Here is a 55135-nt window from a genome sequence, read left to right on the forward strand (position 1 = left end):
CGTCGGCGGTGAAGGCCGGTCCACCGCCCGCGAACGACGCGGCGGGGGTGCGGGGCAGGCTGTCTGCCACCGCGTCGAGGAACGCGCGCAGCAGCCGCTCGGGCTCGGGCAGCAGCACGGGCTGCGCGGCCCCGTCGAGCGGCACGGCGTGGGCCAGGGGCGGCATCGAGGCCGCGAGCGTCCGGATCCGCGACTGGTCTTCGGCGGTCAGCGGACTGGCCCGCCAGGCATCGTGATCCGTGGCGCTGAGCCCCGGCAACAGCAGTCCCCGGGCAGCGAGTTGGAGGGCGAGGAGAGCGGCCGCGCCCCAGAACGCGGCCGTGTCGGAAGCGTGCGCCGAGGCCCGTGCGCGCGTCAGTACCGGCAGCGCGTCCCGTACCGGAAGCACTTGTGCCGGTACGGCGTACGTCTGTGTGTCGACACCGACGACGGTCAGCTCCGCCACGGTCCCGGGACCGTCGGGCGGGCTGCTGCCGTCCGGGTGCCAGAAGGCGATCCGGCCGGTACGGGAGGGATCCCCGGGCAGGAAGACCACGGAGCAGGCGGAGAGTGCGGAGATCTCGGAGAGCGTTGCCGCAGGGAGTCTTTGCACAGTGATGCCGAGTTCCTCAAATTTGACTAGTTGGGGGTCGGGTCGCCGAGGGTACCCCACGGATGCCGTCGTCCGTGTGCTGAATGTCTGTGACGCGAGCCACATTCAGGTCCGGTGGGGGCTCGGACATTCGTCGGACCGGAGAGCATGCGGCACTCCTGGGTGGAGTCAGCACCCCCATCGGGGGAGGGGGTATACCCCCCGGACGGCCCGGGTGTTGGCGCCATGGCTGCCGCGTACCGGATCCCTCTACGTTTCTACAGGTCAGCGCAGCATTCCAGAGACCGGAGACGTCATGCCCCAGGCCATAGCCACCGCAGCGGAAAGCGCCCGGGACGGTGCGGGGAGTGCCGGAGCGGGAAGAACGGCAGGTGCCGCGGGCGACGGAGGCACCGGGACCGCTCAGGCTCAGGGGAGCGACTTCGCGCCCTTGCTGCGGGCGGTGAAGGGGCAGGGGCTGCTGGAGCGGCGGACCGGGTGGTACGCGGTCGGCATCGCCGTCAACATGGTCGCCCTGGGCGCCGTGATCACCGGAATGTTCCTCCTCGGCAACTCCTGGTGGACCCTGCTGCTCGCGCTGCCGCTGGCGATCTTCTGGTCACGCACCGCGTTCGTCGGGCACGACGCCGGACACGCCCAGATAACCGGCGACCGCAGGACGGGCCGCGCCATCGGCCTCGTGCACGCCAACCTGCTGCTCGGCATGAACGAGGCGTGGTGGAACGACAAGCACGTCCGCCACCACGCCAATCCCAACCACATCGACAAGGACCCGGACGTCGGCGTGGGCGCCCTCGTCTGGACCCAGAAGCAGGCGGCCCGGCGTGAGGGCTTCGCCCGCTGGCTCACCCGCAACCAGGCACTCCTCTTCTTCCCGATGCTGCTTCTCGAAGGCATCGCGCTGAAGATCTCCGGCTTCCAGTACCTGCGGCAGCAGCCCGCCCGGGAACGAGCCCTCTCGGCGTTCCTCCTGGTCGCTCACCTGGGCCTGTACGCAGCGCTGCTGCTCACCGTCCTGTCCCCGGGCAGGGCCCTCGTCTTCGCGCTCGTCCACCACGCGCTGTTCGGGCTCCACCTGGGCATGGCCTTCGCACCGAACCACAAGGGCATGGAGATGCCGGACCCCGACGGCGACCGCTGGGGCCACCTCCAGCGCCAGGTCCTCACCTCGCGCAACGTACGCGGCGGCATCCTCACCGACTGGTTCCTCGGCGGCCTCAACTACCAGATCGAGCATCACCTCTTCCCGAGCATGCCCCGCCCCCACCTGCGCCTGGCGCAGCCCATGGTGCGCGCCCACTGCAAGGCACTGGGCATGCCCTACGCGGAGACCGGGCTGACCGAGTCCTACCGGCAGGCACTGCGGCACATGCACGAGGTCGGCGAACCTCTGAGGTGAGTCATCGGCCCGTTGGAACCGATGGGCACGCACGCGCGTTCTCACAGCAGATGCGGCTTCGGGCCGCGAAGGAGGCACGGACGATGTCGAACAGCGCGAAGATCGCCATCGGGGGAGTGGCCGCAGCGGTCATCCTGATGCCGTTCATCGGTTTCTGGCTGTCGCTGCTGGTCCTGGTCGGCGTTCCTGCGATCGCTTATCTCATGCTGGACCCCGGCCAGCGGCGCAGGCTCCGCAGGATCACCCGCAAGGAAATAGGCCGCTGAGAGAGGTCCCCGCCCCGCGCGGGGCGGCGGCCGAGACCCGTGACGGGCGTCGGGGCGCGTGCGGGCCCGCAGGAGCGGCCGGACATCGGGGCCCGGCCGCAGGCGCGTCCGCCGAGCCCCGGAGCCGGGCTCAGGCCGGCCGTACCGCGAGCGCGTCCAGCGCCTTCAGCAGCCCGGGCAGTTCGGTGCCACGCCCGACCGGTAGCACCTCGCCCGGCTCCTCGTCCAGCAGGACGAACGCGATGTCGTCGGTCCGGGCCACCAAGGACCAGCCGGGGCCGTCGGCGCGCAGCATGCGGGCGTCGCCCGTGGCGAAGGAGGACCGGATGCGGCCAGGTGGCGGCGGGGCGTCGATGTATTCCTGAGCCTGAGCCAGCGCCCGCCGCACACCGGGGTGCACTCCGGACGGCGCGTCCGGAGCCTCGGTATCGGCTTCGGCATGCGTTCCGGCATCGGTATGGGCTTCGGATCTGTCCCCGGCTTCAGGGCCGGTCTCGACATTCGCCTCGACCTCAGTCTCACCCTGTACCTCAGGTTGAGACCCGGGCCCGGAATCGGCGACGGACCCGGCTCCAGGCTCGGCTCCGGTGGCGGCCGGCTCCGTTCCGGCAGGAGCGGTGAAGGCCGTCGCATCATCGATCTGCCCACGCCAGGCGATCCACTGGTGAGCTATCTCGTCCGCTCCCATGCGCCGCTGGGCCGGTCCCCACGAATCCGTGCCGGGCGGCGTCAGCGGCGCCCGAGAAGTACCCTCCGCCTCCGGGTCCGGCAACGGATCGTGCGGCGCGGCCACGCCCGGCGCGGCGACTGCCACCGGCAGGGGCCAGCCGGGCAGTGCGCACACCACCGAGCGGTCGTCGGGGGAGAGGTCGTATTCCATGCCGCAGTCCCACGCCGCGATCGCGACGGCGACCAGCGACACGTCCTCGACGACGACGGTCCACCGCGCACCGCTGCCGTCCTGGCCGAGGACCAGCCCGTATCCCTCGGCGTACGGTTCGACGGCGAGCGCCGCGCACGCGGCCGGGTAGTCGTCCCCGAGGACGCTGGGGAACTGTGCCGGTGTCAGCAGCACCGCCGTCAGCACGTACAGTGCGTCGTCGTCGGCGACTGTGTCGTTCGGCGCGGCCACGGCACCCTCCTCGTCCGTCATCGTCTTCCGTCGGCGCACCTTAACGAGTGAGTAACCCACTCGTCGAGGCCCTGACAAGGGAAGGCATCGGCGCCCCGGGGCAAGGACGGAACTGCTCGATCGGCGGGGAGACCGGGCAGCGCACGGGCCACGGTCTGCGGCGACTCGCCGCGCTCGCGGGCCAGCGCGATGACGGCCCGGCGGGCCGGCTCACCGACGCCGAAGGAGAGCGCCTCGGGCGACACCCGGCCGCCCGCCTCGTCGATCCGCGCCTGATCCTCCTCCATGGAGGCCGAGACGAAGACGGCGGCCGCCTCGAAAGGGTTGTGCTGCTTGCGCCTGTCCTCCTTGGCAGGCGCCGTGGACCGGTCCCCCCTGTGGTCGGGGACGACAGCCTTGCGCAGGCTGCCGATCATGCCGATCACGGGGACCGACTACCCGAGAAGCTGCGGGTGCATGACGTGCCGGTACTCACTTGTGGTGTTCCCCACCGACGTAGAGTTGGACCTTCGGCCGATTCAAAGGGGGACGTGCGGTGAAGCGGTACGACCGGCTGAAGGAGATTCAGCGTCTCGACCCGGAGCGGGACTTCCTTCGCATCTACCGGATCATGGCCACGTACGAGTTCCCCTGGGACATCACCCGCGCACTTGAACTTGCCCTCTACCGCACCTATGCCGTACCCAGCATCGGCCGGCTCCTCGCACGGACAGCCGAACTGACGGATCGTTCCCAGAAGCGGTACGACGACACCGTGCTGCTCCTCGACACGGTTGTGGAGCACGGCTTCGACAGCGACTCCGGGCGTACGGCCCTGCGCCGGATCAACCAGATGCACCGCAGCTACGACATCACCAATGACGATATGCGCTATGTCCTGTGCACTTTCGTCGTCACCCCGAAGCGCTGGCTCGACAGCTATGGCTGGCGCCGGCTCTCCGACCACGAACTGCGGGCCTGCGCCGCCTACTATCGGACCCTGGGCGCGCACATGGGCATCAATGAACTGCCTCGGACGTACGAAGACTTCGAGCGGACTCTCGACACCTACGAGGCCGAACACTTCGGCTGGAACGAAGGAGGGCGCCGCGTCTCCGACGCCACCCTGGACCTGATGGGCTCCTGGTATCCGGGCCCTCTGGCCCCCGTCGCGCGCAAGGCCGCCCTCGCACTGCTCGACGACTCCCTGCTGCGGGCCTTCAGGTACGAACGCCCCGGCTCCGTGGCCCGCGGTCTCACGCACGGCGCTCTGCGACTCAGGGCGCGGGCGGTGCGGCTCCTGCCGCCGCGTTCCACCCCGCACTACGCCCGGAAGAACCCGGAGATCAAGGGATATCCGGACGGCTACGAGGTCTCCGCACTGGGGACGTACCCGGTCCCGGGCCTCCGCGGATGTCCGGTCCCGCACAACCGGCCCCCCGAGACGCCGGTGGAGTGAGCACGAGGGTGCGGGGCGGGCGGGTCAGGGCGTCCGTTCGGCAAGGGCGAGAAAGCGCTCGTCCTCATCGGTGTACTCATCGAGCCGCCAGCCCGAACGCGCCAGCAGGGGGCGGAGGTTGTCCTCGGCCCGCAGATCGTCGTCCGTGATCCGGCGGCCGTGGCGGGCTGCCAGGGCCGCCCGCCCGACGGGGTGGAAGAGCGCCAGCCGTCCGCCCGGCCGGACCACCCGTGCCAGCTCCGCCAGACCGGGACCGGGGTGCGACAGATGGGAGATCAGTCCGGCCGCGAAGACCGCGTCGAGCACCTGCGACCGCAGGGGCAGCCGGGCGACATCGGAGAGGAGCAGTGTCCCCTCGTGGTCACGCCCCGCCCGTACCGCCGCGTTCAGCATCGCCGGTGTCAGGTCCACAGCGAGGACCGTGCCCTGCGCCCCGACGGCGGCCCGTAGAGCGGGAAGCGCCCGTCCCGTACCGCAGCCGGCGTCGAGCACCGCGTCCCCCGGACGCAACGAGAGGGAGTCGGCGGCGGCTTCGTAGGCGGGCCCGTCGTCGGGGAAGCGGGAGTCCCAGTCCGCCGCGCGCGCGGTGAAGAAGTCCTGGACATGCGTGTGGTCGTCAGCCATGCGGCCATGATCCCGTATGAGATGCCGGTCGGCGGACTCGCCGTTGGACACCCCGAGGCGATCGACGGCTTGTGGGAATGCCAAGGCAGGTCCGCGAGACCCAGCCCGGCCCGCGCGGGCCCCGACTTCCCGCTCCGGAAGAAGGGAGGGGTGAAGGGGCCCGCGCCGGTCGCACGTGGGGAAACTCCCGTCAGACGTTGACGCCGTAGTCGGACGCGATTCCGGCCAGACCCGAGGCGTAGCCCTGGCCGACCGCGCGGAACTTCCACTCCGCACCGTGCCGGTACAGCTCGCCGAAGACCATGGCGGTCTCCGTCGAGGCGTCCTCGCTGAGGTCGTATCGGGCCAGCTCGACGTTGTTGGCCCGGTTCACCACGCGAATGAACGCGTTGCGGACCTGGCCGAAGCTCTGCCCGCGGCTCTGCGCGTCGTGGATGGAGACCGGGAACACGATCTTGGCCACATCCGCCGGGACCGCCGACAGGTCCACGTTGATGGACTCGTCGTCGCCCTCGCCCTCACCGGTCAGGTTGTCGCCGGTGTGCTGAACCGAGCCGTCAGGGCTCGTGAGGTTGTTGTAGAAGACGAAGTGCAGGTCGGAGAGGACCTTGCCCGCGTCCGAGCACAGCAGTGCGCTCGCGTCCAGGTCGTGGTCCGCGCCTGTCGTCGTCCGTACGTCCCAGCCCAGGCCGACCGTCACTGCGGTCAGGCCGGGTGCCTCCTTCGACAAGGAGACGTTGCCGCCCTTGGCCAGGGTCACACCCATGAAACATCCTCCATTGATCCAGTGGTCCAGCGATTCGGTGAACGGCGCCGCTGCGGCCGTCACCAGGCCAACGACGGTGTCGTGACCATGGTTCCCATGCTTGCGCAAGCCCTGAAGTGAACGTCCGAGAGGCGTGCCGTACGTTGGTGGGCCGGTCAGGTACGTGATTCGGTACGGGGCTCCTGCGCATCGGTCTCCTTCATGGCCTTCGCCTCACTCTTCAGGATCCGCATGGATTTGCCCAGGGCTCGCGCCGTGTCCGGCAGTTTCTTCGAGCCGAACAGTGCGATCACCACGATCGCCACGATCAGCAGGTGCCAGGGTTCGAGACCGTTGCGCAACATGTGCGTCCCGCCCTTCCTTTCGATGCTTTGGCCGGATTTTCCGCTCGGAGTCCGCGGACAGTACGTCAGGCTGACTGTGGGCAGGTCCGATGATCCACTCGAACATCAATACTTGCTACATTGCGCAACTGTACAACCATGGGGTGGCGGAACACGTCTTCCCCCATGGAAAACGGATGGACGGGGTGGCCGATGACGGGAAGTCGCAAAGCGGGAGCAGGCACGGGAGGGGGCGTCCGCCTGCGGCGGACCGCCATGTTCGGGCTGTCGTTCCTCGTCCTGCTGGTCGCCGGCGTCGGGTGGGGCTACCTCAAACTCGGCGGCAGCATCGACACCTTCAGCGCGGACGGGATCTCCGGCGACCGGCCGCCAGGTTCCTCGCAGGGGCAGAACGTCCTGGTCATCGGATCGGACTCACGCTCGGGCGACAACAGCAAACTCGGTGGTGGTACGGGCGCGGTGGGGCGCTCCGACACCGCGTTCCTCCTTCATGTGTACGGAGACCACAAGCATGCCGTCGCCGTGTCCATTCCGCGTGACGCACTGGTCGACATCCCGGCCTGCAAGGGGCCCGACGGCAAATGGACGGCGCCGCAGCACCGAGTGATGTTCAACGGGGCGTTCTCGGTGGGGGAGACCGCGGAGGGAAACCCGGCCTGCACCCAGAACACCGTCGAGCATCTCACCGGCCTGCGCGTGGACCACACCGTCGTCGTCGACTTCGCCGGATTCTCCGCACTGACCTCGGCGGTCGGAGGCGTACCGGTGTGTCTGCCCCAGGACATCTATCAGCGCGACCTCAGCCCGAAGCGGCCCACCCGAGGGGCCATGATCTTCGTGAAGGGCCCGCAGACCGTCTCCGGGCAACGGGCGCTCGACTATGTCCGGCTGCGGCACGGCATCGGGGACGGATCGGACATAGGGCGTATCAAGCGACAGCAGGCCTTCGTCGCCGCCCTCATCAAGAAGGTCAGGTCCCAGGGGCTGAACCCCACCACGCTGCTGCCGCTGGCCAATGCGGCCACGGACGCGATGACCGTCGACCCCGGGCTCGGATCGGCCGACCGGCTGCTGTCGTTCGCGATGTCCATGAAGGCGATCGATCTGCACAACACCAAGTTCGTCACCGTCCCCTGGCGCTACGAGGGCGCACGCGTCGCGATCGTCGAACCGGACGCCGACGCGCTCTGGGCCGCGCTGAAGGCCGACCGTACGGTCGACGGCAAGGACGCCAGCGGCAAGGGATCGGGCAAGAGCGACGGGAAGGACGGCGGGCCGGCGTCCCCCTCGGCCGACGTGCCGGTCTCCGGCAAGGGAATCACGGTCGCCGTCTACAACGGGACCACGATCAGGGGGCTCGCCGCCCAGGCCGCCGAGCTCCTGCGCTCCCGGGACTTCACCGTGACCACCACAGCCACGGCGAGCCGCCAGGACCACACCTCGACCGTCATCGAGTACGGGCCAGGACTGCGGGAAGAGGCGGAGACCACCGCCCGGCTCTTCGCCGGGGCACGGCCGGTGGCGTCCGGCACGGCCGGAATCCAGGTGATCCTGGGCAGTTCCTACGCGCAGAACCCGTCGGCCGATCCCGGGGCACCGACCCCCTCCACCGTTCCGTCCACCGTCGCCGACGAGGCCCGGTCGGCCGACGACGACCCGTGCTCGGACCTGTCGTACGGCTGACCGGTCGCCGGGCCGGCCGAACGGCTCTCAGCCGGGCGTCCCGGCCGCCCTGAGCTGCAGCGCCGGGTGGCCGGGTGCCGCGAATCCGTACGACTCGTACAGTGCGGCCCCGTCCTTGGTGGCGTTCAGATTCACCACCGTGACCCCCGCCTCCTCGCGGAACCATCGGAGCAGGGCGTCTAGGCAGACCCGGGCGTGGCCGAGGCGGCGTCGGCGGGGGTCGGTGCTCACGTTGGAGACGTGCCCCTGCAGTCCGCTCAGGTTTGCCGGGCCGGGGGCATGCATGTGGCATGTCCCGACCGCGCTGGAGACCACGCCGAGCGCGGGATCGTCGACCAGGAACGCGGCGAACAGGCCGGGGTGGGACAGTCGCTCGGTGAACCACTGGGCGGAGGCCGCCCGCCACGGCGCATCGGGGCCGCCGGTCTCCACCCCCATCTCGTCCAGCATCAGCCCGCGCAGCCGTACCAGCGCCGATACGTCGTCGAGCGTGGCGCGGCGGGCGCGCGCCGGCTGCCCGCCACCGGCGCCGGTACCCGGGCCGGACTCCGGCCGGTGGAGGCGTGACGGGGTCATGAGTGGTTCCACTTCTGTTCGTAGCGGGTGCGGGCCGCCCGCAAGCCATATGCGTACAGGGCCAGCACCGTCGCCAGCAACAGGTAATAGAGCGGTGGCAGCGCGCTCATTCCCAGCAACCCGCCGATCGGGGTGAGCGGCAGCAGCAGGCCGACCACCGCGAGTCCGCACGCGGCCATGCGCAACGGGCCGCCGCGTCCGCCGGTGAGGCCTCCGCCGGTGCGCAGGAGCAGCATCACCAGGGCCTGGGTGAGCAGGTTCTCGGTGAACCACCCGGAGTGGAAGGCCTCCTGCCCGCCCGATGTCACGGAACCGTGCAGGGCGAAGGCCAGTACGGCGAACGTCGCCAGGTCGGCGGTGGCGTTCAGCACGCCGAAGCCCGTGATGAAGCGGAGGAAGTCGCGCGGGCGCAGGACCGTCGGCCAGCGCAGCACCTCGGACGCGGGCCGGTCGAAGGCGAAGGCCAGCTGCGCCACGTCGAAGCAGAGATTCTGCACCAGGACCTGCGCCGGAAGCATCGGGAGGAACGGCAGCATGAGCCCCGCCGCGAGCATCGCGATGACGTTGCCGAGGTTCGAGGAGAGCGTGATCCGCAGATACGTGGCGATGTTGCCGCTGCAGTGGCGGCCCGCGGTGATCGCGTCATCGATGGCGGCCAGGTCCTTCTCGGCGAGCACCACGTCCGCGGTCTCCCGCGCCACGTCGACCGCGTTGCGTGGGCAGATGCCGATGTCCGCCGCGTGCATCGCGGGCAGATCGTTGACCCCGTCACCGAGGAACCCGGTGGTCCGGCCGGCGGTGCGCAGCGCGGAGACGATCCGTGCCTTGTGCTCCGGCGTGCAGTGGGCGAAGACCGTGACCCGGTCGGCGGCCTCGGCGAGCGCCCCGTCGGACAGCGCGTCGATCCGCTCCGCCGGCATGACCTCGCCCGGATCGAGGCCGAGGTCCTGGCAGGCACGGGCGACGGTGCCAGGATCGTCCCCGGTGAGGACCTTGACGGCGATGCCCCGGTCCTTCAACGCGTCCAGCGCGTCGCCCGCGCTCGGTGCGAGCGAGTCCCGCAGAGCGACGAAGCCGAGAAACGTCAGCCCCCATTCGTCGGCCTCGGTGTACGCACGCGACCGGGCCGGCCGTTCGGTGCGGGCCACGCCGAGCAACCGCAGGCCGCTCGCCGTCTCCCGGGCGGCGAGTGCACTCAGCCGGATCCGTTCGGCCTCGTCCAGCGTGCACCGTGCGAGCACCGCGTCGACCGCTCCCTTGGTCACGAGAGTGTGGACGCCGAGCCGCCCGGGGCGGCGGACGACCGCGGTGGCGAAGCGGCGCACCGGATCGAACGGCAGCGCCGCCACGCCGTCGTACCCCGAATGCGTCTCCCCCCGCTCCTCGGCCGCGTCCAGCACCGCCTCGTCGAGTGCGTCGGGGGCGGGCAGGTCCGCGAGCTCCAGCGCGCACAGGGCATTGACCGCGGCCCAGTGGAGCGCCTCGGGACCGGACCGGCCCGACGCGTCCAGCGAACGCTCGACGACCGGCCGGTCCTGAGTGAGGGTTCCGGTCTTGTCCACGCACAGCACATCGATCGCGCCGAGGTCGTGCAGCGCGGGCAGTCGCTTGACGATGACCCCGTGGTCCCTGGCGAGCAGCGAAGCGCCTCTGGCCAGCGCCGTCGTCACGATCACCGGCAGCATCTCCGGAGTCAGCCCGACGGCCACCGCGACGGCGAACGGCAGCGTCTCCAGCCCCCGGCCGCGCAGCGCGGCGTTGGCCATGAGTACCAGGGGCGGTGTGAGCAGCATGAAGCGGATCAGGGTCCAGGAGATCCCGTGGACGGAACGGTCGAAGGCACTCGTGCCGCGGCGGCGCGCCGAACCGTCGTACGCGGCGGCGAACCTGGTCTTTGCACCCGTCGCCGTCACCACCGCCGTTCCGCTGCCGGACGCCACGCTGCTGCCCTGGAAGCACAGCTCCGGCCGGGCGAACAGCCCTTCCTGTTCGCTGCGCGCGGTGTCGGCGGCGCGGGGCCGTGACGGGGCGTCGACGGGGTGCTTGGCGACCGGTACGGACTCGCCGGTGAGCGCGGACTGATGAACGGTCAGGCCGCTCGCCCTCAACAGTCGTAGATCGGCGGGTACGAGATCACCCGGACCGAGCCGGATCACATCGCCCGGCACCAGTTCCCCGACCGGCAGCTCACGCGCCTGCGGCGCGGAATCGGGCCCTGACCTGCGCAGTACGGTCGAGGTGGTCGCCACCAGCTCCCGCAGTGCGGCCGTGGACCGGTCCGCCCGGTGCTCCTCCGCCGAGCGCAGCAGACAGCTGACGACCACGAGCACCGATGTCACGGATGCCGTGCCCCATGACGCCACAGCCGCCGAGACCAGCCCCAGACACAGGAGCACCGAGGTGAAGGGGTCACGCAGACTGCGCAGGAACCGGCGGGGCCAGGAGACCGGACGCCAGGCCGGCAGGGTGTTCTCGCCGAACCGCGTCAGCCGTTCCCCGGCCTGCTCCTCCAGCAGCCCGCGTGGTCCGCTGTCCAGCGAGCGCAGGACCTGGAGGGAGGTCGGTGCGGCGGCCGCGAAGACGGCCGGCTTGTCATCGGGGACGGCGCCCCAGGAGGCCGACGCGCCCGCCAGCGGCAGGACGACGGCGGACGGGCCATCGGGTTCGGTGCTGCCGGGACCTGCGGCGGCACTGCTCTCAGGCACCGAGCCCACGGAGGCGCGCGGGTCGTGCGGGGGTGTGTCCGGCGCGCTCCGCGAGCTGGCCGACCATCAGCCGGACGACGGTCACCACATCGGGATCGTCGACCAGGTACACCTGCCGGCGCCCTTCGCGGCGGGACCGCACGAGACCTGCCAGCTTGAGTTTGGTCAGGTGCTGGCTGACCGAGGGAAGTGTGCCGCCCACCCGGTCCGCGAGCCCGGTCACATCGCTCTCGCCCTGGGACAGGGCCCACACGATGTGCAGCCGCGCAGGCGTCGCCAGCAGGCCGAAGGCCGCTGCGGCCTCCGCCAGTACCTCCGCAGGCGGATCCTCGAAACCGCCGTCGGTAGCTGTCGACACTCTCGCTCTCCTTGTCCGCGTGGCTCGATTCCTCGCACCCGAAGTACTCAGTGTAGGCGTCGGCCTTCCACGGGTCCGGACCCAGCCACATGACGGAGGAGTGCTTGCCCCTGCGTGACGTGTGCGCAAGGCTTACGGCAACGGGGCACGGGGAACGCATGAGCGGGGAGGAGCGGGTAAATGGCGCTGGACAGGGGACTCGACTGGCTCCTCGACGACCTCACCAAGAGGGTCGAGTACATACGGCACGCCTTGGTGCTGTCGAACGACGGACTGGTGACGGGGGCGAGTACGGGTCTGGCGCGTGAGGACGCCGAGCATCTCGCAGCGGTCTCCTCCGGGCTGCACAGCCTGGCCCGTGGGTCGGGACGTCACTTCCGGGCCGGGAAGGCCAGGCAGACCATGGTGGAGTTCGACGAGGCACTGCTCTTCGTGACGGCGGCGGGGGACGGCAGCTGTCTGTGCGTGCTGAGCGAGGCCGAGGCGGATGTCGGCCAGGTCGCCTACGAGATGACGCTGCTGGTCAACAGGGTCGGTGAGCATCTGGGCGTTGCCGCGCGACAGGCGACGGGCGAAGACGCCGACCATGCCTGACCTGGAGCGCCCGACCGCGCCCGAGCCGGGCACATCTGCTCCGACCCGCGGCTGGTCCGGTGGCAGTTGTCCACAGGCCGGTCGGGCGACCTCTCTTCCGGGCTACGGTACTCACAGAGAGTAACGGAATCTCACGGGGGAGAGGGTCATGAGTGTTGTTGAAGAGGTGCGCACGGAGACCGCCGGTGCGAAAGCGGCGGGAATGGCCGTCGCGGGCACGATGGCGGTGGGCACGGCGGCCCAGGAACTCCGTCTGAAGCGAGGTGAGTTCGCGATCGCCGTGCATCTGGGGCTGATCCGGCTGACGGCACGGCAGGACGGTGGAAGGGCAAGGGTCGGCTGCGACGAGGTCGACCGGATCCGGTCGCAGGAGGGGTTCCCGGAGACATTGCGGGACAGGGTGCGCACGGTCGGGACGGCGCAGGGGGCCCAGCAGCTGGGGATCAGCCCGGACCGCTTCACCAGGCTCGCCCGCGCGGGATGCCTCACACCCATCACGTTCTACCTCAACCGGTACCGGGCGATCGTCTGGCTCTATCTCGCCGACGAGCTGGCAGGGTTCGCCGCCCGGGAACCCCGGCTCCTGGCCGGGAGGAGTCCGGCCTGGCTGCGTGGCCGCTTGGAGGGAGGCGCCGACTGCCGGGCGCGCAACTGGCGCTCGCGCCGGGTCGAACGGCTGCTGAGCCTCACGGAGGATCCCTGGGCCCGCGTGGCCGTGCTCGCGGACACCCTGGATCCGGTGCAGTTGGCGGAGGTGGTCGACGATCCGTACGAACGCGCGTACCTCGCCAGGATCCGGCCCGAGCCGGCCCTCGGACCGACTGGTCCGCCTCTGGCACGGGAGGCCATGGCCCACCTGATGCAGGCAGACGAACCGGACGAGATGCTGTGGCGGCGGGTGAGCCTGATCGCGGAGTTGGACAACGCCCGGGAGGTCCGATCGGCCCCGCGCCCGGGCGGCGAACAGTGCGCCTTTCCGCGCCGGGGGAACGAGTACGCACCAGAGCCGGATTCCCGCACCGAGCCCGAACCCGCTCCGGCCGCAGTGTCCGCTCACGGTCCTGCGCCCGCGCTCGGGCTGCTGGCCCGGATCGGTCTGCGCAGGCGCACATCCAAAGATGCGGGGCGTAGGCAATCCGGGCCGGGGAACGGGCCGTTCGGCGCCTGACGATGAGGGTGCCCCGGGCCTCGCGCGACGGGTGCTCGGGCACCGGACGCAGGAGCGGATCGCGGCCGGACAATGAACTCGCGCAGGAAGAACGGCACCGGCATTCTGTCTCCCATGCTGATCAGGGAAGCCACCACCGAGGACTGGCCCGCCATCTGGCCGTTCTTCCATCAAATCGTCGCCGCGGGCGAGACTTTCACCTACCCCCTCGATCTGACCGAGGGGAATGCCCGCTCCTGGTGGCTCCTCGAGTCGCCCAACCGTACGGTCGTCGCGGTCGGCGACGACGGGGGAATCGTCGGCACGGCCAAGATGAACAACAACCACATGGGCAATGGCTCGCACATCGCCAGTGCCAGTTACATGGTCGACCCCGAGCGTGCGGGGCAGGGGATCGGACGGGCCCTGTGCGAGTACACCCTGGAATGGGCTCGCGCGTCGGGATTCAGGGCGATGCAGTTCAACGCGGTGGTGGAGACCAACATCCACGCCGTCAAGCTCTACCGCTCGCTCGGTTTCGAGGTCCTGGGAACGCTGCCGGAAGGGTTCAACCACCCGGAACACGGGTTTGTCGGGCTGCACATCATGCACCGCCGTCTCTGAACAACGCGTCCGTGGGTCTTTCCGCAGGCCTCCTGTGTCAACCGCAGCAGCGGTGGCCGTTCTCTGCCACCGCTGCTGCGGCCCCGGCCTCCAGAGAATGTCCGTCATGTCCGAACCGGTGGTGATGTGTGGGTAGTTCTGACGACCAGTGCTTCATGGGGCGGGTGCGCGCGGTGTCGGCAGGGACAGTACTCTGCGCCCCACCGCCATTCGGGCGATGAAACATATGCGGAGGAAGATTTCATGACCATACCCAGGAGATCGTTGCGTGCTGCGGGAACGCTCGCGGCCGCTGCGGTTGTCGGCCTGACCGGCGCGGTGCTCTCCGCCGGCCCGGCCGCAGCTCACACCCCCACCTGGGCCGTGACCTGTTCCGAGGTGAACCTCGACCTGACCGCCTACAACAGCGGTGTCACCAACCAGGTGACCGTCACTGTCGACGGCAAGGACCTCCTGCCCACCGAAACCTTCGGCCGGGAGTTTCACAAGAAGCTCGTGCTGCCCGAGCACGACAAGGAGCTGACGGTCCACCTCGTCGTCAAGGCCGGTGACGGCGACAAGTTCTCGCGCGAGGACACCAAGACGGCCCCCGTGTGCGAGGGCACCACCCCGTCGCCCGAGCCGTCCGGGGACACGCCGTCCCCGGCTCCCTCGACGTCCGCCCCCGCGAGTGCCACGCCGAGCGAGGAGCCTTCGACGTCGGCTCCCGCCGCGGACTCCTCGAGCCCCGGCTCGACCGACCTGGCCGAGACGGGTTCCTCGTCCGCCACCCCGGTCATCGCCGGAGCGGCGGTGGCCGTGCTGCTGGCGGGCGGCGGCATCATGTGGTCCGTGCGCAAGCGGCGTACCGCGCAGCACTGACGTATGAACCGGTGGTCCTGACGCGGGTTGTGCCGGGGCCGCCGGCCGAGGCGGTGACGCCCCACGCCTGGTGCGTGGGGCGGTACCGTCCTTCGGTCGGGGCTGCCGTCACTCCTGCTCCGCGGCGGGCAGGGCCGAGGGCCCGATCTCGCACCAGACCGCCTTGCCCTCGCCGCGAGGTTCGATGCCCCAGCGGGTGGCGACGGCATCCAGCAGCAGCAGTCCCCGCCCGGATGTCGCGGTCTCGCCCGGGCTGCGACGCCGGGGCCAGGCACTGGAGCGGTCCTGCACGGACAGGCGGACCCGCCGCACCGGTTCCGGCAGCACCTCCAGGGTGAGGACCGCACCGCCTTCCGTGTGCAGCAGAACGTTCACCAGCAGCTCCCCGGTCACCAGCTCGGCGTCGTCCGCGAGTTCGGCCATCTCCCAGTCGGTGAGGGCCTGGCGCACGATGGTCCGGGCGTCGGACAGCCCCTCCGGATCCGCCTGATGGATGTACTGGTGCAACCGCGGGGCCCTCGGTGACCCGGGATCCGGGCTGCGCCGAAGGACCAGGAGCGCCACATCGTCCCCGGAGCCCCAACGCTCCCAGAGCCGGTCCGACAGATGATCGGCCAGGGCCTGGGCGCTCTCCGGCCCCGCGCCCACCTCGTTGATCAGCGTCTGCACACCCGCATCGATGTCGGCCCCCGGCTCCTCCACCAGCCCGTCGGTGTACAGGACGAGCGTCTCGCCAGGCACCAGGTCCAGCCGGGTCTCCGGGAACTCCTCGTCAAGAAAGTCGGTCGAGATGCCCAGCGGCAGCCCACCGCGCACCTGCGGGCTGCCGACCCGGCCGTCCATATGCCGGATCAGCGGACCGAAATGCCCGGCCCGCACCACGCGCACGGTCCCCGAAGCGAGATCGACCTGGGCGTATGTACAGGTCGCGAAGCGGTCCGTGTCCAATTCTGCGAGAAAGCGCGAAGCCCGCGCCAGCACCGTCGAAGGAGGATGCCCCTCGGCGGCGTACGCGCGCAGGGCGATGCGCAGCTGACCCATGATGGCGGCCGCGTGCGTGTCATGGCCCTGCACGTCGCCGACCACGATCCCGAACCGGTTCTTGGGCAGGCCGATCACGTCGTACCAGTCGCCGCCGACCTGTCGACCGCTCCAGGCGGCGTGGTAGCGCACGGCGATCTCGCCGCCCTCGATCTCCTGGATCCGCCGCGGCAGCATCGCAGCCTGGAGGCCGGTGGCGAATTCACGCTCCTCGTCGAAGAGCTTCGCGCGCTGGAGGGACTGCGCCACGATGGCGGCCAGACCCAGACACAGATTGCGCTCATCCGCGTTGAAGCTCGTGTTCTCGCGGTAGAAGAGCGCCAGTGTGCCGAGAGAACGCGCCTGCGCGACGAGGGGCAGATAGGCGGCGGCCCGGAACTTCATCCGGTCGGCGTGGGGCGCCAGCACGGGGTAGCGACGGGTGAGCGCCGAGACCGAGGTCAGGAACCGGGGCCGGCCGCTGAGAACGGTGTCCGCAAGCGGAAACCGCCGGTCCAGCCCCGCGTTCCCGAGCGCGCCGATCGCCTCCATCGAGTCACCGCTGAGAGCGATGGCACTCAGCGTCGTGTTCTCGACCAGACCGAGCGAGAGGCCGTCCGCTCCGAGCCGGGCGAGTCCACCCGGGCCGGTGAGTGCGGCGGTCACGTCGTCGACGGTCACCGCGCGTGACAGCGCGCTCGTTGTGCGTTCGACGATGCTGGTCTGTCGTTGCCGCCGCTTTTCCAGATCGAGAACGAAGGCCGAATGGGTGACTTCCGCGGTGGCGTCCTGGACCACCCCGACGATCCGGTGCGCCCGGCCGTCCTCGCTGCGCAGTATGCGTGCCTGGATATGGGTCCACTGGTCCCTGCCGTTGTCCATCGGCACCCGGAAGTGCACGCTGTACGAACTGCGTCCGCTCTCGATCGCCTCGACGATCGCCACATCGAGACGAGTCCTTTCCGACGGTTCGAGCCGGTCCAGCACGGTCTCGGGCCGTGAATCGAAGGTCTTCGGGTCAAGACCGAAGACCAGCAGCCCGGCATCGTCCATGTCGAGCGTCCCGGCCTCCACATCCCACTCGAAGCTGCCCGTCCGATTCATGGCAAGGCGCTGAGCCGTCGCGTGCTCGCCGTTGTGCGTCTTCTCGATCAGCAGGCGTGGCGGGACGGCAGTGCTCGGTTGCTGGTCGTGATCGCTCATACCTGCTCCGGGGGTCGCCGGGCGGGGCTGCCGGACGGCGCAGCCCGAACCGGGTCACTCAATTGTCGAACCGGTTCCGGCCGCTTGCACAGCGGACGTCCGGAAGATTCCGGCCGGAAAGCCGGACCGGCCGGACCCGGGACCCCTGCCGTTGGGGCACGGACCCCACCGCGGAGAATGGCAGCGGAAGATCGGCCGCGATCGGCGGTCGATACGGCACAGGGGCTGACCGGAGCGCATTCATGAACCACGAGGATCCCGTTCTGCTGCACACCGAGGGGCGTGTCCGGCACATCACCCTGAACCGTCCACGTGCCCTGAACGCGCTGAACCACTCCATGGTGGCCCGCGTCGCCGAAGCACTCACCGATGCCGAGCTCGACGACTCCGTGACCGCGGTCCTGATCACCGGGGCGGGCGAGAGGGGTCTCTGCGCGGGCGGCGACATCCGGTCGATCTACGAGGACGCCCGGGCCGGCGGCTCCATGTCGATGGACTTCTGGCGCGACGAGTACCGGCTCAACGCCGGCATCGCCCGATTTCCCAAGCCCTACGTCGCGATCATGGACGGCATCGTGATGGGCGGGGGTGTCGGAGTCTCGGCCCACGGCGACATCCGTGTCGTCACCGAACGCTCGCGCATCGCCATGCCCGAGACCGGGATCGGATTCGTCCCCGATGTCGGTGGCACGTACCTGCTCTCTGCGGCGCCCGGTGAGCTCGGGACCCATATGGCGCTCACCGCGGACGCCGTCGGCGCGGGTGACGCGCTGCTGTGCGGGCTCGCCGACCACTTCGTACCGTCGCAGCGCCTCACCGAACTCACCGCGGCCCTCGCCGGCTGCGACACGGCTGCCGGCATCGAGGAGACGGTACGGCGGTACGCCGCACCCGCGCCGGACGGGGAACTGGCCGCGCACCGTGAGTGGATCGACTCCTGCTACCGGGCGGATTCGGTCGAGGACATCGTCGACCGCCTCGACAGCACTGGTGTCCCCGCCGCCAAGCAGGCCGCCGCGACCATCCTGAGCAAGTCGCCCACGGCGCTCAAGGTGACCCTGTCCGCGCTGCGCAGGGCGCGTGGGCTCGGCAGCCTGGAGGCGGTGCTCGACCAGGAGTACCGGACCTCGTGCGCCGCCTTCACCGGGTCCGACCTGGTGGAGGGCGTGCGCGCCCAGATCATCGACAAGGACCGCAATCCGCAGTGGCGCCCGGCGACACTCGCCGAGGTCACCGAGGCCGATGTGGCACGCTTCTTCGCCCCGCTGGGCGACCGCGAGCTCGGCCTGGCCGCCGTTCCCGGGACGACCGCCTGACACGGTCGAAGGCGCGTCGGGCAGGTGGCGAGCCGACTGCTGTGGAGTGAGGCGAGCCCGTCCGGGACTCACAGCTCGTTCGGCCCGTCGACCGTGCGGAACGGGACGCCGAGCAGGTCGGCCGCGGCCTTGAGGTCCTTGGCACGATGGCCGGTGCACAGCGTCCAGTGGTGACCGATGCCGGTCGCGGACCAGGCGTCGGTCCACTCGCCGGGGTCGAAGCCGAAGTCGACCCGGGAGGTGGTGTTGCCGATCTCCAGCAGCGGCCCCGGTACGACCTCGCCCTCGGAGGCGATGAAGGTGAAGGTGCCGTCGGCCTCCTGCCCGATGCCGAACGTGGTGACCGGGCCGTGCCTGACGTCGAACTCCACGCTCACGCCCCAGCCGCGCTTGCCGTGATAGACGCCCAGCCCGCGCAGCAGCGGATCCTTGGCGCTGATGGCCAGGTGGGCCGGGCCGTCGTGGCCCATCTCGACGACGCGGTCGCGGAAATTGAGGGCCTGGAGTTCGGTGAAGGATCCACCGGCGCCGATGGTGTCGGCGATCAGCATGGCGAGGCTGGTGCGCAGTTCGTACTCACCGGCCATCGGAATGCCGCGCGCGGTCAGCAGCGACGCACCGAGGATCATGCCGGCGCCGAGCCGCTCGTGGATCTCGCCCTCCAGACCGCGGTGGTAGTAGGCGAGGCTGTCGAGCCCGAAGTCCTCGACGAGCCGGTCCAGGCCCACCGAAACCCGGGCCGCCCAGACGAGGTCGTCCTCGTCGACGGAGTCGTCGAGGGTGAAGACGGTACGCGCGAGCGCGACGCGTTCGGCGGCCGCCTCGTCCGTCACGGCGGCGACCCGGACCCGCAGGTCGTCGAATTCCAGGACTTCGACATGCCCGCCGAACTGGGTGGAGACCAGCGTCATGTCGGTGGAGACGTCGAGCATGCCGGGGTAGAGGTGGCCCATGAGACCGTGCCTGCCGTGGCGCATCGCGCCGCGCACCCGAGCGGCACGGATCCAGCGGCCGATCCGCTGCCAGGCGTTCTCGTCACGCAGATGGCCCGACACGGAGCGGAAGGGGATGCCGCCGCGGCGGAACACATTGGCGATCTCGGGGAGCGGGCACTGACCGCAGTACGCCAGCCACTTGCCCGTGTCGGTGTCCGGATGGTCCATCGCCTCGGTCGGCTGGAGGTCGATGGCCAGCACCGGAGCATGCGCACGCTGGGCGATCGGCAGGACCATCGAGGCCGTGAGGTATGTCGTCAGAAACGTCACGACGATGTCGCAGTCGGATGCCCGCAGCCGTTCCGCGGCCGTCGCCGCCTCGTGCGGATCGGAGATGAAACCGGCATCGACGACCTCGCATCCCAGCTCCTCGAACCGCCCGGTCACAAAACGGGCCGACTCGCGCAGCTGGTCGAGCAGGCCGGGGAACTGCGGCCAGTACGCCCCGAGTCCGCCGGAGACCAGACCGACACGGGTACGACGGCGCACGGCGCGGGTGAGCACACCGTCGAGCGAGGCGGGCGAGACGTCAGTCATGTGTTTCCTTCCTTCGGTTCCGTCGAGGGCCGGACGGACTCAGGCCTGATCCAGCCGTGCGGCGGCCCGGTCCCAGGCCCGCTGGTCCCCCTGCGGGGTGTAGTGGCGCAATTCCTGTGTCCGTGCCACCAGTTGTCGCATGTCCATGAGGTCGCCCACCAGACCTCGGGCACGCGCCTGCACCAGGATGTTGCCGAGCGCGGTCGCCTCGGCCGGGCCGGCCGTGACGGGAAGCCCCGTGGCATCCGAGGTCCACTGGCAGAGGAGCTCATTGCGTGAACCACCGCCGACGAGATGGATCCGGGTCAACTCCCGCCCCGCGAGAACGGCCGCCTCCCGCAGCGTCCTGCGATGGGCCAGCGCCAGGCTCTCCAGCACACATCGCACATAACCGCCGGGACCGTCCGGCGCCACCTGCCCGGTCTTCACGAGATGGGCGTCGATCCGCGACGGCATGTCACCCGGTGCGAGGAACGCCCGATCGTCGGGATCGATCACCGCCGCGAACGGCCGGGCCCGGGCCGCCTCCGCGAGCAGTGCGGCCAGGCCCGGATCCTCGCCCCGCCGGTCCCAGGTCCGCCGGCACTCCTCCAGCAGCCACATCCCCATGATGTTGCGGAGATAGCGGACAGTGCCGTCCACCCCGCGCTCATTGGTGAAATTCGCCGCGCGCGACTCCTGCGTCAGTACCGGAGCCGGCAGTTCGAGCCCCGCCAACGACCACGTACCGCAGGACACATAGGCGAACCCGGGCCCGGTCGCGGGCACCGCCGCGACCGCCGACGCCGTGTCGTGCGAGGCGACGGCCGTCACCGGCGTTCCGGTCGGCAGCCCTGTGAACTCGCCGACGTGCGACAGCAGGGTACCCGCCGGATCACCCGGTTCACGCAACGGAGGGAACAGGGAACGGTCCAGACCCAGCCGGCCGATCAGTGCATCGGACCAGTCGCCGGCCGACGCGTCGAACAGACCGGTCGTCGAGGCATTGGTGATCTCCGCACCCACCATGCCGGTCAGCCAGTACGTCAGCAGATCGGGAATCAGCAGCAACGTCCGTGCCGCACCCCACTGAGCACCGGCCCGATGCGCGGCAAGCTGGAACACGGTATTGAACGGCAGATGCTGCAAACCGCTCACGGCATACAGCTCTTGCGCTCCGCATACGGCCAGCACCTGCTCGGCCGCCCTGCCGTTCCGGCTGTCCCGGTAGTGGAACGGCAGCCCGAGCAGTGCCCCGTCCGCATCGAGAAGGCCGTAGTCGACTGCCCAGGTGTCGATCCCGATCGACGTGATCGGACCGCCTCGTGCAGCGCTCCGCAGACCCTCCAGCGTCCCCTGGTACAGCGCGAGCACATCCCACCGCAGTCCGTCCGGCAACCGGACCGGCGTATTGGCGAATCGGTGTGCCTCGGCCAGTTCGAGCCTCCCGGGCCCGGCCAGGCCGGTGATCACCCGGCCGCTGGTGGCACCGAGGTCCACGGCGGCGAAGGCCGCTTCGCTGTGCGAGGTCACAGACATCGAGATCTCATCCGGTCATCGGAGGAAGGCCGCGGCCACACCGGCGTCGACAGGAACATGGAGTCCGGTCGTATGAGTGAGGTCCCCGCCGGTCAGCGCGAACACGGCATTGGCCACGTGCTCCGGGAGCACCTCGCGCTTGAGCAGCGTCCGCTGCGCGTAGAACTCGCCGAGCTTCTCCTCCTCGATGCCGTACATCGCCGCGCGCTGGGCGCCCCAGCCACCCGCGAAGATGCCCGAACCGCGCACCACACCATCGGGGTTGATGCCGTTGACCCGGATCCCGTGCTCGCCCAGTTCCGCGGCCAGCAGCCGCACCTGGTGGGCCTGATCGGCCTTGGCGGCCGAGTAGGCGATGTTGTTCGGACCCGCGAACACCGAGTTCTTCGAGGTGATGTAGACGATGTCGCCACCGAGGTTCTGCGTCCGCATCATCCGGGCGGCCTCGCGCGAGACCAGGAACGAGCCGCGCGCCATGATGTCGTGCTGAAGATCCCAGTCCCGGGCCGTCGTCTCCAGCAGCGGCTTCGAGATGGAGATCCCGGCGTTGTTCACGACCAGGTCCACGCCGCCGAACGCCAGCGCGCCGGCCCTGAACGCCTCGACGATCTGCTCCTCACTGGTCACATCGGCCGTCACGGCCACCGCCTTGTCGGAGCCGCCGAGCTCCCGGGCCACCGAGGCGGCGTTCTCCGCGTCGATGTCCGCGACGACGACACACGCCCCCTCCGCGACCAGCCGGTGCGCGACGGCCCTGCCGATGCCGGACCCCGCGCCGGTGACCAGCGCCACCCGGGTGGCCAGCGGTTTCGCCTTCGGCATCCGGCGCAGCTTGGCCTCCTCCAGCTCCCAGTACTCGATCCGGAACTTCTCGGACTCCTCGATCGGCGCGTACGAGGAGACGGCCTCGGCACCGCGCATTACGTTGATGGCGTTGAGGTAGAACTCCCCGGCGACCCGGGCCGTCTGCTTGTCCTTGCCGAAGGAGAACATGCCGACCCCGGGCACCAGCACGATCGCCGGGTCCGCGCCACGCATCGCGGGGGAGTCGGGGGAGGCATGACGCTCGTAGTACCCGCGATACGCCTCCCGGTACTCCCCGTGCAACTCCTTCAGCCGCGCCGAAGCCTCGCCCAACGGGGTGTCGGCGGGCAGGTCGAGCACCAGCGGGCTGACCTTCGTACGAAGGAAGTGGTCCGGGCACGAGGTGCCCAGCGCGGCGAGCCGGGGGTGTCCGGTGCGGGCCAGGAAGTCCAGCACCGGCTTCGTGTCGGTGAAATGGCCCACCTGAGGGCGGTCGGTGGAGGCCAGGCCGCGGATCAGCGGGGCGAGCGCGGCCGCACGCTCCCGGCGCCGCTCCTCGGGAAGCGGCTCGCGGCCCGCCCATGCGGGGCCGAAGGGTTCGGCCCTGCCTCGTTCCTGGAGGAAGGTCTCGGCGGTGCGGATCATCCAGAGCGCGTTGTGCTCGCACTCCTCCGAGGTCTCGCCCCAGGCCGTGATGCCGTGCCCGCCGAGGATCACGCCGACGGCCTGCGGGTTGGCCTCCTTGACCGCCGCGATGTCCAGACCGAGCTGGAATCCCGGTCTGCGCCAGCCCACCCAGGCCACCTTGTCGCCGAAACACTCCGCGGTCAGCTTCTCGCCGTCGGCGGCGCACGCCAGCGCGATCCCCGAGTCCGGGTGCAGGTGGTCGACGTGAGCGGCCTCGACCAGGGCGTGCATCGCCGTGTCGATGGACGGTGCGGCACCGCCCTTGCCGTGCAGGCAGTAGTCGAACGCCGGCACCATCTCGTCCTCGCGCTCCACCCCCGGGTACACGTCCTTGAGAGCACGCACCCGGTCCAGCCGCAGCACGGCGAGACCGGCCTCGGCCAGCGTGCCGAGGTCACCACCGGAACCCTTGACCCACAGCAGTTCGGTGCCGCCCCCGGTGACCGGGTCGGTGCCGGTGGCCTTGACCGATGTGTTGCCACCGGCGTAGTTGGTGTTCCGGGCGTCGGAGCCGATCCGGTGGGCGCGTTCCAGGAGTGCGGCGACTTCGGGGTGCGTCGCGGAGGCCATGGGATTCCTTCGTGGTCGGGGGTCCGTCGGACCGGCCGGTGTTCGTACGGGGGAGAAGGCGGGCTCAGGCACCCCAGCCGGCCTGCTCGCCACCGACCCGGGCGGCGGCGATCCGCTCCTGGTTGCCCGAGGCCAGATACGCGGCGAACGGGTCCCTGGCCAGACCGAGTTCCTCACGGACCTCGGCCAGCAGCGGACGTACATCGGTGTTGTACGCATCCATCAGGGCGCCGTTCGCGGCCAGCACATCGCCGGACCGCTGGGCGGCACCCAGTGCCGCCATGTCGACCAGCAGCGCCTTGGCGGTCGCTTCCTGGACATTGGCGACCGACCGGATCACGGCGGGGATCTTCGCCTCGATGTTGTGGCACTGGTCGAGCATGAAGTTGACGTTCGTCTCGGGCTTCAGGCCGCCGTTCCTGGCCACCTCGTGCATGATCCGGAACAGCTGGAACGGGTCGGCCGCTCCGGCCATCAGATCGTCGTCCGCGTAGAACCGGGAGTTGAAGTCGAACGCGCCGAGCTTGTTCGCCCGCAGCAGCGAGGCGACGATGAACTCGATGTTGGTGCCCGGCGCGTGGTGCCCGGTGTCCACGACCACCTGGGCCTGCGGGCCGAGACTCAGACAGTGGGCGTACGCTGTGCCCCAGTCGGGCACATCGGTCGTGTAGAACGCGGGCTCGAAGAGTTTGTACTCCAGCAGCATCCGCTGCTCGTCACCCAGCCGTTCGTACACCTCGGCCAGCGCCTCGGCCAGCCGGTCCTGGCGGGCCGTGATGTCGTCCTGCCCGGGGTAGTTCGTGCCGTCGGAGAACCAGAGCTTGAGATCGGGGGACCCGGTCTCGTCCATGATGTCGACGCACTCCAGCAGGTGGTCGGTGGCCTTGCGGCGCACCTTCGGATCGGGATGGGTGACCGAACCGAGCTTGTAGTCGTCGTCCTGGAAGACGTTGGAGTTGATCGCCCCGATCCGCAGCCCGAGATCCTCGGCGTGCCGGGTCAGCGCGGTGTAGTCCTCGACCTTGTCCCACGGAATGTGCAACGACACCTTCGGCGCCACGCCCGTGAACGCGTGCACCTGGGCCGCGTCCTCCAGCTTCTCGAACGGGTCGCGCGGCACACCCGGCTGCGCGAACACCTTGAATCGCGTTCCGGAATTCCCGTACCCCCACGACGGCGTCTCGATGACCTGGGACTTCAGAGCTGCCTTGACGGCCGACACATCAGACATGAACACCTCGTAAGCGGAGTCGTCCAGCAACCTGAGAACGTTCGGATGTGCATATGAATCGTTTCACCCGGACCGTACGCTAGGTTCGCCGCACGCTTCGAGTCAAGGAGCCGGTCAGGTGTCCCGGCTTCTTGAATCAACTCATCGTGCGACGGCGTACGCCTGCTGACGGCAGAGCACGGAGCACCGCCATGCTGTTCGGCGGGTTCGCTCAGTGCCCGCTGCCGGACATGCTCGGCTGCAGCGATCTCACCAGATCGAAGAACCGGGACTCATTGCCGCAGAGGCCGGCGCGCCGGAGCGCGCCATCGGCTTCGGCGATCGGCGAGGCCAGCAACGGCACGTACAAGGGGCCGTCGTCCGGGTCCGCGAGCGCGGCGCGAGTGGCCTCCAGCAGTCGGACATATGCCTGGGCCGCGGCGAGTTCGGCATTGCGCATCTCAGCATCTCCCGGTCAGAGGTGTCGTGCCCACCAGCATCCCCCATGGGTCTGACAACGCCCGCGGGCGACGGCGCGAGGGACGCCCGCTACCCGTCGTCCGGCCCTCGTGCACCGGCCGGTGGCTCGACCTCCAGGAATCTTCGACGGCGCGCCCCGCGGTACAACAGCACCGTCCAGCCCAACTCCCGCAGCACGGCCGCACACCGGGCCAGCTCGGCCTCCTCCGCATGGGCGGCGCCGCTGCCGGGCGGGCCGAGCCACTCGACACGCACGCCACCGGGTGCCTCGCCCTGCTGCAAGCGGTACCCGCTCGCCGTGCGCACGCCCGACCCGTCAACGGCCGAGGCGGCCAGGCCCGAGGCCTCCAGGGCGATGGCGACCGCCCGCACCGGACGATGCGTCTCCCACTGCGCGGGTACGGCCTGCGGGTCGGCACACCCGGTGTTCGTCAGCCGGCGGATCTGCAGCATTCCTTCGAACGCCGTCCGTACGGAAGCGCAGCGCTTTCCGTCGCGCCCCGGCGCCTGCGGGCCGTCCCCGGTGGCCGGTTCGAACCCTGTCCCGTGCCCGGTTTCCATCAGCGTCCCCCTTCGCCCGTGCCGTACTCCTGCCAGTGTGCGCCGCGCCACTGACAGGGACGCGGACGCGGGGCACCGGCCGCCTGGCGTGCCCGGTGCCGCCGCGCCACGATCCCCTCGCTCACGCCGGCGGAGCATCCCCTTCACCGGTGAGCGTCGACATGCCCCCGCCGAGCACCTTGCCCGGGTTGAGGATGCCGTGCGGATCCAGCGCCGCCTTCACCGCGTGATGCATGCCCAGCACCGCGGACCCCAGTTCCTTGTTCATCCCGCGCATCTTCAGCAGCCCCACACCGTGCTCGCCCGTCACCGTGCCACCGAGGGAGATCGCATCGTCGAGGATGTCCTCGAAGGCCGACTGCGCGCGGGCCCGCGCCGCTTCGTCGCCGGGGGCGGTGATGATGAGCGGGTGCAGATTCCCGTCTCCGGCATGGGCGATGTTGGCCACCAGGATGTCGTGCCGGGCCGCCGTCTTCTCGATCCGCGCCAGCATCTCGGGCACCGACGTCCTCGGCACACACACGTCCTCGGTCAGGACCGGACCGAGCCGCTCCAGCGCCGGATAGGCCAGCCGGCGCGCCTGGAACAGCGCATCGGCTTCCTGCTGGTCCGTGGAGACCGCGGCCCAGGTCGCCCCCGCCCGCTCGAAGCACTCCCGGACGAGCTCGGCCTCCGCGTCGCCCTCCGCGCCCGGCGTGTCGACCCGGCCGAGCAGCACCACGTCCGCGTCGGCGGAGAGGCCCATCTTCTTCCAGGCGTCGACCGCGGCCAGACAGTGACGGTCGACCAGTTCGAGCGCCGAGGGGATCACGCCCGAAGCGGTCACGGCGCTCACCGCCTCGCCCGCGGCGACCACCGAGGAGAAGTACCCGGCCACCGTCCGCTCCTGCGGCCGCGCCGGACGCAGCCGCACCGTGATCTCCGTGATCACACCGAGGGTGCCCTCGGACCCGACCATCAGCCCGGCGAGGTCGTACCCCGCAACGCCCTTCGCGGTTCGCCGGCCGAGCGAGACGACCTCACCGAGCCCGTTGACGACTTCGAGACCGAGGACGTAGTCGCGCGTCACGCCGTACTTGACGCAGCACATGCCCCCGGCATTGGTCGCGACGTTCCCGCCGATCGTCGACCAGGGCGAACTCGCCGGATCCGGTGGGTACCAGAGCCCGTGTTCCGCGCTGGCCGCCCGCAGATCGTCGTTGACCACTCCCGGCTGGACGACGGCCAGCCGCTCCGCCGGGTCGATGCGGACGATGCGGTTCATGTCCTCGAAGGACAGGATGATCGCCCCGTCCACGGCGTTCGCACCACCTGACAGGCCAGTGCCCGCACCACGCGGCACCAACGGGATGCGGTGGGCCAGACAGTGCCGGACCACATCCCGCACCTCTTCGGCGGTCTGCGGACGTACCACGGCCAGGGGTGTTCCGTACGGAGCCCACTCGGCCTCGTCGTGCTGATACCGGGCAAGACCGGCCGGATCGGTGAGTACCCGCCGGGCAGGGATGCCGTCCACTGGTGCGTTCGCCACGTCCGTGGCCACCTCCTATAAAGATGTACTACCCACCATTATCGCGCGCACCGCTCGGACCCACCCGGGAGCCCCGGAATCCGTTGATCATGAAATTGATGCGAACGGGTGATGGGATGCCGATAGGGTCGACCGTCCGACAGTTCCTTACCCGGAGGACCCACGCACCGTGTCCGACGATGTCCCAGGCCCCGCCATCGACCGCGGCGGCCGTGCCGCGCTGCGTGCCGACTGCGCGAACTGTTTCGGGCTGTGCTGTGTGGCGCTCACCCTGACGCGGTCCGCGGACTTCGCGATCGACAAGGATGCCGGGAAACCCTGCCGGAACCTCCAGGAGGACTTCCGCTGCGGCATCCACACCGAACTCCGGACACGGGGCTTTCCGGGTTGCACCGTGTACGACTGTTTCGGGGCGGGCCAGAAGGTCTCCGGCGAGACCTTCGACGGACAGGACTGGCGCCGAGCCCCGCAGATCGCCGGGCAGATGTTCCAGGTGTTCCCGGTCATGCGGCAGCTCCACGAACTTCTCTGGTACCTCGCCGAGGCGCTGTCCCTGGAACCGGCGAGGCCCCTGCGGGCCGAGATAGGGCGCACCCTCGATGAGACGGAACGCCTCACCCACCTGCCGGCCGACGCGTTCTCGGACCTGGATGTGGCCGGACACCGCGATGTCGTGGCCGAACTGCTGCTCCGTACCAGCGAACTCGTACGAGCGACGGCGCCGCGAAGGAAGAAGCGTGACCATCGCGGCGCCGACCTCATCGGAGCCAGGCTCAAGGGCGCCGATCTGCGGGGCGCCGACCTGCGCGGCTCCTATCTGATCGCAGCGGACCTCACCGGTGCCGATCTGCGTCTGGCCGACCTGATCGGTGCCGACTTCAGGGACGCGAACCTGTCCGGCGCCGACCTCACCAGTAGCCTCTTCCTCACTCAGGCCCAGCTCAACGCGGCCCGCGGCGACGCGGCGACGAAGCTCCCGCCGTCACTCGGCCGCCCCGCACACTGGGACCGGTGAACTCAGGCCCCGGGGACGGCCACCGCCGAACGTTCACGCCGCAGCGGGGCGGATCGGCCGGTGGGGCCGGGCACTGTCGACGTGTCCGGCTCGTTGCACAGTGCGGCGTACCCGGAACGCCGCAGACGACCGGACCGAGGAGTCGCGCACATGCCGAGCAGTACCGACCGCAGCCGCACCGAACCGAGCCGCACGGACGGGAACCGAACCCGTCTGGTCGAGCGCCTCATGGAGCGGTTCCCGCACGTGCCGCGGGAAGCCGTCATCAAGGAGGACCTGCTGCGCGGCGGCGTGGCGTTCGACGAGTCCGCCCTCAGTGACAACGAGGGCGGTGACGTCAAGCCGAAGTCCTACTTCATCTTCTCCTTCGACCACGGCACCCTCCCCGAGCTGGGCGCGGCCGCACTCCGCCGCCCGCCGGAGGAGATCGTGCTCACCGGCGGTCCGTACGACCTGCGCAGAACCGTCGTGTCCGTCCGGGTCAACCCCGCGTCCCCGTACCGTGTCGCGGCCGACGACGAAGGAGTGCTCGGGCTGTATCTCGACGGCCGGCGGATCTCCGACGTGGGTCTGCCGCCGATGCCGGACTACTACCGGCACACACTGGAGAACGGCAAGTCCGTGATGGAGGTGGCCCCCACCATCCAATGGGGATACCTCGTCTACCTGACCGTCTTCCGGGTCTGCCAGTACTTCGGTGCCAAGGAGGAGTGCCAGTACTGCGACATCAACCACAACTGGCGCCAGCACAAGGCCGCGGGACGTCCGTACACCGGGGTGAAGCCGGTCGAGGAGGTCCTGGAAGCGCTCGCCATCATCGACAAGTACGACACGGCGAAGACATCCACCGCCTACACCCTCACCGGCGGGGCCATCACCTCCCACATCGGCGGCCGCGACGAAGCCGATTTCTACGGGCAGTACGCCAAGGCCATCGAGGAGCGATTCCCCGGCCGCTGGATCGGCAAGGTCGTTGCCCAGGCCCTGCCCAAGGCCGACGTCCAGCGGTTCCACGACTACGGCGTGCAGATCTACCACCCCAACTACGAGGTGTGGGACCGCCGGCTGTTCGAGCTCTACTGCCCCGGCAAGGAACGCTACGTGGGCCGTGACGAGTGGCACCGCCGCATCCTGGACTCCGCCGAGGTCTTCGGCGCCCGCAACGTCATCCCCAACTTCGTGGCGGGCGTGGAGATGGCCGAGCCCTTCGGCTTCACCACGGTGGACGAGGCCATCGCATCGACCACCGAGGGCCTGCGGTTCTTCATGTCGCACGGCATCACCCCGAGGTTCACCACCTGGTGCCCGGAGCCCACCACTCCGCTCGGGAAGACCAACCCGGACGGAGCGCCGCTGGAATACCACATCCGTCTGCTGGACGCCTATCGCGCGACCATGGAGGAGTACGGTCTCAGCTCGCCCCCCGGATACGGTCCGCCCGGCCCCGGACGCGCGGTCTTCTCCGTCAGTTCGTTCATGGACAGCCTTCCGGCCCTTCCGGACGACGCCCGGTAGCACCCGGTCCGGTTGCCGGGCCCGAGCTCGGCAACCGGTTCGCGCACGGCGTAGGCGAACCTCCGCACGAGGCCGCCCGCCCGGGCAGGCGCCGCCCGGTTGGACGTCACCGACATGAACGCATCGCCGCGGTCGTCGCCGGCACGGCGCCCGGCTCGGGCGCATCGATGCTGTCGTCAAGGAGTCGGCGCCTGCTCGGCGACCGAATTCGCCTTCGAAGGGTTGTCCGGGGCGCTCGCGGCCGAGGTCGCCCCGCACGGAATCGCTGAGGCAGCGTGCCCCGTCGGGCGGGACGACCCGGCGCATGTTCCGGATGGTGCGGTGAATGCGCCGGGGCCGGGTGGCCGACCTGGCCCTCGGTGCGCGCCGGAGCGCGCCCGAGGGCCTCGGCTTCGGGACCGTCAGGCCCGCCACTCGGCCGTACGCTCCGGGGATGCTTCGGCGAGCGCCTTGACGATTGCTTCCGCGTCACCCTGATGACCGTAGACAGGCGTGCCGGGCTGCTGACGCCACGATTCGTCGAGGCCCCCCGCGTCCACGGTGTCGAAACCCAGCTCGTCGATGAGGTCGCGCACGATCTGCTTGGCCGCCGCGTCGTCGCCGGCCACCGGCAGCGCCTGACGGCCGGGGCTGCCCCCGGGCAGACCGTTGGAAAGGATGTCCTGTGCGTACGTCCCATTGAACGCCTTGATCACCGGATGACCGATCTGTTCCTCGGTCCACCGGCTCTCGGGCGTGCCCTCCTCGATCGTTGCAATGCGACCGTCGCGCTGTTGCGGGTAGTAATTGCCCGTGTCGATGACCGCGACCCCTTCCGCGGCACCGTCGATCAGGCCGGCGGGCAGATCGGGGACGGCCTTGAGGGGAACGGTGACGACAACGACCCGAGCTCCCCGGGCCGCCTCCGCGGCGGTGACCGCCGTGGCTCCGGTCTCCTCGACAAGCGCGGAGAGCGTCTCCGGGCCGCGCGAATTGGCGATGGACACATTGTGGCCCAGCGCGGTGAGGCGCCGGGTGAGGTTTCCGCCGATGTTGCCCGCTCCGATGATGCCGATCTTCATGGGTCCGACCTTCCGGTGGCGTCCGCGCTGGGTGATGTGGTCTCGCGGCTTCACCAACTACCCATTGCCGATAGCTATTCCTGGCGATGGAAAATCGTTTCGTACGTTCACCCGAAGGATGGGGGCGAGTGCCTGGGGGCACGTACACGAAGAGAACGGAATCACCGAGCCCACGTGAAGGCGGTGCCCATGCTGCATGGCGTCGATGTCAGCTCCCATCAGTCGTCCTTCGACACGGACGGACTGGACTTCGTCTTCATCAAGGCCACCGAAGGGCGTTCCTACGTCAATCCGCATATCGCGTCACAGGTGAAACGCGCGAGGGACGCCGAGTGCGTGGTCGGCTTCTATCACTTTCTCTGGCCGGGGAACATCACGGCCCAGGCCGAGTACTTCGTGAGCAAGGCCCCGGAGAAGACCGGTGATCTGCTTGCCGTGGACTGGGAACAGAACGGCGAGGGCACGAGGGCCAGCAATGCGGAGAAGGACCGCTTCATCCGCGAGGTCAAGCGCCTGCGGCCGCACCACAGGGTCTTGCTCTACTGCAACCGCTACTTCTGGCTGAACCACGACACCACCTCGTATGCGGGGGACGGCCTGTGGATCGCCGACTACGTCACTGCGGGAAAGCCCAGGATCAAGGCGTCCTGGCGTATCCATCAGTACACCGACCAGCCGTTCGACAAGGATGTCGCCGCCTTCTCGTCGCGCGCCGCCATGCGCGACTGGGCCCAGGGGTAGGTGCCGCGCAGGAACGGCGGGGACGGCAGGCGATGGCCGGGGCGCCGTGCCCCGGTCAGTAGGTGCCAACCCATGATGGGTGCGCGCCTACAATACTGCCGATGAGCGAGACCCCGCCCAGCCTCCTGGGACTCACGACATATCTGCTGTCCAAGACCGGCAAGGCGGCGCGCAGCCGGCTGGCGGCACGGCTGGCCGACCGGGACATGCGGCTCTGGCACATGGCCGTGCTGTCGGCGCTCGTCGACTTCGGCCCTCATGTGCAGCGGGAACTGGCATCGCGACTGGGGATCGACCGGAGCGACATCGTCAAGATCGTGGACGATCTCGCGGTGGCCGGCCTCGTCGACCGTGCCCGGGACACCGGCGACCGCCGCCGGGTGACCGTCACGGCCACCCCCGATGGATGGGTGGCGCTCAAGGAACTCCAGGCCGAGGCGCTGACTGTCCAGGAGGCACTGCTCGAGCCGCTGACCGGTTCCGAACAAGCCCAGTTGGCCGCATTGTTGCGACGGGTCCACGCTCATGTCCACGATGGCGCCGAAAGGGCGGAGGCAGGTCGCTGACCGATTCCCCCGGCCGGGTGCGGCACACTTCTCGCGTGACCACAGCCGCGGCTCAGCCGCCTCGCGACCGCGCGCTCGGGCGCGGAATCACCACCCTCATTCCGCAGGCCGCAACGGCCACCGCGGCCGAACAGGCGGCTGCCGTTCTCACGGCGATGCAGAGCGTTCCGGTGCGTGTGGGCGTCCTCCAGGCGGCCGTGGTCCTCCTGGAGGAACGAGTGCGTGCGACGGACGACGACGCGGAGCGAGCGGCCGCAGCAACGACAGTCGCCATGCTGCGCAGCGCGATCGGCCGGGCCGGCTGAACCGGGCCGGATCCCGGGGGAGACGATCAGCGCAGTTCGTCGAGGGCCCGGGCGCACGCGTCGGGATGGTTCCGCCAGTACCGCCAGCTTCCCTCATGGGAAAGGACGACGGCCAGCGCGTCCGTCAGACCGAGCCGGCTGCGCCCGACAACCTCCCGTACGACCACGACGGCTGCCACGAGGCCGTTCCACCCGCCCTCGTCCAGTTGCGCGAGCGACGCGGCAGGGTTGCCCGCAGCAGATGTACGCGTGGAATCGACCAGCGGTTGCAGCCATCGGGCCCACTGCCGGTACCGGCCCGACACCTCCGTCTCCGCCTCTTCAGCCTCGGCCGCCCCGTCCGTACGTTCCGCAGCCTCCATCAGGGGTGCCAGTGCCCGCGCGAGCCGTTCGCAGTAGCTTGCCGCACTCTCCGCGGCCCATGGGTGTTCGGCGGTGAAGTGCTCCCATCCGGTCTGCACCCCCAACTCGTCGAGCCACCAGCCACCGGCGGGCCGAAGGCCTTCGGTGCCGCCGAGCACAAAGGCCTCCCGCACCAGTTCGTAACTCGGCGGCTTGCGTTCCGCGAGCAGCACGGCGTCATAAAGGTCCTTGCCCTGCGGGTACGAGTCGGTGACCAGCCACAGCAACTTCCAGGCCAGCGACAGCTCGGGGGACACCGCCTGCACGCGGCAGCCCGGCCCGTCTCCCAGCGGCCGGAGTTCGGTGAGCACGGCGGGGGAGGGCAGGGACTCGTTGAACACCACGTCGATCTGCACGGTGCCACCGGGCACATCGTCCGCCGCCCACGGCAGCAGCACGCGCCGCCCGGGAACCCGGTCGTACGTCCAGATGTCCTCCGTCACCATGCCCGCCGCGTCGATCCGGACAGGGCCGTGCGCGGCGGCCGCAGCCGCGTTCCGGGCGATCGTGTCGAAGAGCCCCGAGGCCCGGGGGTCGTTCATGGCCCAGTCCCGGGGCACGAAGAGAAAGTCCAGATCACCCGGGTCGCGGGCGGCCTCCCCGAACCACGTGGCCATCAACACGCTGCCGCGCAGCACCAGATGAGCACCCCACGGGCCTTCCGCGATGGAGGCGAGCACCGTGTCCAGTACGGTACGCCGTGCCCGGTGCCAGGCCTGCCCCATCTCCTCCTCGCCATCGCCGAATTCAGGCTCTCCCGCACGGTAGGCATTGGCGAACTGCTTCAGTGCGGGTTCGAAGACGAGCGGGTGATTCATCCCCTCCGGTGCGGGCAGCAACGTGCCCGGAAGCTCCGCACTGAGCCGTGTCTCCTCGTCGAGGGGAGCATGAGGAACGCGTGGGGAGCCCTGGTAGAACCTGGTCCAGGCGCTCGATCCGTCGGCGGAAGATGTCATGGTGGAACTCCTGCGGGCGGGTGAGCTGTTGTGCGCGAGACCCGGGTGGAAGGGGTGGCTGACGCTTCGGGTGCGCGCGATCGTCTGACGCGAGCATAGGCGTACGCACTGCGTGGAGCGCCGCGGGTCAGGGTGCGAGGACATCGCGGAGAGGATGCGTCCGTCAACAGGGGTGCCGGAAACGGTCATTGGCATGGACCTGATAGTCCAGCTGCGTTACAGTCCGTTGCGGCACACTCTGAGAGCGCTCTCAGGTGAGAGCTCTCGGACGCCTGCTGTTCCTCCCCCACGATGCCGGAACAACAGAAGGGCCATTGCCTTGAGATCTATGAACGCGCTGCGTACGAGTCTGGCTGCCGCACTGGTTGTCGGAGCCTGGGCGACCGTGGGCCTCGCCTCGGGGCCGGCTTCCGCCGCCGCGGTGGACCCGGCTTCCGCGACGCCCCGTTCCGCGACCGACGAAGCACCGGCGTCCGCAGGGCTGCTCTCAGCCATGCAGAGGGACCTCGGCCTGACGGAGAGTGAGGCCAGGGCCCGGCTGGCCGCCGAGAAGACGGCAACAGCCGTGCAGGGCACAGCGCGACGGGCCGCCGGATCCTCCTATGCCGGCTCCTGGTTCGACCCGGCCACGGGCAGGCTCACCGTGGCCCTCACCGACAAGCGGAAGTCGGACGTCGTACGAGCGTCCGGCGCATCCGTCCAGCTGGTACGGCACAGCGCGCGGCAGCTCGACGCAGCCAAGACGCGGATCGACAGGATGGCCGCGCCGGAGGGCGTCAGCGGCTGGCACGTCGACCCGAAGGCCAACCGGGTCGTTGTCGATGTGGTCGCCTCGGCAAAGGGTGACAACGATGTCCAGAAGTTCGTCGAACGGGCCCGCAAGGCCGGCCCCGTACTGGTGAACCGGACACCCGAGGCGCCCAGGACCTTCGCTGCCGGAACCGTTGGCGGCGATCCCTACTACACGGGCAACGTCCGATGCTCGATCGGCTTCTCCGTGTACGGCGGCTTCGTCACGGCAGGGCATTGCGGACAGGCCGGCGCGGCGGTCAGCGGATGGGACCGTTCTGCCATCGGCAACTTCCAGGGGTCGTCCTTCCCCGGTGACGACTACGCCTGGGTCAGCGTGGGCAACGGCTGGTGGACCGTCCCCGTGGTACTCGGCTGGGGTACCGTCTCCGACCAGCTGGTCCGAGGCTCCGCGGTGGCTCCCATCGGCGCCTCGATCTGCCGCTCCGGCTCCACCAGCCACTGGCACTGCGGCAATGTGCTGGCCACCAACGAGACCGTGAACTACAGCCAGGGCGCGGTCTATCAGATGACCAAGACGAGCGTCTGCGCCGAGCCCGGGGACTCGGGAGGTTCCTTCATCAGCGGGGACCAGGCCCAGGGCGTCACCTCGGGAGGCTGGGGCAACTGCACCAGCGGCGGGGAGACCTGGCACCAGCCGATCAACGAGATCCTGAACCGTTACGGGCTGACCCTGCACACGGCCTGACGGTACACGGGGCCGGGCCGGACCTCGTCCGCCCGATGCCCGCTGCGCGTAAGGGGCCTGCCGCGCCCGAGCTTCATCGCCCGGGGCGCGGCAGGCCTTTCTCGCGGGACGCGGACGCCACGCGTCTCACCAGGTGCAGGGGGCCTGCAGGTCGCTGATGCTGTCGGCGAGTTCGGCCGGCCGGGCCGGCCGGCCTGTCGTGTGCCAGTGAGCGATGCGCCAGGCCAGCCGCCGCGGCCACACCGGTGTGGTGGGCAGCCGGTCGACCGGAATCCATGTGGGCGTCCCACCGTGATTGTCGAGCTCCGCACGGGCACCGATCGCACCTTCGGCATGCACGAGGAAGTAGTGCTCACGGCGGCCCTCCTTCCAGACGCGGGCCACTTCCACGTCCACCTCGCCGCTCAGGCCGGTCTCCTCCCGTAGTTCACGAATCACCGCGGCGTGCAGCGTCTCGCCGTCCTCGACCCCGCCGCCTGGGATCTCGTAGTACGGCTGCCCGTCCTCCTCGAAGCCGATGAGCAGTATCCGCCCGTCACGAATCACCACCGCGCCGGCCCGGATCCGCACCGGATCAGCGGCTGCCGGGTCGTCCCAGGAGGCCATTGCCGCCGCAGGGCCTTCCGTCACCCAGTTCCGCAGCACCGTCTCCGCGGTTCCGACGGGCCGGATCCGCGCGTGCAACGCGTCGGCCAGGGGCAGGGAGCACCACGAGCTGTCCGGCGCGCGGTCCTGGCGGGGGAGGCTGTGGACCCCGTCCTCGTTGGGCTCTTCGACCACGACAAGCCGGGCATCGTCGAAGCGGACGCTCAGTAGCGAGGAGCCGTCGGTCATCAGTGAAGACTACGCGTCCGGACCGTGCTCAGGACTCCGTTCGAGGCGCCATTCGTCGAACTGCTCAGGCGTACGGACGTGGTCGACCAGGACCGACCGGTAGATGTCGATGCTCTTCACCGACTTTCCGTACTCGGCGCGGTCCGCCCAGGTCTGCTTGATCCTGAGAATTGCCGCACGGGTTCCGGGAGTGAGGCGCGCAGGCAGTTCCTTGAGGTGGGCGAGATCGGGCTGTCGGCCGGGTTCGTCGACGAACCAGATGTCCAGGTTCCATGCCTCACCTTCCTGCGAGCGACAGTCCACACCGAGATACAGCCCGTCGGGGTAGTCCGGATCGGTGTTCCACTCGCCGGTGTCGTCGCGGAAGCGGACCTGCCGCACCCGCTTGTGCTGCGCCAGTCGTGCGCCGATTCCGGCAACGGCTTCCAGGGTCTGGGCGCCGAGCTCCGGGCAGATCACCGTTACGTCCAGATCGCGACGGACCATCAGCCCGAGGGCGTAACTTCCCACGCGCACCGGCCGGCCGACTGCGGTGAGCAGTTCGTCCAGCTGAAGATCGGTGCTGATGGCATCGGCGGTGGAGCGCAGTGTGTTCTGATGCTGCAAGAGTTTCTCTGTCGCCGTCACACGGTCATTCTCTCCGAGAGCCGCTCCTGTGAGTGTGGCCGCCACTTCCTTCACGGTCCGGTCCGGTCGGGTTCGGCGTGCGATGCCCATGTCTGACAATGCGGGTATGACCCGACCGAGAATCCGTGTTGCCGCGTACGTGATCCGACATCGTTCCGTCCCTGAATTGCTGGTGTTCGACCACATGGGCATGCCGGAGGCCGGTACCCAGGTGCCCGCCGGTGGAGTCGGACCGGACGAGGCACCGGAACAGGCTGTTCTGCGCGAAGTCGTCGAAGAAACCGGACTGTCGACGGCTACGGTGGTCCGGAGCGTCGCCGTGGAGGGCAAGCCACACCCCGGCACGGGGCAGCCGCGCAGGACCACCTTCTTCTTCCTGCACGCACCGGCCGACACACCTGATTCGTGGGAGCACCAGGTCCGTGGAGACGGCGACGATGCCGGCCTCGGCTTCGCCTGCCGCTTTCTTCCGCTTCCTCTGGAAGGGCCGCTGGCGGACGAGCAGGACGCCTGGCTCGGAGACATCGATCCGCTCTGGACCACCAAGTCCGGCGGCGACTGATCCGGACACGGCCGCGCTTGTCTGTACAGTCGCTTGATCAGGGGACGGCAGCGCGAGCACTCGACCGCGGCGCTGCCGGTCCGGCGCGCCGGTTCGATGCGCCGGAGCACATGAGGAGTTGTGACGATGAGCGTGGAATCCATACTGCGCCAGGCGGATGCCGAGAGTATGAGAAGCATCCCCGCCGGGGAGATCGTCCTGCGCGACGAGGGCACGCGGACGGAATGGAAGGTGGAGGTCGGCTCCTTCCGGCTGGCGCCGTATCCCGTGACTCGCGAGCTGTACCGGGCGGTGCGCGGCGAGGTACCCGAGAGTTCGGCCGGTCCGCGTACACCGGTGACCGAGATCTCCTGGATCGAGGGTGTCCGGTTCTGCAACCTGCTGTCGCGGGCGAGGGGACTTCGGCCCTGCTACGCGACGGGCGACGACCCCGACGGGCTGGACGTGGTCTGCGACTGGCAGGCCGACGGCTATCGGCTCCCGTCCGAGGCGGAGTGGGAGTACGCATGCCGAGCCGGGACGTCCGGGGACCGCTACGGGGACCTGGACGAGATCGCCTGGCACCGCGGGAACTCCGGCGGCGAGGTCCACGACGTCGCGACCAGGAAGCCCAACGCATGGGGTCTCCACGACATGATCGGCAATGTGTGGGAGTGGTGCTGGGACCTCTACGACCCCGAGGTCTACGGCCCGTACCGGGTGTTCCGCGGTGGCGGAGGTTTCGACCGCCCCCGAGGCTGCCGGGCACGGTGCCGCCGAAAGAGCCACCCCACCTTCCGCATCGACGACCTGGGATTCCGGCTCGCCCGAACGCTGTGAAGCGGTGAGCGAAAGCGGGGTGACCGGCGAACGTGACGACGTGCCGGCAGGACGCAGCGCAGCGGGTCCGCCGCGCCGTCCCGCACCCGGACCGGCATGTCGGACCCCCTCGGTAGGGTGCGTGGGGTGAGTGACGTATATGAGCTGGCGATATCGGTCGATCTACGGGACGAGCTCTCCGAGCAGGAGCTGGCCGAACTGCGCTGGCATCTGGGAATCGGGCCGCATCCGGAGCGCCTGTCCATCGTGACCCGGTTCCCGGTCGTGGTGGAGGACGAGTCGGGGGACCCGGTGGTCGAGGACGAACCCCGCCCGCTGCTCGGCGGCAGCGGTCCGGCCCGGCGGGTGGGCGGTGTGCTCGGCTCGGCGCTGGCCGGCCGTGCGGACCTGCCGCGGAAGGGCTGGTCGCTGACGTCCCGGCAGGAGATCCACCCGGACGAGTTCGAGCAGGTCGGCGAGTTGCTCGGCTGGCTGGCCGCGCGGGTCCAGGACGCCCACCTGCTCGCGGACGGTGCCGTTTCGATCGGCTGCTTGAGATTCCACGAAGACGTGACCCCGGAGGCACTGAAGGTCGCGAACGGGCAGATCGTGTGGCCGTCCTAGCGGCTTCCGCGTCTGCTTGCGCACTGTGGCGCCGTCGGAGACCGGTCCGGCCCCGGGCGCGGTGTGATCCGGGCTGCTTCAAGCCCGTGGCGCTGCTCATGCGGGGACCGGCGGGTGTCGGACCCCGGGCCACGGATGACAGGCTGGAGTGCCTGATCGACACGGGGGAGGGCAAGGCCCTGTGAAGGGGATGCGCGGGATCGTGCTGTAAGCCGTGGTGCCACTGGTCCTGGTGCTCGCAGCGGGCTACGGCTGGTACCGGATGAGCGGCACCGGTCAAGCGGTGGAGGTACGAGGACCGGCTCGCCGCATACTGCGAGGGGCTGCTGCCGGTCGCCGAGTCAGCCGCACTGACCCTGTACTCCATCGGCCCCGGGCTACCGGGGGACCGCACGGGAGGTACGGACGACGACCGCTGGGACGAGTGCGGGGTGGCGGACACGAGACTGCTGGTCGCCCTGATTCCGCACAGCACGGTCCGGAACGCAACCTCTTCGGTGACCCGCTCTCGATGCTGCGCGATGGGGGGTCCGATCACCTGCCGGTCGCCGTCAGTGGTGGTTGGCAGGGCTACACAGATTTCCGTGACACCGCCGTCGTGCTCAACTGCACCAACAGGCCCGCCTCTCTCGTGGTGGCCGTGCGTGCCGACGCGTCGCACGAGAACAGCACGGAGACCCGGCAGATCGCCCGGCCGGCCACGGCAACCGCCGAACGGGCCGCCGACCGATGGTCGTGCGACGCCCCGGCCGGCACCCGTGTGCCGCCCATCCCCGTGCCGGCCGACAGCCCGACGCCCGGCAACGCCACGGGCACCTGCGCAGGGATTCCTGTCCCGGGGAACGGGCCCGTCGGCCGGCACCGCGAGACCACCGCCCCCGGAAACGCGCTCCTGGAGACCTGCGTACTCGGTGAGACCAAGGCGCGGGACGAGGAACTCTATTGGTTCGGCGCCGCGTTCGGCCCGTACGCACAGCGCCTGCGCACCGCCGATGATGGCTCGGGCAGCTACCACGGCGACGCGGGAACGGACCGCCACAGCGCCTGGGCGAGCGCCGCATGCGGTGCGGGCCCGCGCGCCCTGCTCACGGCCAACGACACCGAGTACGCGGCCCCGTCGCGAGGCTACCTCCGCACCGCCCTGCGCGCCTTCGCCGAGCGGGCGGCGCGGCGTCATGGCTGCACGGACCTGAAGCTGCCCTCCTGATAGAACGCCCCGGGGAACCTGGGCTCGGGTACCGGGGGCCGGGCGGACAGGGAGGTGACCAGAATTGGCCGTAGCATGTCAAGAATCATGGTGATGTGCCTTGTTGCTTCAAGGGGGTCGTGCCTCAATGGGGAGGCAGCCACCCCTGACGGTATGTCAGAGAAATGCTGTGTTCCGGCGCGCACGTCGAGCTCAGTGCGCCGGCAGTCCCCCCACATGAAGGGCAATCACCATGAGGCATGGCACACGGCGACTCGCCATCTGTTCCGCCCTCGCCGCGGGCGCACTCGCGCTCGCGCCCACGGCCGAGGCGGTCACCCCCACCACCGCCACCATTTCCTTCGACTGCGGAGCCTACGGCTCGGGCAGTGCGACCCTCACCGCCACCCAGAGCGGAACGAGCGCGGTCATCAACGTCTCGACGTCCGCCATCACAGCACCGATCAGCGTCGGCGCCAACTCCGTCAAATCGACACTCACGCTCACCAACAAGGGGACGGGGACGGTGACGTTCACCGGTAACTCGAACCCCGCCATCCCGGCCGGAAGCCCCGTGTCGACGGGGCCGCTCACGGGGACCGTCGCCTCGGGGGACAGCCTGGTGGCCACGTCCCTCAAGGTCGTGGTCTTCGGCATCACCGCGACCTGCAACGCGACCTCCACCCAGTCGCCCGGACCGTTCGTGTTCTGATCCAGGCGCACAACAGTGCCGTCGGGCCCGGCCATCGTCCCGTTGAAGGTGGCGTCGTCGGTGACGGGCCCGACCTCCGGCCGGACACGCGGGGCGCGGCCGGCCGTGTCGGTGATGCCGGACGCGTTCGCCGGATTCCACGCCTTCCGGGCGAGCGCCTGCGGATGACGTGTCCCGAGGGCGAGAAGACCCGAGAGCCGGCTCATGAAAGCCGCAGGTCGATCCACGGCACGCTTTCTCCAGGCAGCAGATAGCGCTCGGTCTCGACGAAGCCGTGCTTCTGCGCGAACCGCAGACCGTCCTCGTCGGAGGACAGGACGACGGTCTCGATCACCTCGGCACCGAGCTCGCGCGCGCGTTTCAGCCCGCGCCCGTAGAGCTGCTCACCGAATCCCCGCCCGCGCTGATCTGCCGGCACACGGGCGATCACCGTGGCTGTCGACGTATCACCCGTCGGTGGGCGTACCGTGCTGCAGCCCACGAGGACGTCATCGAGGTAGGCGACTTCCAGATGGTGCCGCCGGTCGCGTTCCTGTACGTCGTCCAGTGACAGGACGTGAGTGGGGATGACCGTGTTGTGGACGTACTGCCAATCCTTGAACTCGGTCTTGCTGTGCGGCTGTTTGACACGGATGTCAGGCATCGCAGAAGGAAATCCGAACGTGCCGTGGAGAGTCGACCGAGTTCACGTCCACAGCGAACCACCATGACCACAGCGGGGCAGAGCCGAGCCTCCGGCAGCGAACGGAGACCGGGCGGACCGGGGACACCAGCCTCACCTGCTACGTGGAGCCGGACCCGCAGCCTAGATTTCGCAGGTGAACGCGCTCACCTTCTCCGCCGCCCTGATCACCTTCGTCTCCGTCGTTGGGCCGCCCAAGGTCCTGCTGTCCTTCGCTCACCTCGCGAAACTGCACCCGACCCGCCAACTTCGCACCATCGCCCTGCTGGCCTGCGGTGCGGCGATCCTCATCGGTCTGGTGGCCAGCCTGACGGCCCCACTGCTCCTGGACCTGTTCCACATCAGCACCCCCGCACTCCTGCTCGCAGGCGGCATCATCTTCTTCCTCTACGCCGTCGGTCTCGTCCTGGGGATCCGGACCGGACTGGACGCGCCGGACGACGAAACCTCCGACGTGGCCAGCGGCCTGCGTGAACTCCTCGTTCCGTTCGTCGTCAGCCCGCTGGCCATGACCGCGCTGCTCATCGAGGCCAATGCACGGTCGTCCTGGACGTGGCGCTCCACCGTCGCCGGAGCGTACGTGGCAGTGATCCTGCTCGACCTCATCTGCATCCTGGTCCTGGAACGCGTACTGCGCGCCACGCACCATGCGACCTTCGAACTTCTCGGCCGGCTCCTGGGGCTGCTGCTTGCCGCGGTCAGCATCGACCTGGTCCTCGACGGCCTGGCGGAACTCGGTGTCGGGCTGAGCGGGCGCGGCCACTGAGAAGGTCTCCCTGCCTCGCGTCCGCCCCGCCTCGCCCCTCGGCCGCCCGGACTCGTCAGGTCATGCCGCCGTACGGGAGCGGTCCTCGTCCGTCCCCCTCCCGTCCGGGTCATGGTGGATGGGAGCGCCAGATCCGGTCAGCGGTACACCCGTGCCGCCCCGGCGTGCCGCGACGATCTCCGCCGCGATGGACAGGGCGGTCTCCTCGGGGGTACGGGCGCCGAGGTCGAGGCCGATCGGGGAGTGCAGACGGGCCAACTCACGGCTACTGACACCGACTTCGCGAAGGCGACGGTTGCGGTCCTCATGGGTGCGGCGCGAGCCCATCGCGCCGACGAACGCGACCGGCAGCCGCAGCGCCGTCTCCAGGAGCGGAACGTCGAACTTGGCGTCATGGGTGAGTACGCACAGCACGGTTCGCCCGTCGGTCGCGGTGCGCCGGAGGTAGCGGTGCGGCCAGTCGACCACGAGTTCGTCCGCCTCGGGGAAACGGGCGCGCGTCGCGAAGACCGGCCGGGCGTCGCACACGGTCACGTGGTAGCCGAGGAACTTGCCCGCCCGTACGAGCGCCGTCGCGAAGTCCACGGCGCCGAAGACGATCATCCGGGGCGGCGACACCCTCGACTCCACGAACAGCGTCACGCCGCCCGGGCAGCGCGACCCGTCCTCCGCGACCTCCACGGTGCCGGTGCGGCCGCTGTCCAGCATCGCGAGGGCCTCCTCCGCCGCGGCCCGCGCCAGCTCCGGACGGCCGTCGAGGCTGCCCTCGTACGAGCCGTCGGGGTGTACGAGCAATGCCCTGCCGAGGAGTTCCGCCGGGCCCCGGGCCACCCGGGCCAGGGCCGCCGGCTCCCCCCGGTCCGCCGCCGACACCCCGGCCCGGAACACCGGCGCGTCCGCACGCACCGGTGTCACCAGGACCTCGATGACACCGCCGCAGGTGAGCCCCACCGCGAAGGCGTCCTCGTCGTCGTATCCGAACCGCTCGCGTACCGTCCGCCCGTCCTGGAGCGCCTGGACGCACAGCTCGTACACCGCCCCTTCCACGCAACCGCCGGAGACGGAACCGATGGCGGTGCCGTCACCGTCGACGGCCAGGGCGGCGCCGGGACCGCGCGGCGCGCTGCCGCTGACGGCCACGACGGTGGCGACGGCGAAGTCCCGGCCCTCCTCGAACCACCGGTTCAGTTCCTCGGCGATGTCAAGCACTCCCGGCTCCTCCCGCTGCCCGGCGCCGGGCCTCGTCCGCCGCACGCAGGACGCGGTCGGGACGGATCGGCAGGTCCCGGTGGCGTACACCGGTCGCGTGCCACACCGCGTTGGCGATCGCGGCGGCCACGCCCACGATGCCGATCTCGCCGATGCCCTTGATCCCGACCGGATCGCCCGGGACGGGGTCGTCGACCCAGTCCGCCTCGATGATCGGCACATCGGCGTGCGAGGCGAAGTGGTAACCGGCGAGGTCGGCGCCGACGTGGCCGCCCGAGACCTGGTCCCTGACAGCCTCCTCGTGGAGCGCCATGGACAGCCCCCAGATCATTCCGCCGATGAACTGGCTGCGGGCGGTGAGCGGGTTGACGATGGTGCCCGCGGCGAAGATGCCGAGCAGCCGCCGCACGCGCACTTCACCGGTGTCCACATCCACCGCGACTTCGGCGAACTGCGCTCCGAAGGAGTGGCGTTCCTTCTCCGTGAGGGCGCCGATGGCCTCGGCCGTGTTCGACCGGGCCGTGATCCCCTCCGGCGGAATGCCGCCGCCCAGGGACAGACGCTCCCGCAGTTCGTCGGCGGCGACCGTCACCGCCCAGGCCCAGGAGCGCGTCCCCATCGAGCCTCCGGCGATCATCGCCGGGCCGAGGTCGCTGTCCGCGATGCGTACCCGGACGCGGTCCGGATCCACCTCCAGCGCGTCCGCGGCCACCAGGGTCATCGCGGTCCGCGCCCCCGTTCCGACGTCCGCGGCGTTGATCCGTACGGTGAAGGTCCCATCGGCTTCCGCGGTCACGGCCGCGGTGGACGGTCCCACCCCCGAGGGGTAGGTGGCCGCCGCCGTGCCCGTTCCGAGCAGCCAGCGCCCCTCGCGGCGCAGTCCGGGACGGGAGTCCCGGTCCGCCCAGCCGAACCTGCGGGCGCCCTCCTCGAAGCAGGCCAGCACATTGCGGCTGCTGAACGGCAGTCCGGAGACCGGACCCGTCTCGGGTTCGTTGCGCACGCGCAGCGCGATCGGGTCGATGCCGCACTTCTCGGCCAGCTCGTCGAGGGCGGATTCGAGGGCGAAGGACCCCGGCGCCTCGCCCGGGGCGCGCATCCACGTCGGAGTCGGCACATCGAGCCGCACGAGACGGTGAAGGGTGTGATGCGCGTCCGCGTCGTACATCACCCGCCCCAGCACAGCGCTCGACTCGACGAATTCGTGCACGGTCGACGTGAGGCTCTGCGCCTGGTGGTCGAAGGCACGCAGTCGGCCGTCCGCGTCGGCACCGAGCCTGATCCGCTGTGCCGTGGGGCTGCGGTAGCCGATGAGCGAGAACATCTGGCGGCGCGTCAGCACGACACGGACCGGGCGGTGGAGGACGGTGGTGGCCATCACGGCCGCCACTTGATGAGGGCTCAGACCCTTCGACCCGAAGGCTCCCCCGACGTGTTCGGACCGTACGCGCACGGAGGCGGGATCTAGGGAGAAGAGCTGCGCCAGCTCGCTCGCCACCCAGCTGCTGCCCTGGTTGGAGTCGATGACGTCGAGCCGGCCGCCCTCCCAGCGGGCCGTCGCCGCATGCGGCTCCATCGGGTTGTGGTGCTCCTCCGGAGTGGTGTACTCCGCGTCCACGACCACGGCGGAGGCGTCGAGGCCGGCCTCGACGTCCCCCTTCTCCGTCTCGGCCTGGACCATCGGGGTGTCCTCCGGCGTGTAGGCGTCCGAACGGCCGGGGTGGAACATGACATCGTGCGGTTCCTCGTCGTACTCGACCACCAGTGCCTCGGCGGCTTCCCTGGCCTGCTCGGAGGTCTCGGCCACCACCAACGCCACGGGCCAGCCCGCGAAGGGTACGCGGTCGTGCTGGAAGAGCCCCACGATCGGGTTCGGCCGCCCCAGCATGCCCATGTAGTCGGTGTCGACGCGCGGTGCGTTCCCGTGGTGCAGCACGGTGAGAACACCCGGCATGGCCAGCACGGGGCCGTCGTCCACGGAACGGAGCCGGCCGCGGGCCACGGTCGACAAGACCAGCCAGCCGTGGGTGAGTTCGGCGAACGGAACCTCTCCGGAGTAGCGGGCCGCCCCGGTGACCTTGTCGCGGCCCTCCACGCGGGTGCGGGCGGAGCCGACGGCTCCTGTCGGGGCGGCGACACCGGTCGTCGTGGTCATCGGGAGACCTCCTCGGTGAGCTCGGTCAACACGGCCACGACGAGGTTGCGCATCAGCGTCACCTTGTAGCCGTTCTCGGGAAGGGGCGCGGCGGCGGCCAGTTCGGCATCCGCCGCCGCGGCGAACGCTTCCGCGCTCGCCGGCCCGCCGGTCAGGGCCTGCTCGGCCGCACGCGCCCGCCAGGGCCTCGACGCGACAGCCCCGAGCGCCAGACGTACTTCGCGTACGACACCGTCGCGGACGTCGAGTGCGGCGGCGATCGAGCCGATCGCGAACGCGTACGAGGCGCGCTCGCGCACCTTCCGGTACCGCGAGTGGGCGGCGACGGGGGAGGGCGGCAGCGTGACGCCGGTGATCAGCGCGCCGGCTGGAAGAGCGGTCTCGATGTGCGGAGTGTCGCCCACCGGAGGATAGAACTCCGAGATCGGCAACTCGCCTGTTCCGTCGGCCGTTTCGTAGGAGATGACGGCGTCGAAGGCGGCGAGCGCGACCGCCATGTCCGAGGGGTGGACGGCGATGCAGTGCGCGGAGGCGCCGAGGATCGCGTGGTTGTGGTGTTCGCCGTCGATGGCGGGACAACCACTGCCGGGGGAACGCTTGTTGCACGGCTTGCTGATGTCGGTGAAGTAGCCGCAGCGGGTCCGCTGGAGAAGGTTCCCACCGACCGTGGCCATGTTGCGCAGCTGCCCGGAGGCACCGGCCAGCACGGCCTGTGCCAACGCCGGGTAGTGACGCCGCACCTCGGGGTGGGCCGCGAGATCGCTGTTGGTGACGGTCGCGCCGATGTGCAGTCCGCCGTCCTGGGCGAACTCGATTCCGTCGAGCGGTAGTTCACGTACGTCGACGAGCAGCGCGGGCCGCTCCACGCCTGCCTTCATCAGGTCGACGAGATTGGTGCCGCCACCGAGGAAGCGGGCATCGGGTTCGGAACCGAGCAGGGCGACCGCCCCGGATACGTCGAAGGCTCGTTCGTAGCCGAACTCCCTCATGCCACGGCCTCCTTGTCCTGGCTCGCCGCCGCCTCCGCGGCTTGCGCGACTGCTTGCACGATCGATACATAGGCGCCACAGCGGCACAGATTGCCGCTCATGCGTTCGCGGATCTCTTCGGCGCCGAGTGGGGGTACCCCCGCCTCGGGCCGGACGTCGTCGGTCGCCGCGCTCGGCCAGCCCGCCGCGTGCTCCTCGATCACCGCAATGGCCGAACAGATCTGCCCGGGTGTGCAGTATCCGCACTGAAATCCGTCGAGGTCGAGAAAGGCCTGCTGTACCGGATGGAGCTGTTCACCATCGGCCACACCCTCGATGGTGGTGATCACGCGCCCCTCGGCCGCGACCGCGAGCTGGAGGCAGGAAACAGCCCGGCGCCCATCGAGCAGCACCGTGCAGGCTCCGCATTGCCCTTGGTCGCAGCCCTTCTTGGAGCCGGTCAGGTCAAGGTGCTCGCGCAGGGCGTCGAGCAGGGTCGTGCGATGGTCGACCGGCAGTGTGTACTTCTCGCCATTGATGTTCAGGGTGATGGCACTGGACGTCGATGGAGTCATGATCAGCCTTCTTTCGCATTGCTGATGCGCGTCGAACGAGACGATCCCTGTGGGCATTCCGGAAGGGAGAGGGCGATGAGGGCGATTCAACCATTGATGGTGGGCGCAGGTCGGCCACGTCGGCCGGATCTGCCGCTATGGTGAATCCGAGCGGACAAGTGTCCACTTATCGTCGAACCTAGCGGACAGCTGTCCGCTCAGCAAGGCCGGACTTGGTCGTGCTTCCGGGAGGAGGACGGGTGCGGGACGAGAAGAGCGCACCTCTGCGCCCTGACGCGCAACGGAATCGCGAGCGGATCCTGGAAGTTGCACTGGCCGAGCTGACGCGGGCGGCGGACGCCCCGCTGAGCACGATCGCGAAGAAGGCGGGCGTCGGACAGGGGACCTTCTACCGCAACTTCCCGAACCGCGAGGCTCTCGTCCTGGAGGTCTACCGCTACGAGATGCAGCAGGTGGCCGAAACTGCGACCCAGCTGCTCCGGACCCGCACGCCCGACCGGGCGCTGAGGGAGTGGATGGACCGCCTTGCCCAGTACGCCATGGCCAAGGCGGGCTTGGCCGACGCACTGCGCAAGTCAACCGGAAAGTACGGCAGCCTGGCCCAGTTGGGGCACGGCCCGGTGACGATGGCGGTGACGGAGCTGCTGAACGCGAACGAGCAGGCCGGCACGATTCGTCCGGGACTGACCCCCGAAGACTTCGTACTCGCCATCGCCGGGCTCTGGCAGATAGACCCGCACAGCGACTGGCAGCCGCGCGCGAAGCGCCTTCTGGACCTTGTGATGGATGGCCTGCGGGCGGGAGCCCCTGGATCGGCGAGCGGGCCTGAACACGCCTGAGTGCGGCGCCGGTTGCTGAGATCCGAAGATCCGAAGATCCGAAGATCCGAAGATCCGGGGATTCGCAAAGGCGCGACGGCTTTTGTGGCCGAGGTGACCCGATCGGTGTGCGCGATCAGACGCTCATGCCGTATCCCAGCTCCTCCGCGGCGACGCACCAGAAGGAGTTCTCATCGGTGACCGCCGCCGCGTCGATCGCCTCGAACCGCTCCACCAACGCGTCGGTCAGCGCGTCGGCGGCCTCCTCGGCCAGGTCCTCGGCCGCGGCGGAGTCGTTGTCGGGCCCCGTGTACGCATCCGCCTCGGCGGCGGCTTCCTCGTAGGCGCGGCTGCACGCGGCGAACGCCGCAGCGCTGGAGTTCACCAGGTGAGGTGTGTGGTCCTCCGGCAGGCCCCACAGTGAGCCGTCGGCACGGCGTACGCCGAGCGCGCTCAGCCCCGGGTCGAGCGCGACCAGCACATACCGTTCCCCTTCGACAGTGCGCTCCGCGAAGGGCGTGTCCTGCCATGCACCGGGGTAGGGGGAGCCGGAGCATCCGGCCAGGAGTGAGGCGAGTTCGGCATCGTCCATACGAAGAATCTAACCCCCGCCGCTGACACGACCGCCGCGCGTCGCACCGGCCGTGTGCCGGCCCCACCACACCCGAGGAGCCCGGTCCGGGGACCGCGCGAGATGCCACTGATGCCCTCGCGCATGCGGGCGGTGCGTAGGGTGCGGGGGTGATCGACGTACCGAGGGCGTTCGCACGGAGCACGATCGAGCGCGAGGGCGAACCGGGTGCCGCTTGGCTGGCCGGGCTGCCCGGTGTGGTGGAGGAGCTGCTGGGCCGCTGGGAATGCGTCCAGGACGGCGAGGTCATGCACGGGGGCGTCGGGGTCGTCGTTCCGGTGCGCCGGCACGAGGAGGGGGCCGTGGTGAAGGTGTCGTTCCCCCATCCTGGCAATGTGCATGAGCCGGACGCGTTTGCCGCCTGGGGCGGACGGGGAGCCGTGGTGTTGCACGAGCGCGTGGACGAGCGCTTCGCCATGCTGCTGGAGCGAGCCCGGTCGTCCACCCTGGCGGAGCTCGAAGAGGGCGATGAGGCAGTGAGGATCGCAGGAAGGATCAGCCACCGACTGGCCATCCCCGCGCCGCCCGGACTGCCCCGGCTCCGGGACAAGGCCGATGCCTGGGAGGCCGAACTCCGTCAGGACGCGGAGGAATTGACGCACACACTGTCCCGATACGTGGTGGATGCCGCCCTGGCGACAGCGCGGGAACTCGGCCGCGGTCAGCCGGACACCCTCATCCACGGTGACCTGCATGCCCGTAACATCCTGCGCGCCCACCGTGAGCCATGGCTGGCCGTCGACCCCAAAGGGTACGCGGGAGACCCCGCGTACGACGCCGGTACGCTGCTCAAGTCGTGGGCGCTGACGCTCATCGAGGCGAGCGACCTCCGGAAGGCGCTGCATCGAACCGTGCACGTCTTCGCCGAGGCGGCCGAAGTCGACCGGGAACGAGCCCGGCGCTGGGCCCAGTTCCATGCCGTCCGGGCCGCCTTCTGGGGGCGCCGTCATGGCTTTCGCAGGGCGCGCGGAGGGGCCGGGCTGGACTTGCTCACTCAATTTGTCGACACGATGGCGGAGTTGCTCACCACAAGGACCTGGCGTGGTGGCCCATGAGCGCGACAATCATCACTGTGGGGCCGGCGTTTGCCGGATACCTTGTGACCTACCTGAACGGTCTGCGGCTGGCACAACGCCAGGAGCGACTGGCTCGGGTCAACCGGCAGCTGAGCGAGTTCTACGGGCCCCTTCTCGCACTGACCGAGATCAACAGCCGGGTGTGCCGAGCCTTCTCGCAACGCCACCCCCGCCCGGACGGCAGATCGCCCCTGCAACACGGACCGGACGAGCTGCCCCTGACCGAGGAGGAGCTGGCGGAATGGCGGTTGTGGATCACGAAGGTGTTCTGACCGACCACCGTGCCATGCGGGACATCCTGATCAACAAGGCGGACCTGGTTTCGGAGCCGCACATGCCTTTGATCCTGCTGGAGGTCTACGCGCATGCCTCCTGGCACGAGATCACCGTGGCCAGGTGGGAACAGGGCGGCCATACCCTTGAACAGGCCCCGCAGCCCTTTCCCGTGACGGAGATGCGTCGCTACGTCCGTGACGGCTTCGACCGGCTCAAGAAGGAACAGGCTGCCCTGCTGGGGCGGCGCCGTGGACGCCGGAATTCGATGTGACGCAGAGGATGGATGCGGTGCCGAGGGTCGCTGACGCTCGGTCTAGGTTGGCGGTGTGACCGAACCTACCTACCTGACCGCAGTCCGGGAGTCGTACGACACCGTCGCCGCCGACTACGCGGAGTACGTGCCCGATCCCGTCGAACTGGACCCCTTGTCGCGTGCGATGTTGACCGCATTCGCCGAAATCGTGCGCACCGCCGACCGAGGGGCCGTCGCGGACCTCGGTTGTGGCCCGGGCAAAGTGACGGCCCACCTTGCCGGGCTCGGGGTGCGGGCGTTCGGCATCGACGTGTCGCCCAGGATGATCGACCTGGCACGCGCGGCCCATCCCGGTCTGCGGTTCACGGTGGGCTCGATGACCGCACTGGACCTCGCCGACGACGAACTCGGCGGCATTCTGGCCTACTACTCCACTCACCACACGCCGCCGGATCTGCTCCCCGCCGTGTTCGCCGAGTTCCACCGCACCCTGGCACCCGGTGGGCATCTGATGGTCGTCGGCCGGGTGGGGAACGGCGAGCACCGGCGTGTGAGGAGCGCCTACGGCGACCACCCCGCGTACTTCGATTCCTACCTGCTGCCGGCAGACCGGATCGCCGAACTGCTGAACCGGGCAGGGCTGGTGGTGACCAATCGACTGGTTGATGAGCCCGTCGAAGAGGGGAAGAGGGCGATTGTCAGCTTCTTGGCCCGCAAGCCGGACGAAGCTCCGGACGACCAGGGACTCCACTCTTCCCCGCAAAGGTAACTTTAGTTGCGGAGTCGCTATTCGGTAACTATGGTTACCAGCATGACGCTGCCCGAGATCACGACCGCGGAACAGACAATCCTCGACAAGGCTCTCCTCGATGCCCTCAACCCACTCGCCTCGGCGATGCGTGCCCGGGCGACCGGACTCCCTGAGGAGCGCATGTGGGATGCCGACCCCGTCGGTGTCACTCTGTCGATCCTCACCACCTGGAAGGTGGTGGACGCGGAGGTCAAGCGGCTGACGGCAATCGCGGCAAGGACTGCCGGCTCCTACGGCGCGAGTTACGAGCAGTTGGGCGCTGCCTGGGGTATCACCCGGCAGGGTGCTCGCAAGAAATGGCCCGATGCCATCGACAGGTCGCTTCCTGCCGAATCGGAACCGAGCGTCATCGAGCTGTGCGGTGGCAGCGCCGAACTGTCCCGGGATCCGTCATCCGGTGGATGGCGGTGGGTCGGCCAAGGAGCCGATGGGACACGGGACGAGGCCGACAGTGCCCAGTACTACGCAACGAAGGAGGAGGCGGCCGCGCACGCGGGTGCCTTTCTGCGCGAGCACGTCGCCGAGTGCGGCTAGGGTCCGCGGGGCGGTCGACTTGATGCTCGGAGGAGTGTCGTGCCGGACTGGGCCATGAGCCGGGCGAGCGCTCTTCGTCCGCTCAGGCGTCCCAGGCGCGAGGGCGGTTCAGCTCTTCCCATTCGGGACGCAGCAGCGAGAACACGGCGAGGTCGTGGCGGCGGCCACGATGGAGGCAGGCGGAGCGGCTGGTGCCTTCACGTACGAAGCCGGATTTGGCGAGGACGGCGAGGGCCGGGGTGTTGCCTGTGTGGGTCTCTGCCGTGAGGCGGTGCATCGGGAGTTCGCCGAACGCCAGGTCCACCAGAGCGTCGAGGGCGTCGGTGCCGTGGCCGTGCCCGCGATACTGAGCGGCCAGCATCAGCTCGACCTGTGCTGTCCCGTCGACGAGGTTCTGGCCGGTCAGTGCGATGTGGCCGACAGGGGTACGGTCGGGGAGCAGGACGAGGAAGTCGTCGCGATCGTTGTCGTCGCTGTCGCGCTCGATGCGCTCCCGCATCGCGGTGAGGGAGTGCGGCCAGATGCCGATCTCGTAGGCGGTCACCGGGTCGGATCGCCAGCCGTGCAGGAGTTCGGCGTCGTCCATGTCGACTGCCGCGAGACCGACAGTCCTGGCACGCCAGGCAAGCTCCCTTTCGGCCTCTGGTCCATGCTCGGTGCCCGCGATCCCGGTGTCGTCGATCATGGGCGGATGTTATGGGCGCCACCAAGTCGCGGCCAGTGGATTATTCCGCTCAGTGGTCCTGCGCTGTCCTTCCTCCATCCCTTGGGGGCGCCGTTGACCGTGAAAGTGCTGGTCCGAAGTCTCGTGGCGAGCTTGTCAGTGGCGTGGTGCATGATCGGGACGATGGCTCTTCGAAGGAGATGGGGCACCATGCCGATCACGAACCAGAAGGTGACCGAGCACGCCTTTCTGCAACCCCTCTACGTGGACGACTTCTTTCCGGATCGCGTCGTCGACAAGGGCAGGGAGATCCTGCTGAGGCTGTGCGAGCGGATCGAGGCAGAGCAGCCGGTTGATCTGCAGGCGCTCTATGTGCTGACGGAGGCGGCGACGGAGCAGTTCAATCTGCTGGAGGCCGAGTTCGAGGCGGCAGGCAGTGAGATCGAGACCGTTGCGCGAGAGGAGATAGGCGAGGACTTCTGGTTCGTGGCGTCTGCTTACGGATTCTCGGACGCAGACCCGGAGGAGCTGATCGCCGCCAGGGAATGGTGAGGACGGCCGCACGGCCGCGGTACTCGGCCCGGCCGTTCTTCGACGGGGTAGCCACCACGGCCAGGGGCTTCTTCGCCGTTGTCGCCGACGAACTCCTCTGCAGGAGAATCGCCGTGAACTCCGTCCGGCGAGCCGGACCCTAGCGGGAGGGGGAGCGGAGCCTGCTGTCTGGCGGGATGTGCGTGGCCGGCTTTGTGACCCAGAAGCGGCACACGGCCCAGCCGGCGCACACTGCCAGGGCCGTCCAGATGAGGACCTCGGCCAGAACGGTTTCCTGGGTGAAGGTCAGGCCCGGCCGGGGCGGCAGCGCCATCATCTGCGCGGCGCCGCCCACGGGCACCGTCAGCCCGGCCAGCAGGCCGGTCACGCCGGGCCGCTCGATGGCCGAGCCCACCACACCGAGGACGGATCCGAACAGCACGCTCGCCGCCCACCACATGAGGAACTCCGGCCAGTACAAGGCGAGTGGTTCGTCCCGGAGCAACGCGTCCATCGGGTAGTACGCCCCTGTGGCCGCCATCAGCGCAAGCGCCGCGGTCATGGCGCCCCGCGCCCATGTCCCGGCCAGTCGCCCCATCACCACGGCGAGCGCCGCCCACGCCCAGCCGAGACCCACGAGGAGGCTGAGCACCTTGGCGATGCTCGCCCAGACGGTGCCTGCCAGCGGGGTGCCGAGTGTCGAGTACGGGGACGAAAGGGCATTGGTGAGCGAGGTGACCGCACCGAACCCGGCCCCTGTCGCGAGGCCCAGCGCTGTGATCTTCATTCCATGAGCATACTCAGTATGTTGATGGTGCCCATTCGGTGAACTCCTTGCCCTGGCCGCAGTCCCTCTGCCCGCCCTTCTGGCATGGAGGCACTGGCCGTTCGGCTGTCGGGACTGGAGACGCGTGCGTCGAAGGCGCGATCTGTGTCGTCGCGTTCCACGGCACGCTCATGCGCCGACGCGTGGATCGTCCGGCCCTCGCGCGGGCGTCTGCCGGCCTGGCCGCGTGCGTGACCGGGACTCGGCTCCATGGCACGGGACGGGCCCATCAGCATGTCGCCCGACGGCACACAGGCGTCCGACCCGCCGTCGCCCGCGCCCACCATGGTCCCGGTCACTCTCGACGGGGAAGCGATCGGAACGGTCCGGCTCGGACGCCCCTGCTCGCCGAATCCGTCGACCAGGTCCTGCTGGACCGGCTCGGGCAGCGACGACGCGTAAGGGCCCGCGCGCTTCGGCTGCTGGGCTTTGCCGCCGACCTGCCGGTCCTCCACGTCAACGCCGTACGCTCGCGACTTCCGCTCGACCAGATCGGCGGCCCGGCGTGTCCGGCCCGCCCCGTGAAGGCGGCATTGCTCTCCGACGTGGGCGTCATCCTGGCCCCAGCCATCGACCCGGGGCCGTCTTCCCGCAGGCGTTCGTGCGGGCACCGGTACCGCCGAAAGCCCCAGCCAGTCGTGGCGGGAAGCCCGCATAGCTCTCCGCTTCACCGCCTTGCGCGAACTCGTCATCCACTACGAGGCCCCGGGCACGCCGGCGTTGCCGGCCGAGATGCCCGAGGATGTCGCGCGCGACAGCACCCGACGTTGCCGCGATCGCCCGGGTGGCAGACGGACTCGGCCACCCGGAAGACCTGGAGACTTTGGACGCCTACTGTGCGACCGGCTCCCGACGAAGGGCCGCCGGCCTTCTCCACCTGCACCACGGCAGCGTCGTCCGTCGTCTCGAACAGATCGGCAGGACCCCGGGCATCGAACGCACCGAGCCCACCGCACTGATACGGGCCGGAACATGGCGGCTGCTCAACGACGGAGAGAGACCTGCCGCGCCGTCGCGGACTCTCGTGAGCCCTGTGCGACGTTGGCGCTCCGCCCTCATCGGGCCGGCCAGTGGACCTTTGTGGTCCAGCCGAGGAGGCGGCGTCCCTCGCCCGCTTCCGGCGAGCTGCCTACCGCGGCCTGGCGCAAGCCGGTCAGCGCCGGAGCGAGCCGGACGGCGACATGAGCCGGATGGCGGGCCGTCTCCTCGTCCAGGTGCGCGATCACCCGGGCCTGTTCCGCAGGACCGCAGAGCGACAGGTGGAACACCATCTGACGCCATGCGTACGCCGCGTCCTTGATGCTCGGCAGTGGCCGAGGATTTCCCTGTGCCCGGGCGGTCGTCAGGCACACGGTGGTGAAGCAGCGCCGGGCGAGGTCCGCCCATCCAGGTTCGGGAGCGATGCCGACCCGGCTGA

Annotated in this window: 58 protein-coding genes and 2 pseudogenes (2 of these 60 running past the window's edge); 29 read left to right on the plus strand and 31 right to left on the minus strand. The window is 69.7% G+C overall.

The annotated features are described in order from the left end of the window. Positions 1–592 carry the 5' end (the start) of a DEAD/DEAH box helicase gene (locus AB0D53_RS21465; protein ID WP_362448905.1) on the minus strand. Its footprint begins 2303 nt before the window's first position, so only the first 592 of its 2895 coding nucleotides appear in the window; the start codon lies at positions 590–592; the stop codon falls past the left edge of the window. 295 nt (positions 593–887) lie between these two features. Here AB0D53_RS21465 and AB0D53_RS21470 point away from each other — a divergent pair, with 295 nt between their 5' ends. After that, a complete protein-coding gene (locus AB0D53_RS21470; protein WP_362448907.1) occupies positions 888–1991 on the plus strand; it encodes an acyl-CoA desaturase in 1104 nt (367 codons plus the stop codon). Positions 1992–2074: 83 nt separating this feature from the next. Next, positions 2075–2257, plus strand: coding sequence for a hypothetical protein (locus AB0D53_RS21475; protein ID WP_329815867.1), 183 nt, complete (start codon positions 2075–2077; stop codon positions 2255–2257). Between the two features lie 130 nt (positions 2258–2387). On the opposite strand, the gene AB0D53_RS21480 is transcribed toward AB0D53_RS21475, so the two are convergent. Both AB0D53_RS21480 and AB0D53_RS21485 read right to left on the minus strand, forming a co-directional pair. Next, positions 2388–3410, minus strand: a complete 1023-nt coding sequence (locus AB0D53_RS21480) for a hypothetical protein (protein WP_362448909.1) — start codon at positions 3408–3410, stop codon at positions 2388–2390. A 101-nt stretch (positions 3411–3511) separates the two neighbouring features. Further along, a pseudogene (locus tag AB0D53_RS21485) lies at positions 3512–3814 on the minus strand (hypothetical protein); the annotation flags it as partial. Positions 3815–3924: 110 nt separating this feature from the next. Here AB0D53_RS21485 and AB0D53_RS21490 point away from each other — a divergent pair. Next, a complete protein-coding gene (locus AB0D53_RS21490) occupies positions 3925–4827 on the plus strand; it encodes an oxygenase MpaB family protein (RefSeq protein ID WP_362448911.1) in 903 nt (300 codons plus the stop codon). Positions 4828–4851: 24 nt separating this feature from the next. On the opposite strand, the gene AB0D53_RS21495 is transcribed toward AB0D53_RS21490, so the two are convergent. The 3 genes from AB0D53_RS21495 to tatA form a co-directional block, all read right to left on the minus strand. Beyond that, a complete protein-coding gene (locus AB0D53_RS21495; RefSeq protein ID WP_362448913.1) occupies positions 4852–5451 on the minus strand; it encodes a methyltransferase domain-containing protein in 600 nt (199 codons plus the stop codon). 190 nt (positions 5452–5641) lie between these two features. Further along, entirely contained in the window at positions 5642–6217 is a 576-nt protein-coding gene (locus AB0D53_RS21500) for a TerD family protein (protein WP_072487761.1), read from the minus strand. 155 nt (positions 6218–6372) lie between these two features. After that, positions 6373–6561, minus strand: a complete 189-nt coding sequence (gene tatA / locus AB0D53_RS21505; protein ID WP_362448914.1) for a Sec-independent protein translocase subunit TatA — start codon at positions 6559–6561, stop codon at positions 6373–6375. A 255-nt stretch (positions 6562–6816) separates the two neighbouring features. Here tatA and AB0D53_RS21510 point away from each other — a divergent pair, with 255 nt between their 5' ends. Further along, entirely contained in the window at positions 6817–8244 is a 1428-nt protein-coding gene (locus tag AB0D53_RS21510; RefSeq protein ID WP_362448916.1) for an LCP family protein, read from the plus strand. A 27-nt stretch (positions 8245–8271) separates the two neighbouring features. Here AB0D53_RS21510 and AB0D53_RS21515 read toward each other — a convergent pair whose 3' ends face one another. From AB0D53_RS21515 to AB0D53_RS21525, 3 genes are read right to left on the minus strand one after another with little or no spacing between them, the layout of a single operon-like run. Then, positions 8272–8820, minus strand: coding sequence for a GNAT family N-acetyltransferase (locus tag AB0D53_RS21515; protein ID WP_362448918.1), 549 nt, complete (start codon positions 8818–8820; stop codon positions 8272–8274). Further along, on the minus strand, positions 8817–11534 hold the full coding sequence (mgtA, locus tag AB0D53_RS21520) for a magnesium-translocating P-type ATPase (protein ID WP_362448920.1): 2718 nt from the start codon (positions 11532–11534) through the stop codon (positions 8817–8819). Before mgtA ends, AB0D53_RS21515 begins: the two co-directional genes overlap by 4 nt. After that, positions 11518–11883, minus strand: coding sequence for a metalloregulator ArsR/SmtB family transcription factor (locus AB0D53_RS21525; RefSeq protein ID WP_362448922.1), 366 nt, complete (start codon positions 11881–11883; stop codon positions 11518–11520). Before AB0D53_RS21525 ends, mgtA begins: the two co-directional genes overlap by 17 nt. Before the next feature lie 180 nt (positions 11884–12063). Here AB0D53_RS21525 and AB0D53_RS21530 point away from each other — a divergent pair, with 180 nt between their 5' ends. The 4 genes from AB0D53_RS21530 to AB0D53_RS21545 all read left to right on the plus strand — a co-directional run bounded on the left by AB0D53_RS21530 (position 12064) and on the right by AB0D53_RS21545 (position 15109). Continuing rightward, on the plus strand, positions 12064–12477 hold the full coding sequence (locus AB0D53_RS21530; protein WP_362448924.1) for a roadblock/LC7 domain-containing protein: 414 nt from the start codon (positions 12064–12066) through the stop codon (positions 12475–12477). Positions 12478–12625: 148 nt separating this feature from the next. After that, entirely contained in the window at positions 12626–13645 is a 1020-nt protein-coding gene (locus AB0D53_RS21535; RefSeq protein ID WP_362448926.1) for a DUF6397 family protein, read from the plus strand. A 114-nt stretch (positions 13646–13759) separates the two neighbouring features. Beyond that, positions 13760–14248, plus strand: coding sequence for a GNAT family N-acetyltransferase (locus AB0D53_RS21540; protein ID WP_362448928.1), 489 nt, complete (start codon positions 13760–13762; stop codon positions 14246–14248). Positions 14249–14491: 243 nt separating this feature from the next. Continuing rightward, positions 14492–15109 carry an LAETG motif-containing sortase-dependent surface protein gene (locus tag AB0D53_RS21545; protein ID WP_362448930.1) on the plus strand — a complete coding sequence of 206 codons (618 nt, stop codon included), beginning with the start codon at positions 14492–14494 and terminating at the stop codon, positions 15107–15109. A gap of 108 nt (positions 15110–15217) precedes the next feature. Here the strand turns inward: AB0D53_RS21545 and AB0D53_RS21550 are convergent, their stop codons facing one another. Continuing rightward, positions 15218–17332, minus strand: coding sequence for a SpoIIE family protein phosphatase (locus AB0D53_RS21550; protein ID WP_362448932.1), 2115 nt, complete (start codon positions 17330–17332; stop codon positions 15218–15220). 242 nt (positions 17333–17574) lie between these two features. Between AB0D53_RS21550 and AB0D53_RS21555 the strand changes: the two genes are divergently transcribed. Next, positions 17575–18648 carry an enoyl-CoA hydratase/isomerase family protein gene (locus AB0D53_RS21555; RefSeq protein WP_362448934.1) on the plus strand — a complete coding sequence of 358 codons (1074 nt, stop codon included), beginning with the start codon at positions 17575–17577 and terminating at the stop codon, positions 18646–18648. 68 nt (positions 18649–18716) lie between these two features. On the opposite strand, the gene AB0D53_RS21560 is transcribed toward AB0D53_RS21555, so the two are convergent. From AB0D53_RS21560 to AB0D53_RS21590, 7 genes are all read right to left on the minus strand, one after another. Next, positions 18717–20180 (minus strand): L-fucose/L-arabinose isomerase family protein, encoded by a 1464-nt coding sequence (locus AB0D53_RS21560; RefSeq protein ID WP_362448936.1) that lies wholly within the window; start codon positions 20178–20180, stop codon positions 18717–18719. 39 nt (positions 20181–20219) lie between these two features. Then, positions 20220–21698 (minus strand): rhamnulokinase family protein, encoded by a 1479-nt coding sequence (locus AB0D53_RS21565; RefSeq protein WP_362448938.1) that lies wholly within the window; start codon positions 21696–21698, stop codon positions 20220–20222. 15 nt (positions 21699–21713) lie between these two features. Further along, the gene (locus AB0D53_RS21570) at positions 21714–23759 is read right to left on the minus strand and encodes a bifunctional aldolase/short-chain dehydrogenase (protein WP_362448940.1); all 2046 of its coding nucleotides are present in this window, start codon (positions 23757–23759) and stop codon (positions 21714–21716) included. 64 nt (positions 23760–23823) lie between these two features. Beyond that, positions 23824–24990: an L-rhamnose isomerase gene (gene rhaI / locus AB0D53_RS21575; protein ID WP_362448942.1), complete on the minus strand. Its 1167-nt coding sequence runs from the start codon at positions 24988–24990 to the stop codon at positions 23824–23826. A gap of 211 nt (positions 24991–25201) precedes the next feature. Next, positions 25202–25429: a hypothetical protein gene (locus AB0D53_RS21580; RefSeq protein WP_362448944.1), complete on the minus strand. Its 228-nt coding sequence runs from the start codon at positions 25427–25429 to the stop codon at positions 25202–25204. Positions 25430–25518: 89 nt separating this feature from the next. After that, entirely contained in the window at positions 25519–26010 is a 492-nt protein-coding gene (locus AB0D53_RS21585; RefSeq protein ID WP_362448946.1) for a hypothetical protein, read from the minus strand. Positions 26011–26131: 121 nt separating this feature from the next. After that, a complete protein-coding gene (locus AB0D53_RS21590) occupies positions 26132–27541 on the minus strand; it encodes an FAD-linked oxidase C-terminal domain-containing protein (RefSeq protein WP_362448948.1) in 1410 nt (469 codons plus the stop codon). A 169-nt stretch (positions 27542–27710) separates the two neighbouring features. Between AB0D53_RS21590 and AB0D53_RS21595 the strand changes: the two genes are divergently transcribed. The 3 genes and pseudogenes from AB0D53_RS21595 to AB0D53_RS21605 form a co-directional block, all read left to right on the plus strand. After that, positions 27711–28556 (plus strand): pentapeptide repeat-containing protein, encoded by an 846-nt coding sequence (locus tag AB0D53_RS21595; RefSeq protein WP_362448950.1) that lies wholly within the window; start codon positions 27711–27713, stop codon positions 28554–28556. 150 nt (positions 28557–28706) lie between these two features. Beyond that, entirely contained in the window at positions 28707–30071 is a 1365-nt protein-coding gene (locus tag AB0D53_RS21600) for a radical SAM protein (protein ID WP_362448952.1), read from the plus strand. A gap of 180 nt (positions 30072–30251) precedes the next feature. Further along, positions 30252–30335 (plus strand): annotated as a pseudogene (locus AB0D53_RS21605) (short-chain dehydrogenase/reductase); the annotation flags it as partial. A 137-nt stretch (positions 30336–30472) separates the two neighbouring features. On the opposite strand, the gene AB0D53_RS21610 reads toward AB0D53_RS21605, so the two are convergent. After that, positions 30473–31168, minus strand: coding sequence for an NAD(P)-binding domain-containing protein (locus AB0D53_RS21610; protein WP_362449180.1), 696 nt, complete (start codon positions 31166–31168; stop codon positions 30473–30475). 153 nt (positions 31169–31321) lie between these two features. Here AB0D53_RS21610 and AB0D53_RS21615 point away from each other — a divergent pair, with 153 nt between their 5' ends. The 3 genes from AB0D53_RS21615 to AB0D53_RS21625 all read left to right on the plus strand — a co-directional run bounded on the left by AB0D53_RS21615 (position 31322) and on the right by AB0D53_RS21625 (position 32744). After that, positions 31322–31873, plus strand: coding sequence for a glycoside hydrolase family 25 protein (locus AB0D53_RS21615; RefSeq protein ID WP_362448954.1), 552 nt, complete (start codon positions 31322–31324; stop codon positions 31871–31873). A gap of 101 nt (positions 31874–31974) precedes the next feature. Then, entirely contained in the window at positions 31975–32439 is a 465-nt protein-coding gene (locus AB0D53_RS21620) for a MarR family winged helix-turn-helix transcriptional regulator (RefSeq protein ID WP_362448956.1), read from the plus strand. Between the two features lie 35 nt (positions 32440–32474). Continuing rightward, the gene (locus AB0D53_RS21625) at positions 32475–32744 is read left to right on the plus strand and encodes a hypothetical protein (RefSeq protein ID WP_072487705.1); all 270 of its coding nucleotides are present in this window, start codon (positions 32475–32477) and stop codon (positions 32742–32744) included. 26 nt (positions 32745–32770) lie between these two features. Here AB0D53_RS21625 and AB0D53_RS21630 read toward each other — a convergent pair whose 3' ends face one another. Then, positions 32771–34102 (minus strand): nucleotidyl transferase AbiEii/AbiGii toxin family protein, encoded by a 1332-nt coding sequence (locus AB0D53_RS21630; RefSeq protein ID WP_362448958.1) that lies wholly within the window; start codon positions 34100–34102, stop codon positions 32771–32773. A gap of 328 nt (positions 34103–34430) precedes the next feature. Between AB0D53_RS21630 and AB0D53_RS21635 the strand changes: the two genes are divergently transcribed. After that, positions 34431–35600: a S1 family peptidase gene (locus AB0D53_RS21635; protein WP_362449182.1), complete on the plus strand. Its 1170-nt coding sequence runs from the start codon at positions 34431–34433 to the stop codon at positions 35598–35600. A 126-nt stretch (positions 35601–35726) separates the two neighbouring features. Here AB0D53_RS21635 and AB0D53_RS21640 read toward each other — a convergent pair whose 3' ends face one another. Both AB0D53_RS21640 and AB0D53_RS21645 read right to left on the minus strand, forming a co-directional pair. Next, entirely contained in the window at positions 35727–36434 is a 708-nt protein-coding gene (locus tag AB0D53_RS21640; protein ID WP_362448960.1) for an NUDIX domain-containing protein, read from the minus strand. Between the two features lie 9 nt (positions 36435–36443). Further along, the gene (locus tag AB0D53_RS21645) at positions 36444–37040 is read right to left on the minus strand and encodes a hypothetical protein (RefSeq protein ID WP_362448962.1); all 597 of its coding nucleotides are present in this window, start codon (positions 37038–37040) and stop codon (positions 36444–36446) included. Between the two features lie 127 nt (positions 37041–37167). Here AB0D53_RS21645 and AB0D53_RS21650 point away from each other — a divergent pair, with 127 nt between their 5' ends. The 5 genes from AB0D53_RS21650 (at position 37168) to AB0D53_RS21670 (ending at position 40943) form a co-directional block, all read left to right on the plus strand. Then, the gene (locus AB0D53_RS21650) at positions 37168–37623 is read left to right on the plus strand and encodes an NUDIX domain-containing protein (RefSeq protein WP_362448963.1); all 456 of its coding nucleotides are present in this window, start codon (positions 37168–37170) and stop codon (positions 37621–37623) included. A 168-nt stretch (positions 37624–37791) separates the two neighbouring features. Continuing rightward, positions 37792–38442, plus strand: coding sequence for an SUMF1/EgtB/PvdO family nonheme iron enzyme (locus AB0D53_RS21655; protein WP_362448965.1), 651 nt, complete (start codon positions 37792–37794; stop codon positions 38440–38442). A 126-nt stretch (positions 38443–38568) separates the two neighbouring features. Next, entirely contained in the window at positions 38569–39045 is a 477-nt protein-coding gene (locus tag AB0D53_RS21660) for a hypothetical protein (RefSeq protein ID WP_362448967.1), read from the plus strand. Between the two features lie 511 nt (positions 39046–39556). Then, positions 39557–40252 (plus strand): hypothetical protein, encoded by a 696-nt coding sequence (locus tag AB0D53_RS21665; RefSeq protein WP_362448969.1) that lies wholly within the window; start codon positions 39557–39559, stop codon positions 40250–40252. Between the two features lie 232 nt (positions 40253–40484). Beyond that, positions 40485–40943 (plus strand): hypothetical protein, encoded by a 459-nt coding sequence (locus AB0D53_RS21670; RefSeq protein ID WP_329813490.1) that lies wholly within the window; start codon positions 40485–40487, stop codon positions 40941–40943. Between the two features lie 202 nt (positions 40944–41145). On the opposite strand, the gene AB0D53_RS21675 is transcribed toward AB0D53_RS21670, so the two are convergent. Next, complete coding sequence (locus AB0D53_RS21675; protein ID WP_362448971.1) at positions 41146–41586, minus strand: GNAT family N-acetyltransferase; 441 nt, start codon at positions 41584–41586, stop codon at positions 41146–41148. Between the two features lie 175 nt (positions 41587–41761). On the opposite strand from AB0D53_RS21675, the gene AB0D53_RS21680 reads away from it, so the two are divergent. Continuing rightward, positions 41762–42391, plus strand: a complete 630-nt coding sequence (locus AB0D53_RS21680) for a MarC family protein (protein ID WP_362448973.1) — start codon at positions 41762–41764, stop codon at positions 42389–42391. Positions 42392–42451: 60 nt separating this feature from the next. Here AB0D53_RS21680 and AB0D53_RS21685 read toward each other — a convergent pair whose 3' ends face one another. The 4 genes from AB0D53_RS21685 to AB0D53_RS21700 are packed head-to-tail and all read right to left on the minus strand — an operon-like array spanning position 42452 to position 47298. Next, the gene (locus tag AB0D53_RS21685; RefSeq protein WP_362448975.1) at positions 42452–43600 is read right to left on the minus strand and encodes an XdhC/CoxI family protein; all 1149 of its coding nucleotides are present in this window, start codon (positions 43598–43600) and stop codon (positions 42452–42454) included. After that, positions 43593–45755: a xanthine dehydrogenase family protein molybdopterin-binding subunit gene (locus AB0D53_RS21690; protein WP_362448977.1), complete on the minus strand. Its 2163-nt coding sequence runs from the start codon at positions 45753–45755 to the stop codon at positions 43593–43595. Before AB0D53_RS21690 ends, AB0D53_RS21685 begins: the two co-directional genes overlap by 8 nt. Beyond that, positions 45752–46744: a xanthine dehydrogenase family protein subunit M gene (locus AB0D53_RS21695; protein ID WP_362448979.1), complete on the minus strand. Its 993-nt coding sequence runs from the start codon at positions 46742–46744 to the stop codon at positions 45752–45754. The genes AB0D53_RS21690 and AB0D53_RS21695 overlap by 4 nt, the downstream gene beginning before the upstream one ends. Next, positions 46741–47298 carry a 2Fe-2S iron-sulfur cluster-binding protein gene (locus AB0D53_RS21700; RefSeq protein ID WP_362449184.1) on the minus strand — a complete coding sequence of 186 codons (558 nt, stop codon included), beginning with the start codon at positions 47296–47298 and terminating at the stop codon, positions 46741–46743. Before AB0D53_RS21700 ends, AB0D53_RS21695 begins: the two co-directional genes overlap by 4 nt. A 239-nt stretch (positions 47299–47537) precedes the next feature. On the opposite strand from AB0D53_RS21700, the gene AB0D53_RS21705 reads away from it, so the two are divergent. After that, positions 47538–48137, plus strand: a complete 600-nt coding sequence (locus AB0D53_RS21705) for a TetR/AcrR family transcriptional regulator (protein ID WP_362448981.1) — start codon at positions 47538–47540, stop codon at positions 48135–48137. 115 nt (positions 48138–48252) lie between these two features. Here the strand turns inward: AB0D53_RS21705 and AB0D53_RS21710 are convergent, their stop codons facing one another. Then, positions 48253–48708 carry an SUKH-4 family immunity protein gene (locus AB0D53_RS21710; RefSeq protein ID WP_362448983.1) on the minus strand — a complete coding sequence of 152 codons (456 nt, stop codon included), beginning with the start codon at positions 48706–48708 and terminating at the stop codon, positions 48253–48255. A 149-nt stretch (positions 48709–48857) separates the two neighbouring features. Between AB0D53_RS21710 and AB0D53_RS21715 the strand changes: the two genes are divergently transcribed. Genes AB0D53_RS21715 through AB0D53_RS21735 form a run of 5 tightly spaced genes read left to right on the plus strand, consistent with a single transcriptional unit; the run spans position 48858 to position 51697 of the window. Further along, a complete protein-coding gene (locus tag AB0D53_RS21715) occupies positions 48858–49802 on the plus strand; it encodes an aminoglycoside phosphotransferase family protein (RefSeq protein ID WP_362448985.1) in 945 nt (314 codons plus the stop codon). Further along, positions 49799–50095: a hypothetical protein gene (locus AB0D53_RS21720; protein ID WP_362448987.1), complete on the plus strand. Its 297-nt coding sequence runs from the start codon at positions 49799–49801 to the stop codon at positions 50093–50095. Before AB0D53_RS21715 ends, AB0D53_RS21720 begins: the two co-directional genes overlap by 4 nt. Beyond that, a complete protein-coding gene (locus AB0D53_RS21725; RefSeq protein ID WP_362448989.1) occupies positions 50065–50370 on the plus strand; it encodes a hypothetical protein in 306 nt (101 codons plus the stop codon). The genes AB0D53_RS21720 and AB0D53_RS21725 overlap by 31 nt, the downstream gene beginning before the upstream one ends. A gap of 55 nt (positions 50371–50425) precedes the next feature. Continuing rightward, positions 50426–51121, plus strand: a complete 696-nt coding sequence (locus tag AB0D53_RS21730) for a class I SAM-dependent methyltransferase (RefSeq protein WP_362448991.1) — start codon at positions 50426–50428, stop codon at positions 51119–51121. A 42-nt stretch (positions 51122–51163) separates the two neighbouring features. Beyond that, complete coding sequence (locus AB0D53_RS21735; RefSeq protein WP_362448993.1) at positions 51164–51697, plus strand: hypothetical protein; 534 nt, start codon at positions 51164–51166, stop codon at positions 51695–51697. Between the two features lie 82 nt (positions 51698–51779). Here AB0D53_RS21735 and AB0D53_RS21740 read toward each other — a convergent pair whose 3' ends face one another. Continuing rightward, entirely contained in the window at positions 51780–52382 is a 603-nt protein-coding gene (locus AB0D53_RS21740) for a GNAT family protein (protein ID WP_362448995.1), read from the minus strand. Between the two features lie 189 nt (positions 52383–52571). Here AB0D53_RS21740 and AB0D53_RS21745 point away from each other — a divergent pair, with 189 nt between their 5' ends. After that, positions 52572–52913: a DUF5713 family protein gene (locus tag AB0D53_RS21745; protein ID WP_362448997.1), complete on the plus strand. Its 342-nt coding sequence runs from the start codon at positions 52572–52574 to the stop codon at positions 52911–52913. Between the two features lie 139 nt (positions 52914–53052). Here AB0D53_RS21745 and AB0D53_RS21750 read toward each other — a convergent pair whose 3' ends face one another. From AB0D53_RS21750 to AB0D53_RS21760, 3 genes are all read right to left on the minus strand, one after another. After that, positions 53053–53679, minus strand: coding sequence for a hypothetical protein (locus tag AB0D53_RS21750; protein WP_362448999.1), 627 nt, complete (start codon positions 53677–53679; stop codon positions 53053–53055). Beyond that, positions 53676–54173, minus strand: coding sequence for a hypothetical protein (locus AB0D53_RS21755; protein WP_362449001.1), 498 nt, complete (start codon positions 54171–54173; stop codon positions 53676–53678). Before AB0D53_RS21755 ends, AB0D53_RS21750 begins: the two co-directional genes overlap by 4 nt. A 600-nt stretch (positions 54174–54773) precedes the next feature. Beyond that, a protein-coding gene (locus AB0D53_RS21760; RefSeq protein ID WP_362449003.1) for a hypothetical protein crosses the window boundary here: on the minus strand, positions 54774–55135 show its 3' end. It continues 1927 nt past the right edge of the window; the window shows 362 of its 2289 coding nt (coding positions 1928–2289); its start codon lies off the right edge, out of view; its stop codon occupies positions 54774–54776.

This window comes from Streptomyces sp. NPDC048295, assembly GCF_040652135.1.
In the GTDB taxonomy this organism is placed as follows: Bacteria; Actinomycetota; Actinomycetes; order Streptomycetales; family Streptomycetaceae; genus Streptomyces.

What these genes read in the sequence shown, in the direction of transcription:
- AB0D53_RS21470 (WP_362448907.1), top strand. Translation starts at nt 888, where the DNA reads ATGCCCCAGGCCATAGCCACCGCAGCGGAAAGCGCCCGGGACGGTGCG.
- AB0D53_RS21475 (WP_329815867.1), top strand. Translation starts at nt 2,075, where the DNA reads ATGTCGAACAGCGCGAAGATCGCCATCGGGGGAGTGGCCGCAGCGGTC.
- AB0D53_RS21480 (WP_362448909.1), bottom strand. Translation starts at nt 3,410, where the DNA reads ATGACGGACGAGGAGGGTGCCGTGGCCGCGCCGAACGACACAGTCGCC.
- AB0D53_RS21495 (WP_362448913.1), bottom strand. Translation starts at nt 5,451, where the DNA reads ATGGCTGACGACCACACGCATGTCCAGGACTTCTTCACCGCGCGCGCG.
- AB0D53_RS21500 (WP_072487761.1), bottom strand. Translation starts at nt 6,217, where the DNA reads ATGGGTGTGACCCTGGCCAAGGGCGGCAACGTCTCCTTGTCGAAGGAG.
- tatA (WP_362448914.1), bottom strand. Translation starts at nt 6,561, where the DNA reads ATGTTGCGCAACGGTCTCGAACCCTGGCACCTGCTGATCGTGGCGATC.
- AB0D53_RS21510 (WP_362448916.1), top strand. Translation starts at nt 6,817, where the DNA reads ATGTTCGGGCTGTCGTTCCTCGTCCTGCTGGTCGCCGGCGTCGGGTGG.
- AB0D53_RS21515 (WP_362448918.1), bottom strand. Translation starts at nt 8,820, where the DNA reads ATGACCCCGTCACGCCTCCACCGGCCGGAGTCCGGCCCGGGTACCGGC.
- AB0D53_RS21530 (WP_362448924.1), top strand. Translation starts at nt 12,064, where the DNA reads ATGGCGCTGGACAGGGGACTCGACTGGCTCCTCGACGACCTCACCAAG.
- AB0D53_RS21535 (WP_362448926.1), top strand. Translation starts at nt 12,626, where the DNA reads ATGAGTGTTGTTGAAGAGGTGCGCACGGAGACCGCCGGTGCGAAAGCG.
- AB0D53_RS21540 (WP_362448928.1), top strand. Translation starts at nt 13,760, where the DNA reads ATGCTGATCAGGGAAGCCACCACCGAGGACTGGCCCGCCATCTGGCCG.
- AB0D53_RS21545 (WP_362448930.1), top strand. Translation starts at nt 14,492, where the DNA reads ATGACCATACCCAGGAGATCGTTGCGTGCTGCGGGAACGCTCGCGGCC.
- AB0D53_RS21550 (WP_362448932.1), bottom strand. Translation starts at nt 17,332, where the DNA reads ATGAGCGATCACGACCAGCAACCGAGCACTGCCGTCCCGCCACGCCTG.
- AB0D53_RS21555 (WP_362448934.1), top strand. Translation starts at nt 17,575, where the DNA reads ATGAACCACGAGGATCCCGTTCTGCTGCACACCGAGGGGCGTGTCCGG.
- AB0D53_RS21560 (WP_362448936.1), bottom strand. Translation starts at nt 20,180, where the DNA reads ATGACTGACGTCTCGCCCGCCTCGCTCGACGGTGTGCTCACCCGCGCC.
- AB0D53_RS21565 (WP_362448938.1), bottom strand. Translation starts at nt 21,698, where the DNA reads ATGTCTGTGACCTCGCACAGCGAAGCGGCCTTCGCCGCCGTGGACCTC.
- AB0D53_RS21570 (WP_362448940.1), bottom strand. Translation starts at nt 23,759, where the DNA reads ATGGCCTCCGCGACGCACCCCGAAGTCGCCGCACTCCTGGAACGCGCC.
- rhaI (WP_362448942.1), bottom strand. Translation starts at nt 24,990, where the DNA reads ATGTCTGATGTGTCGGCCGTCAAGGCAGCTCTGAAGTCCCAGGTCATC.
- AB0D53_RS21580 (WP_362448944.1), bottom strand. Translation starts at nt 25,429, where the DNA reads ATGCGCAATGCCGAACTCGCCGCGGCCCAGGCATATGTCCGACTGCTG.
- AB0D53_RS21585 (WP_362448946.1), bottom strand. Translation starts at nt 26,010, where the DNA reads ATGGAAACCGGGCACGGGACAGGGTTCGAACCGGCCACCGGGGACGGC.
- AB0D53_RS21600 (WP_362448952.1), top strand. Translation starts at nt 28,707, where the DNA reads ATGCCGAGCAGTACCGACCGCAGCCGCACCGAACCGAGCCGCACGGAC.
- AB0D53_RS21615 (WP_362448954.1), top strand. Translation starts at nt 31,322, where the DNA reads ATGCTGCATGGCGTCGATGTCAGCTCCCATCAGTCGTCCTTCGACACG.
- AB0D53_RS21620 (WP_362448956.1), top strand. Translation starts at nt 31,975, where the DNA reads ATGAGCGAGACCCCGCCCAGCCTCCTGGGACTCACGACATATCTGCTG.
- AB0D53_RS21630 (WP_362448958.1), bottom strand. Translation starts at nt 34,102, where the DNA reads ATGACATCTTCCGCCGACGGATCGAGCGCCTGGACCAGGTTCTACCAG.
- AB0D53_RS21635 (WP_362449182.1), top strand. Translation starts at nt 34,431, where the DNA reads ATGAACGCGCTGCGTACGAGTCTGGCTGCCGCACTGGTTGTCGGAGCC.
- AB0D53_RS21640 (WP_362448960.1), bottom strand. Translation starts at nt 36,434, where the DNA reads ATGACCGACGGCTCCTCGCTACTGAGCGTCCGCTTCGACGATGCCCGG.
- AB0D53_RS21650 (WP_362448963.1), top strand. Translation starts at nt 37,168, where the DNA reads ATGACCCGACCGAGAATCCGTGTTGCCGCGTACGTGATCCGACATCGT.
- AB0D53_RS21655 (WP_362448965.1), top strand. Translation starts at nt 37,792, where the DNA reads ATGAGAAGCATCCCCGCCGGGGAGATCGTCCTGCGCGACGAGGGCACG.
- AB0D53_RS21665 (WP_362448969.1), top strand. Translation starts at nt 39,557, where the DNA reads ATGCTGCGCGATGGGGGGTCCGATCACCTGCCGGTCGCCGTCAGTGGT.
- AB0D53_RS21670 (WP_329813490.1), top strand. Translation starts at nt 40,485, where the DNA reads ATGAGGCATGGCACACGGCGACTCGCCATCTGTTCCGCCCTCGCCGCG.
- AB0D53_RS21675 (WP_362448971.1), bottom strand. Translation starts at nt 41,586, where the DNA reads ATGCCTGACATCCGTGTCAAACAGCCGCACAGCAAGACCGAGTTCAAG.
- AB0D53_RS21690 (WP_362448977.1), bottom strand. Translation starts at nt 45,755, where the DNA reads ATGACCACGACGACCGGTGTCGCCGCCCCGACAGGAGCCGTCGGCTCC.
- AB0D53_RS21695 (WP_362448979.1), bottom strand. Translation starts at nt 46,744, where the DNA reads ATGAGGGAGTTCGGCTACGAACGAGCCTTCGACGTATCCGGGGCGGTC.
- AB0D53_RS21700 (WP_362449184.1), bottom strand. Translation starts at nt 47,298, where the DNA reads ATGACTCCATCGACGTCCAGTGCCATCACCCTGAACATCAATGGCGAG.
- AB0D53_RS21710 (WP_362448983.1), bottom strand. Translation starts at nt 48,708, where the DNA reads ATGGACGATGCCGAACTCGCCTCACTCCTGGCCGGATGCTCCGGCTCC.
- AB0D53_RS21720 (WP_362448987.1), top strand. Translation starts at nt 49,799, where the DNA reads ATGAGCGCGACAATCATCACTGTGGGGCCGGCGTTTGCCGGATACCTT.
- AB0D53_RS21725 (WP_362448989.1), top strand. Translation starts at nt 50,065, where the DNA reads ATGGCGGTTGTGGATCACGAAGGTGTTCTGACCGACCACCGTGCCATG.
- AB0D53_RS21735 (WP_362448993.1), top strand. Translation starts at nt 51,164, where the DNA reads ATGACGCTGCCCGAGATCACGACCGCGGAACAGACAATCCTCGACAAG.
- AB0D53_RS21740 (WP_362448995.1), bottom strand. Translation starts at nt 52,382, where the DNA reads ATGATCGACGACACCGGGATCGCGGGCACCGAGCATGGACCAGAGGCC.
- AB0D53_RS21745 (WP_362448997.1), top strand. Translation starts at nt 52,572, where the DNA reads ATGCCGATCACGAACCAGAAGGTGACCGAGCACGCCTTTCTGCAACCC.
- AB0D53_RS21750 (WP_362448999.1), bottom strand. Translation starts at nt 53,679, where the DNA reads ATGAAGATCACAGCGCTGGGCCTCGCGACAGGGGCCGGGTTCGGTGCG.